The organism is Crenobacter intestini (genome assembly GCF_004919095.1).
Classification (GTDB): Bacteria; Pseudomonadota; Gammaproteobacteria; order Burkholderiales; family Chromobacteriaceae; genus Craterilacuibacter; species Craterilacuibacter intestini.
In genome coordinates this window covers 109832-165084 of record NZ_STGJ01000006.1, presented here as the reverse complement: position 1 = coordinate 165084, position 55253 = coordinate 109832, and the positions used below count along the sequence as shown (strand labels likewise).

The window sequence follows — 55253 nt, the reverse complement described above, 5'->3', positions numbered from 1 at the left end:
TAGCAGGATGGCAGGGCGCCCCCTCGCGGGCGCCCTTTTTTGTGTGCGCGGCGGCCCTGCCGGGGCAGGCGCGGCGTCGGTATTTGCCGATATTCTTATGGCGTTTAACGCGTTTGAAAAAGCCGGCGATTGCCTCTTGTATTTTGTCTGCAAGCGGCGCAATATGCCGACGGTTTTTAGAGGTTCGGACTGCCATCAATCCGTAATGGCAGATCGATAACCCCCTGATCGATGAGGAAACACATGCTACTGACCCGACGCTCGACCCTGACCCTGGCTGTCGCCGCTGCCCTGACCCTCGCCGCCTGCGGCAAGAAGGAAGAGGCGGCCGCTCCGGGTGCCGAGGCTTCCGCCGCCGCCGCGAGCGGCAACGTGGTGAAGATCGGCTTCGCCGCGCCGCTGACCGGCCCGCAGGCGCACTACGGCGAGGAGTACAAGAACGGCGTGACGCTGGCGATCGAGGACGCCAACGCCGAGAAGCCGATGATCGGCGGGCAGGCTGTGACTTTCGAACTGGTGGCCGAGGACGACCAGGCTGACCCGAAGGCCGCGACCCAGGTCGCGCAGAAGTTCGCCGACGACAAGGTCAACGGCGTGGTCGGCCACTTCAACTCCGGCACCTCGATCCCGGCGTCCAAGATCTACTCCGACGCAGGCATCCCGATGGTCGCGATGGCGACCGCGCCGGCGTTCACCCAGCAGGGCTTCAAGAACACCTTCCGCTCGATGACCTCCGACACCCAGCAAGGCTCGGTGATGGGCAAGTACGTGGTCGAGAAGCTCGGCGCGAAGAACATCGTGATCGTCGACGACCGCACCGCTTACGGTCAGGGCCTGGCCGACGAGTTCGAGAAGGCGGTCAAGGCCGCCGGCGGCACCGTCAGCAAGCGCGAGTTCACCAACGACAAGGCGACCGACTTCGCCGCGATCCTGACCAGCATCAAGGCGCAGAACCCTGACATCATCTTCTTCGGCGGCGCCGACGCGCAGTCCGCGCCGATGGCCAAGCAGATGAAGCGTCTGGGCATCAAGGCGCCGCTGGTGTCCGGCGAAATGACCAAGACCCCGAACTTTGTGAAGCTGGCCGGCAAGGAAGCCGAAGGCACCATCGCCTCGCTGGCTGGCCTGCCGCTCGCGCAGATGCCCAAGGGCAAGGACTACGAGACCCGCTACAAGGCTCGCTTCAACACCGACGTCGCCACCTACTCGCCGTACGGCTACGACGCCGCCCGCGCGATGATCGCCGCCATGAAGAAGGCCGACTCGACCGACCCGGCCAAGTACCTGCCGCAACTGGCTGGCAACGCCTACACCGACGGCGTGACCACCAGCAACTGGGCGTACGACGACAAGGGTGACCTCAAGGACGGCGGCATCACCGTCTACCAGGTGAAGAACGGTGACTGGGTAGTACTGGAAACCGTGGGCGGCGGCGCACCGGCTGCAGCACCCGCCGCGTCTGCCGCGCAGTAAGCTGCCTCTCCGACAAAAAGCCGCCAGGGTCCCCCTGGCGGCTTTTTTGTTTCCGGCGTCAGGCGGCGCCCTGGCGTGCGCGGCGGCGGGCGAGCTGCCAGGCGAGCAAGGACAGCACCGCAAGCCCGCCCGCGCCGGTGGTGACGTAGTCGATCACCGCGGCGTCGAGTGCGGCGTCGTCGGTTTCGGGCGAGGGCGGTGGAGGCGCCGCCTGCAGCCGCGCGACTTCGGCCTCCAGCGCGGCGAGCCGGCGCTTGGCTTCGCTGAGCATGACCTGGCGTCGTTCGGCCGCCTGGGCGTCGGCAACCGGCCGCGCGCCGCTTTCCGTCGCCTGGGGCGGCTGGGCGGGTGTCGTCGGTGCGTCGGGTGCTGGCGCGGGCTTCTCCGGAGGCGGGGAAGACGGCAGCGTCGCTGCCGGCGTGGCCTTTGCCGCGGTGGCGGCTAAGGGAGTCGCGCGCACCGTCGCGCGCGGCGGCTGGGCAGGCACGGGCAGGGCGGCCGGCCGGGCCGCCTTCGCGGCGGCTTGTTGGGTGGTAGCGGCTGCCGGCAGGGTGGCCGGCAGTCTGAGCGTCGCCCCGGCGAGCAGCATGTCCGGGCTGTCGCCCGCGAACGCGTGCGGGTTGGCCCGGAAGATCGCGCGTGCCGCCTGCGCGGAGTGGGCCGGATAGTAGCGTTTGGCGAGCGCGAGCAGGGTGTCGCCGCGCCTGACCATGTGGCTGCGCGCGGCGGGCGCGCTTGTCGCGCCGTCCGCCGGCGGCGCCGGCCGGGTACGCACCGTGTACGCGCGCACCCAGCGGCCGCCTTCCCAGCTGAGCTCGACCGCGAAGCGCAGCGTCTCGCCGCGGGCCGGCGCCGGCCCTTCGACACCGACCCGCCAGATACCGTCCGCGTCTGGGCTGACGCTGATCGCCAGCTGGCCGGCGGCCGGGCTTGGCGAGGCGAGGCCGTAACGCGTGCCGTCGATGAGCCTTGCCACGGGCAAGGCGCCACCCTCGGCCGGGCCGGCGAGAGCATAGGCGCGCAGCTGTCCTTCGGGCGCGTCAAGCGTGCGCAAAGGGCCGAGTGCGGCCTCGGCGCTGGGCAGCAGCGCCGCGCCGAGCGTCAGCAGCAGCGCGGAGGATGAAGAGGATGGCATCTGCTTGAAATGGCGGGGTGTTTTTATATGTATCTGCTATTGTCTGGGGCTGCTGGCTGGCCTGTCAACGCGTGACCGGCAGCGGGCGGAGCCTAGATGAACAGGCGTCCGCGTAAGCGGCTGCGGCCGGACGCGCCGATCGCAAGCGCCGGCGCGCACCGGCTAGCGGATGGCAGGCGGTTTTGGCCGGGGGCTTTTTGCACAGACGCTGCGCACAAGGGTGTGGGGCGCTTGTGGATGGTTGCGCCAAGGCGCTGATCCGTAAGCTGAAAGCCGGTGTTGCCTAAAAACAAGGCAGTCTGGGCCGGCTATCCACCGCCGCTGCGGACAAGCCTGTGGACAGCTTGTGGGCGCCTGGCGGCAAGCCGCGGCGGGCGGGGCGTGTAGAGCGCTTGCCCAAAAAACGCGCAGGCGCGCTCGGTGTTATCATGCGCGCGAGTTTTCACGAGGAAGCACCATGACCGAGCCTGCCGTCGCCGCGCTGATCGCGCGGCTGCCCAAGACCGAGCTGCACCTGCATATCGAGGGGACACTCGAGCCCGAGCTGATGTTCGAACTCGCCGGGAAGAACGGCGTGACCCTGCCGTACGCCGACGTCGCCGCGCTGCGTGCCGCGTACGATTTTTCCGACCTGCAATCCTTCCTCGACCTCTACTACGCCGGCGCCGGCGTGCTGCAGGACGAGGACGACTTCTACCGGCTGACCTTCGCCTACCTTGAGCGCGCCCACCAGGACAAGGTGGTGCACACCGAGATCTTCTTCGACCCGCAGACGCATACCGCGCGCGGCGTGCCCTTCGCCGTGGTGCTCGCCGGCATCCGCCGTGCGCTGGCCGACGCGCATGCGAAGTGGGGCATGAGTTCCCGGCTGATCCTCTCCTTCCTGCGCCACTTAAGCGAAGAAGACGGCATGGCGACGCTTGAGCAAGCGCTGCCCTGGCTGGACGCGATCGACGGCTTCGGCCTCGATTCGAGCGAGGTCGGCCACCCGCCGGAGAAATTCGCGCGGCTGTTCGAGCGCTGCCGCGCGCTTGGCAAGCTGGTGGTCGCGCATGCGGGCGAGGAGGGGCCGCCCGGGTACGTGTGGCAGGCGCTCGCGCTTGGCGTGTGCCGGGTCGACCACGGCGTGCGCGCGCTGGAAGACGACGCGCTGGTGGAGAAGCTCGCCGCAAGCCGCATGCCGCTGACGGTGTGCCCGCTCTCCAACCTGAAGCTCTGCGTGGTCGACACCCTCGCTCACCACCCGCTGAAGAAAATGCTGGCGTTGGGGCTGTGCGCGACGGTCAACTCGGACGACCCGTCCTACTTCGGCGGCTATGTCGGCGACAACTACGTCGCTTGTCAGCAGGCGCTGTCCCTTGACGCGGACGACATCGTGCAACTGGTGAAGAACGGCTTCGAGGCGAGCTGGCTGCCCGAGGCCGAGCAGGCGCGCTACATCGCCCAGGTCGACGCCGAGTTGCAGGCATGGCGGGAGGGCACATGAGCGTGGTGTCGCCTTGCGTCGGCGCGTGCGCGCTGGACGCGGCCACGCAGACCTGCACCGGCTGCCAGCGGACGGTCGACGAGATCGCCGCGTGGTCGGCGATGGATGACGAAGAAAAGCGCGCGGTGTGGGCGCGGCTGTTGTCGCTCAAGCCGCGGGTGCGCGAGAAACGCTGCGATGCCTGCGGGGCGGCGTTCGGTTGCGGCAGCGGCGGCAAGGACGGCAGTTGCTGGTGCAACGACCTGCCCAACGTGCTGCCGCCGACGCCCGGCGTCGCCGACTGCCTGTGCCCGGACTGCCTGCGCGCGCGCCTCGCCGCCGAACACGCGGCGCGCGGCCTGCCTTTCGACGCGCGCTGAGCCTCCTTCGCAAATCCTTGAATGGAAAAGGGGAACTAATCGGCGCGGGCCCGGACGAACGGGTATGACAAAGTCGTTATGGAGGACGACATGCCTGCACTCGAACGCATCCTGGTCGCGACCGATTTTTCCCCGCTGGGCAACGCCGCGGTCCGCCGTGCGGCCCTGCTTGCCGCACGCGACGGCGCCAAGCTTCTGCTGGTGCACGCGCTGCCGCGTTTTGCCACCTTGCAGTCGGCCTTCGGCGAGCATACGCAGGTCGACCTGCAGATGCGCTCGGCTGCCGAGGCCATCGCCGGTGAACTGTTGGCCGAGGTCGACGCGATGGGCGTCGGCCAGGTCAGCTTCGAGGTGGGCGAGGGGCGCACCCACCGGGTGGTCGCCGACGCGGCCGAGAGCTTTCTGCCCGATTTGGTGGTGATCGGCGCCCACGGCAAGGGCCTGCTCCAGCAGTTTTTCCTGGGCGGCAGCGCCGCGCGCATCCTGTCGCAGTCGCGTTGCCCGGTGCTGGTGGTGCGCGAAGAGGCGCGCGCCGACTACACGCAACTGATCGCCGCGGTCGATCTGGGCCCGCGCTCCGCCATCGTGATCGACACGGCGCGGACGGTCGGCGGCGCGGCGCCCCTGGCTGCCGTGCACGCGTACACCGCGCCCTTCGAGGCGGCGATGCGCTACAAGCACTTCCCCGAGCAGGACATCCTGCGCTACGTCTCCGACGAAGCCGACGCGGCGAAAGAGAGCATGGACGCGCTGGTCGCCCCGTACGGCGGCGCAGTCGACGGCCGTGTGGTGTACGGCGACCCCAACCCGGCGCTGCCCGAAGCCGTGCGCGAACTGGGCGCGGGGCTGATCGCCGTCGGCAAGCATGGCGGTACCCGTGTCGAGGAGGCCATCATGGGCAGCGTGCCGCGTTTCCTGGCGTATTACGCGCCGTGCGACGTGCTGGTGTGCTGACGTAAACCTGGCCTGACCGGACCAAAGGGGGGGGGCATGCCGGTTGCGCTTGCCGATATCTGCTTGCTGGCGGGGGCAGTGGTGCTCGCCGCGCTTGGCGGCGAAACGTTCCTGCGCGCGATTGTCGGCGCGTCGGGCGCGTTCAGGGTGCCCAAGGCGGTGGTCGCGACCACGCTGGCAGCGTGCGCGACCTCCAGCCCCGAGTTGACTGTCTCGACGGTCGCCGCGCTGTCCGGCTCGCCGCAGATCGGTCTGGGTGACGCGCTGGGCAGCAACGTCGCCAATATCGCGCTGATCTTCGGCCTGGCCCTGCTGTTCGCGCCGGTGCGCGCCGATGCGGGGGCTCTGGGCGCCGACTACAAGCTCGCGCTATTCGCGCCGCTGCTCACTTTCCTGTTCCTGATGGATGGCGTCCTCTCGCGGGCCGAGGCACTGTTGCTGTTGGCAGTGTTTGCCGGATGGCTGATGTGGACGCTGCGAGCGGTGCGCGCTTCGCGTGCCGACGCTCGCGACACTGGCGCGCCGCATCTTCCGGCCGGCCGCATCGCCTTGCTCGGGGTGGCCGGTCTCGCCTGCCTCGTGCTGGCCGGCCGCCTGTTCGTGCTGGGTGCAAGCGGCGTCGCCGCGTCGTTCGGCGTCGGCGGCTACGTGGTCGGCGTGCTGCTGGTCGCCTTCGGCACTTCGCTGCCGGAACTGGTGACGGTGCTGTTGTCGCGCCTGCGCGGCCACGACGACATCGGCGTCGGCACCCTGATCGGCAGCAACCTGTTTAACGGGCTGGCCATCGTCGGCGTCGCCGGCCTGATCCACCCGATCGCCGTGCCGCGCGCCGAGGTGGCGCTGACGCTCGCCTGCGGCATCACCGCCTTGCTGCTGCTGCGCCCCAATGCAGAGGGGCTGATCGGCCGCGGCCGCGGCGTGCTTTTGCTGTCGCTCTACGCAGGCTTTGTTTGGGGAACCTTGCAATGAATGAAACCGCGGGCCGCCGGGCCCGACCCGCTACCGAATCCTGGCACGCCATCGAGCCTCGTGATGTCGTCACCCGCCTGGCGAGCGATGCCTTGGCCGGCCTGTCAGCCGACGAAGCGGAGCAGCGCCTGGCCGACACCGGCGAAAACCGGCTGGCCGAGGTGCCGCCGCGCAGCGCCTGGCTCAAGTTTGCCGACCAGTTCAAGGGCCTGCTGGTGTTGATCCTGCTCGGCGCGGCACTGCTCGCCGGCGTGGTTGGTGAACTGAAGGACGCGGTGGTGATCGTGGTGGTGGTGGTCCTCAACGCGACACTGGGTTTCGTGCAGGAGCACCGCGCCGAGGCGGCGCTCGCCGCGCTCAAGGGCATGCTCGCGCCGGTGGCGCGCGTGCGCCGCGGTGGCGAGGTGTGCCAGGTCGACGCGGCGACGCTGGTGCCGGGCGACGTGCTGCTCCTGGAGGCGGGCGACAGGGTCGGCGCCGACGCGCGGGTGCTGTCGGCGCACGGCGCCGAAGTGGCCGAGGCGGCGCTCACCGGCGAGGCGCATCCGGTGGCCAAGCTCACCGACACGCTGGCGGCGGAGACGCCGCTGGCCGAGCGCAGCAACCTGGTGTTCATGAACACGGTGCTCACCCGCGGCCGCATCGAGGCGATGGTCACCGCGACCGGCATGCGTACCGAGATGGGGCAACTGGCCGGCCTGCTCGCCGAGACCGCGGAGGGGGCGACCCCCCTGCAGCGCCAGCTCGACGTGCTGGGCAAGCGGCTCGGGCTGATCGCCTGCGCGGTGGTCGCGCTGATGTTCGTGCTCGGCATCGCGCGCGGCGAGCCGCTGGTCGAGACTGCGATGGTCGCCATCGCGCTGGCGGTTGCCGCGATCCCCGAGGGCCTGCCCGCGGTGGTGACGGTGACGCTCGCCTTGGGCATGCACCGCATGGCCAAGCACCAGGCGATCGTCAAGCGCCTCGCCGCCGTCGAGACGCTGGGCTGCACCACGGTGATCTGCTCGGACAAGACCGGCACGCTGACGCTCAACCAGATGACCGCGCGCGTGCTCTACACGGCGGGCGAGCGCCACGCGGTCAGCGGCGAGGGCTACGGGGAGAAAGGCGGGATCGCCGGGCCCTTGCCGGCGGCCGCCTTGCGGGAAGTGCTGCTCGCGGCTTCGCTGTGCGTCGACGCGCGCATCCGTGACGGCGAGTTGATCGGCGACCCGACCGAGGGCGCCTTGCTCGCGCTCGCGGCCAAGGTGGGGCTGGACGCGGCCGACGCGCAGGCGCACCGTCCGCGCATCGCCGAGATCCCGTTCGATTCGGCGGTCAAGTTCATGGCGACCTTCCACCACGAGGGCAGCCATGTGCGCATGTGCGTGAAAGGCGCGCCGGACGTGCTGCTCGGGCGCGCTGCCGCGTGGCGCGGCGCGGACGGCCCCTTGCCGCTGGACGCAGCCGCGCGCGCGCGTTTTGCTACCGAGAACGACGCGCTGGCCGGCGAGGCGATGCGCGTGCTCGCGCTGGCCGAGCGCTGGATCCCCGCCGACGAATTCGACCCGGGGGGCGAACTGCTCGCCTGGGTCGACGAGCTGACGTTCGTCGCGCTGATCGGCATCATCGACCCGCCGCGCCCGGAGGCGCGCGCGGCGATCGCGCTGTGTCAGGCGGCAGGGATAGACGTGAAGATGATCACCGGCGACCACCGGGTGACCGCCGCGGCGATCGCGCGCGAACTGGGCCTCGAGGGCGAGGTGCACGAGGGGCGCGCGCTCGACGCATTGTCCGACGAGGCGCTCTCAGAGGTGGTCGGCAGGAGCGCGGTGTTCGCGCGCGTCGCGCCCGAGCACAAGTTGCGCATCGTCGAGGCGCTCAAGGCGCGCGGCGAGGTGGTCGCGATGACCGGCGACGGCGTCAACGACGCGCCGGCGCTCAAGCGGGCCGACATCGGTGTCGCGATGGGCATCACCGGCACCGAGGTGAGCAAGGAGGCGGCGACGCTGGTGCTCACCGACGACAACTTCGCGACCATCGTGCGCGCGATCGAGGAGGGGCGGACCATCTACGACAATATCGTCAAGTTCGTCCGCTTTCAGCTCTCGACCAACGTCGGCGCCATCCTCACCGTGCTCGCCGCGCCGTTGCTGGGGCTGGCCACGCCGTTCACCGCGATCCAGCTGCTGTGGGTCAACATCATCATGGACGGGCCGCCGGCGATGACGCTCGGCGTCGAGCCCCCGCGCGAGGGGGTGATGCAGGCCGCGCCGCGCGAGGCGGACGCGTCCATCCTGTCCTGGCAGCGGCTGTGGCGGATCATGCTCTACGGCGCGACGATGGCCGCCGGCACCCTCGGCGTCTACCTGTGGGCGCAGGGGGGAAGTGACGCGGCGTCGGCAAGCACGCTGGCGTTCACCACCTTCGTGCTGTTCCAGTTCTTCAATATCTTCAACGCGCGCGCCGAGTTCGGCTCTGCGTTCAACCGCCAGTTCTTCAGCAACGGCAAGCTGTGGCTGGCGCTTGGCGGGGTCGTCGCGCTGCAGGTGCTGGTCGTGCACTGGGCGCCGGCGCAGGCGGTGTTCGACACCGTCGAGCTCACGGCCAGCCAGTGGGCGCTCGCTGCGGCGGTCGCCTCGAGCACGCTGTTGCTGGAAGAGGCGCGCAAGCTCTTGCTGCGGCTATTCTGCTCCCGTAGATAGGACGGTGGGCGTGCGGACGGGCCCGGTTGCGACAGGCAGCCGGGCCCGTTTCGTTTGGCAGGGCCCGCGCCGTGCGTGTTCAGGGGGGGGCGCCGGCTTGGCTGGGCGGCTGCACGGAAGCGGCGGGGGCCGGCGTAGCTCATTACTTTACGTTTTTCTGATGTTAACTTGAATACATGATGATTTATTGATGTAACGCCGAGGCGTAAATTCTCCGTCATCGAAGCGGGCGGCCGGCAGCCCGCGCCAGACAGTCGTGGTCCGCGCAGGCGGGCCTCACCCAAGGTAATCGGAGGATCATCATGTCTCAGACGCTGCCCTGTCTTTTTGTCGACCTGCCGGTCGTGCGTGCCAACGCCCAGGCGATGGTCGAGTTGTGCGAAGCCTCGGGTATCCACCCGGTCGGCATCACCAAGCTTGCCTGCGGTGCGCCCGAAGTGGCCGAAGCCTTTGTCGAGGGCGGCATCCGCGTCGTCGGCGACTCCCGCGTCAACAACCTCGCCAAATTCAAGGACCTGCCGGTCGAAAAGCTGCTGCTGCGCATCCCGTCGGTCAGCAACGCGCTGGACACCGTCCGCTACGCCGACGTCTCGCTGAACTCCGAACCGCATACCGTGCGGGCGCTGTCCGCCGCCGCCGTCGCGCTGGGCCGCACCCACAAGGTGATCGTGATGCACGACCTGGGCGATTTGCGCGAGGGCTGCTTCAGCGCGGACGACACCGTCGCGCTGGCCCGGCTGGTGACCGAGCTGCCGGGCCTCACGCTCGAAGGGCTGGGCACCAACCTCGCGTGCTACGGCGGCGTCGAGCCGACCACCGACAACCAGCAGCAACTGGTCGACATCGCGCACCGCATCGAGCGCGAACTGGGCGTGAAGCTGCAGGTGGTCTCCGGCGCAAGCTCGGCCGCGCTGCCCCTGCTGCTGCGCGGCGGCATGCCCGAGGGCGTCAACCAGCTGCGTCTGGGCGCGTCCTTGCTGATGGGTATTGGTCTTAACGACGACCCGATCCCGGGCACCAGCCAGGACACCATGCGGCTGGGTGTCGAGATTGTCGAGCTGAAGGAAAAGCCTTCGGTGCCGGTCAATTCGACCGCGCTGGACGCCTTCGGCAACAAGCCGGTGTTCGAGGACTTCGGCATCCGCAAGCGCGCGATCTGCGCGATCGGCAAGCAGGACGTCAACTTCGACGACCTGATCCCGCAGGACAAGGCGGTGCGCATCATCGGCGGCAGCTCCGACCACCTGATCCTCGACGTGACCGACTCCGACCTCGACTACCAGGTCGGCGACACCGTGTACTTCGCGCTGAGCTACGGCGGCGCGCTGCAATGCATGACTTCCGAGTACGTGCGCAAGGAATACCTGCACTGAAACCGGTGCATTTGATTTGGAACCCTCCCAAGGAGTCTCTTTATGACTGAACTCGTTCAAGACGGCGCCCCGGCTGCCACCGGCGCAGCCGAGCCCAAGCTCAAGCTCGGTGCGCTGACCGCGCTGGTGGTCAGCGCGCTGATCGCCGCCGGCATCTTCTCGCTGCCGCAGAACATGGCCGCGTCTGCCGGCGCCGGCGCGATCATCATCGGCTGGGCGATCACCTTCGTCGGCATGCTGATGCTCGCCTTCGTGTTCCAGACGCTGGCCAACCGCAAGCCCGACGTCGAAGGCGGCGTGTACGGCTACGCCCGTGCCGGTTTCGGCCCGTACATGGGCTTCAACTCGGCGTGGGGCTACTGGATCTCGGCGTGGATCGGCAACGTGTCGTACTACGTGGTGATCTTCTCCGCGTTCAGCTCGTTCGCCGGGCTCGAATTCTTCGGCGAGGGCAACACGCTGCCGGCGATCATCTGTTCGTCCATCCTGCTGTGGGCGTACCACTTCCTGATCTGCCGCGGCATCCAGGGCGCCGCGATGATCAACATCGTCACCACCGTCGCCAAGCTGATCCCGCTGGGCCTCTTCCTGGTGCTGGTGTTCGTCGCCTTCAAGATCGAGACCTTCCAGCTCGACTTCTGGGGCCGTCCGGAACTCGGCTCCATTCTCGACCAGGTCAAGAGCACCATGCTGGTGACCACCTGGGTGTTCATCGGCATCGAAGGCGCGTCGATCTTCTCCAGCCGCGCCGAAAAGATGGCCGACGTGGGCAAGGCGACGATGATCGGCTTCGCGCTGTCGATCATGATGTTCGTCGCGGTGTCGCTGCTGTCGCTGGGCGTGCTCTCGCAGCCGGAACTGGCCGCGCTGAAGAACCCGTCGACCGCCGGCGTGCTCAAGGCTGCCGTGGGTGACTGGGGTGCGACGCTGATGAACGCGGGCCTGATCATCTCGGTGGGCGGCGCGCTGCTCGCCTGGACCCTGCTCGCCGCAGAAGTGCCTTACCTCGCAGGCAAGGACGGCACCATGCCGGCTTTCCTGGGCAAGACCAACGCCAAGGGTGCCCCGGTCAACGCGCTCTTGCTGACCAACGGCCTGGTGCAGCTGTTCCTGATCATCACCCTGTTCAACGGCTCGGCCTACCTCGACCTCCTGTACCTCGCGACGTCGATGATCCTGATCCCGTACCTGCTGTGCGCGCTCTACGCGGTGATGATCGCCGTGCGCAAGGACGGCTACCAGGGCGCTGAAGGCGCCGCCGGTAAGGACCTGGCCATCGGCGTGCTCGCCTCGGTGTACGGTTGCTGGCTGCTGTACGCGGCAGGCCCCAAGTACCTGCTGCTGTCGATGGTGCTGTACGCACCGGGCATCCTGTTCTACGTGAAGGCCCGTAGCGAACAGAAGCTCGCGGTGTTCACCCGCAACGAGATGGTGCTCGCCGGCATCGCCGTCCTGCTCGGCCTGATCGCCGCCTGGCAGCTTGCTACCGGTGCGCTGACCATCTGATCCACCCGTTTCTCTCCGTGATGTACTCAGTTTGCCCCCGCCCGTGCGGGGGCCTTTTTTTGCGCGCTTGATGGTGGTCAACACTGGCGTGGGTCGTGCCTGCTAGCCTCCCTCCCCATCAGGCCAGCGCCCGGGACAGTGGCGCGGCCTTCACGGAGGAGGGTAGGGGCCATGCGGCTCGATAATTTCGATTTGCGCCTGTTGCGCATTTTCATGGTGATCGTCGAGAGCGGCGGTTTTTCGGCGGCGCAGGCACGGCTGGGGATGAGCCAGTCGGCGATCAGCTGCAAGATGAACGACCTGGAGACCCGGCTGGGCATGCGCTTGTGCCAGCGCGGGCGCAGCGGTTTCAGGCTGACCCAGGAAGGCGAGCAGGTCTACGAGGAGACGCTGTCGCTGCTTCGCGAGGTCGGCGACTACGAGGGCAGGCTCGGGCAGATCCGCGACAAGATCTTCGGCCATGTGCGCATTGGTCTCGTTGACACCGTCGCGATGAACCCGGCGTGCCGGCTATCGGCGGCCATCGCGGCATTCAACCGGCAGTATCCCGAGGTTGGCGTCACCCTCGACGTGATGGACAGCAACGAGATCGAGGCGCTGCTGTTGCAGGGCAAGCTCAATATCGGGCTGACCTCGAGCGAACACGAAATGCCGGGCCTGAGCTACCGCACGCTGTTCTGCGAGCGCCAGCGCCTGTACGCGGCGGCCGACCACCCGCTGTTCTCGCTTGCCGAGCGGCCCTCGCGCAAGAAGGACCTGATGCCGTACGCGATCGCCGGGCGCGGCAAACCGGGGGTGACGCCGGTGGACGCGGCCGAGGGCTTCACGGTGCGCGCCTCGAGCGCGCATATGGAAGGCACCGCCGTGCTGTTGCTGTCGGGCGAACTGATCGGCTACCTGCCCGAACACTACGCGCGGCCGTGGGTCGAGGCGGGCCGCCTGCGTTGCCTCGACATGCCCGCGCTCGACTATTTCCCGCCCTTCATGCTGACCCTGCCGCGCTACGGCATGCGCTCGCAGGCGACCGAAAGGCTGGTCGAGGAGATCGAGCGCGCGCACCCGCAAGGCGCGAGCGTGCCGGTTAAGGCCGGCACGCCCGAGCCTGCCTAGTTGCGCGTATAGGGGATGGTCATCAGCGCGCTGCCCAGCGCGTTTGCGTGCAGCAGGAAGCCGACCATGTTCGGCGTAACCTTGCCCTCGATCGGCAGCTTGTCGACCTTGAGTGCCCACACCTTGTATTCGTAACGGTGCATGCCGTCCGCCTGCGGCGGGCAGGGGCCGCCGTAGCGGTCGGTGCCGAAGTCGTTGTACGCCATCTTGGCGCCCTTGGGCAGCCTGGCCGGGTCAGAGCCGGCACCTTCGGCCAGGCCCTTGGCGCTGGCGGGAATGTCGTAGGCGAGCCAGTGCCACCAACCGCCGCCGGTTGGCGCGTCCGGGTCGTGCAGCGTCACCGCGAAGCTCTTGGTGCCGGCCGGCGCGTTGTGCCAGGCAAGCGGGGGTGACACGTTCTGTCCGGTGCAACCCCAGCCGTCGTAGGCGAAGCGTTGCGGCAAGGGCGTACCGTCGGTCAGGGCCGGGCTTTGCAGCGCGAAACATGCGCTGCCGGGTTTGGCCGGCCAGCAGATGTCGTTACTTTTCTCTGCCGCGAAGGCGCCACCGGCTGCGAGGCCGGCGGCGAGCAGCAGCAAGCTGCGGGTGGGGGTCATGGAAGCTCCTTTTGACTACTTGAACACGCCGACCAGCTTGAGCACGAAGATCAGGATGACGGCGCCCAGGATGCCGAAAGCGAGGCCGGCGAGCGAGAAGCCGCCGGCAGCGTCGGCCGATGCGAAGCCCAGCAGGTCGCCGAACACCCAGCGCCCGAGCGCCGAGCCGACGATGCCGACCAGGATGTTGGCGATCGCGCCTTGCTGCGCGTCGGTGCCCATGATCTTGCTCGCCAGCCAGCCAATCAGCGCGCCGACGATCAGGGTGATGATCCAGCCCATGCCTGCTCCTTTTCCAGAGGGATACGACGGACGAAAAAACGGTGCGCGGCAGCATGCCGCGCACCGTCAGGTGCACAGAGGCTTAGCCCTGCTTGTCGAAATGATAGGCGCTCTCGCCGAATTCGCCCTTGTCCAGCCCCTCGTCCTCGACGGCTGGGCTTACGCGCGGCTTGTGGACGAGCTTCATGATGATCCAGGTGACGACGAAGGAATACACGGCGACCACCACCACCGCAAGCAGTTGGATCGCGAACTGGTGCAGGCCGCCCGTCACGTCGTCGACCGCGCGGTTGGCGAGCAGGCCGACCAGTAGCGAGCCGGTGACACCGCCGACGCCGTGCGCGCGGAACACCTCGAGCGCGTCGTCGAAGCGGTAGCGCTGCTGGACGGCCTTGGCGAAGTAGCACACCGTCGCGCCGATCGCGCCGATCAGCACGGCGGATGCAGGCTCCACGTAGCCCGCCGTCGGCGTGATCGTCGCCAGGCCCGCCACGCCGCCGACCATCACGCCGGCAAAGGAGGGTTTCTTCTCGACGCGCCAGGCGATGGCCAGCCACACGCACATGGCGACCGCGCCGGCGATCGCGGTGTTGACGAAGGCGTAGGCCGCCAGACCGTTGGCCGCGTAGGCGCCCCCTGCGTTGAAGCCGAACCAGCCGAACCACAGCAGGCCGGTGCCGACGGCGACGATCGGCAGGTTGGACGGCGGCGTCTCCTCGCCCGGCTTGAGGTCACGCTTGCCCAGGAACAGCACGGTGGCGAGCGCGGCGAAGCCTGCGGTGGTGTGCACCACGATGCCGCCGGCGAAGTCGATCACGCCGAGCTTCTGCATGAAGCCGCCGCCCCAGATCCAGTGCGCGACCGGCACGTAGATCAGCAGGATCCACAGCACGATGAAGGCGAGGAAGGCCTTGAAGCTGAAGCGTTCGGCGAACGCGCCGGTGATCAGCGCCGGCGTGATGATGGCGAACATCATCTGGTAGGCGAAGAACATGATGAAGGGGATGGACGGCGCGTAACCCGGGTGCGGGATCACGCTGACGTTGTTCAGCGCGAAGAACGACATGTCGCCGATCAGGCCGCCGACGTCGGGGCCGAAGGCGAGGCTGAAACCGCCGAAGATCCAGACGACGGTGACGACGCCCATGCAGATGAAGTTCTGCATCATGATCGACAGCATGCTGCGGCTGCGCACCAGGCCGCCGTAGAACAGCGCGAGCCCCGGTGTCATCAGGCAGACCAGTGCCGTGCACAGGATGATGAAGGCGGTATCGCCCGTATTGATGATGTACATGGAGCTGACTCCAGCGAATGCCGCGGTTTTGCCGCGGCGGGTGAACCACGGCCGGCGCACGCGCCGGCCTCCCGTTCCTACTTTATGGAGCACGGGTAGCATTTGTGCCGCGAATATTTAGGGCAGGTGAAATGGGCGCGGCTTTTGTCGGCATGCATTTGCCTTTATCATGCATGCCGTCACCGGGGGTGCCCTTGCCGGGCTGAGAGAAACCCCAATACCTGATCCGGGTCGTGCCGGCGTAGGGAGCGTGACCTGCCGTGGCAGGCGCCCGCCCCTCGTCGTCCGTCCCTTGCCACGGAGTGTCCCGATGTTTCGTCCGTCCCTGCGCCTTTGCGCGCTGGCCTTCGCTATGGCCGGCGCCGCCGTGTCCGCCGCCGAACTGCGCGTGCTCACCCATTCCTCGTTCGACCTGCCCAAGGCCAGGCTCGCCGCGTTCGAGCAGGACGCCGGCGTCAAGCTGGTGCTGGTCAAGGGCGGCGACGCGGGTGAGATGCTCAACAAGCTGATCCTGACCCGCGCCAACCCGATCGCCGACGTCGTCTACGGCATCGACAACACGCTCGCGGCCAAGGCCGAGAGTGCCGGCGTGCTCGCGCCCTACCAGGGGCCGGCGCTCGCCAAGAAGGCGAAATACGCCTTGGGCGGCAGCCTGGTCAGCGTCGACTACGGCTACGTGACGCTCAACTACGACAAGGCGTGGTTCGAGAAGAACGCCTTGCCGTTGCCCGCGTCGCTCGCCGACCTTGCCAAGCCCGAATACGCGCGCCGCCTGGTGGTGCAGAACCCGGCCACCTCCAGCCCGGGCCTCGCCTTCATGCTGGCGACGGTGACCGGCATGGGCGAAACGCAGGCGTTCGACTGGTGGGCCAAGTTGCGTGCGGGCGGGGTGAAGGTCGCCAAGGGCTGGAGCGAGGCGTACTACACCGACTTCACGCGCGCCGGCGGCGACCGCCCGCTGGTGGTCAGCTACGCGACGAGCCCGGCCGCCGAGGTGTTCTACGCGAAGGCGCCGCCCAAGGCGTCGCCGACCGGCAACCTGTTCCTCAAGGGCGGCGTGTTCCGCCAGGTCGAGGGCGTCGCGCTGGTGAAGGGCGGGCGCGAAGTCGCCGCGGCCCGCCGCTTTGTCGAGTTCATGCGTTCGCCCGAGGTGCAGGCCGAATTGCAAACGACGATGTGGATGTACCCGGTGGTCGAGGGCAGCGCCCGTGCGCCGGTGTTCGTGCACGCGGTGGAACCCGCCGCGGTGGCCGAGCCGGACGCCAGGGAGGTCGCCGCCAAGCAGCAGGCCTGGTTGCGACGCTGGACGCAGACCATGCTGCGCTGATGCGCGTGCTGCCGCATTGGGGGGCGCGCGCGCTGATGGCCGCGCCGCCGCTGGCGATGCTCGCTGCGTTGAGCGTGCTGCCGCTCGCGCGCCTTGTCGCCTACGGCTGGGACGCAGGCGCGCTCGCGCTGCTGGCCGACGCTTATTTCCTGTCGCGCATCGTCTGGTCGCTCGCGCAGGCGGCGATCACCTGCCTGCTGTGCGCGCTGGTCGGCGTGCCCATCGCCTGGGTGCTCGCGCGCACCGAGTTTGCCGGGCGCGGCTTGTTGCTGCGTCTGTTGTTGCTGCCCTTCGTGATGCCGACGCTGGTCGCCGCGATGGGGGTGCTGGCGCTGTTCGGCCCCACCGGCTACGCCGGCGTCAATCTCGCCGGCACGCCGGCGCTGTTGTTGTACGGCAACCTGTTCTTCAACCTGCCGCTGCTGGTGCGCGCCGGTGTCGACGGCTTCGCCGCCTTGCCCGCCGCCAGGCTCGACGCCGCACGCTCGCTGGGCGCGAGCCCGGGGCGCGCGTTCTGGCGCGTCGAGTTGCCGTCGGTGCTGCCGCACCTGGCGGCTGCCCTGTGCCTGGTGTTCCTCTATTGTTTTTCCGGCTTCGGCCTCGCGCTGTTGCTCGGCGGCCAGCGCTGGGCGACGGTCGAGGTCGAGATCTACACGCTGATCGCGTACGAGCTGAACCTCGCCGACGCCGGCGTGCTCGCGCTCTCGGCGCTGGCGGTCACCGCGCTGTGCGCGCTCGCCTACGCGGTGCTCGAGCGGCGCCTGGCGGTGCCCTCGCGCATCCAGCCGGTCGCGCGTACCGCCGCAAAAAGCACCGGCGCGCGCCTGCGTCTGGCCGCAGCGCTTGGCGCGCTCGGCCTCTTTTGCGCGGCGCCGCTGGTCGCGCTCTTGCTGCGCGCGCTGGTCGCGCTGCCCGGGCAGGCGTCGCTGCTCCTTGCCGAAGAAACGCTGTCGGCGCTCGCCAACACCTTGCGTTTTTCGCTGCAGGCGCTCCTGCTGGCGGTGCCGCTGGGGCTGCTGCACGCGCTCGCCGCCAAGGGTGGCAGCCTGATGCGCGCGGCGGCCTTCCTGCCTTTCATCGTGTCGCCGGTGTGCATGGCCTTCGGCATCCTGCTGCTCTACCCGGCGTGGACGGCGTCGCAGGGCGTGCTGGTCGCCTGCTACGCGCTGTTCGCCTACCCGTTCATCGCGCGCGGGCTCGCCTCGGCGCTCGACGCGATCCCCGGCAGCCTCACCGACGCCGCGCGCACGCTGGGCGCGACCCCGTGGCGCACCTTCCGCCGGCTGACCTGGCCCTTATTGTCGGGCGCGTTCGCACGCGCGCTGTCGTTCGCCGCGGCGACCTGCGTCGGTGAATTCGCGGTCACGCTGTTCCTGTCGCGTCCGGAGTGGACGACGCTGACCACGCTGATCTACCAGAAACTCGGCCGCCCCGGCGCGGCCAACCTCGACGCCGCGCTGATCCTGTCTGCGCTGTTGATGCTGTTCGCGCTGGCGGCCTTCATGGTGATCGAGCGCAAGGATGCCCATGCTGCAACTCACTGAGCTGACCGTGCGCCACGGCGCGCGCACCCTGATCGAGCATTTTTCGCTGACCGTCGGCGCGGGCGAGACGGTCGCGCTGTTGGGGCCGTCCGGCTGCGGCAAGAGTTCGCTGTTGCGCGTGATCGCCGGCTTGGCGGCGCCGGCGGCGGGCAGGGTGCTGTTCGCCGGGGAAGACATCACCGAGACGCCACCCGAGCGGCGCGGCTTCTCGCTGATGTTCCAGGACTTCGCGCTGTTCCCGCACCTGGACGTGCTGGGCAACGTGATGTTCGGGCTGATCGAGCGGCGTATCCCCAGGCGCCAGGCGCGCGAGAGCGCCCAGGGGTGGCTCGCGCGGGTGGGGCTAGCCGGGTTTGAAACGCGGCGGGTGTGGACGCTGTCCGGCGGCGAGCAGCAGCGTGTCGCGCTGGCGCGCGCGTGGGCGGTGTCGCCGCGCGCCTTGCTGCTGGACGAGCCGTTTTCAGCGCTGGACGCCGACTTGCGGCTGCGGCTGGGCGACGAGAGCCGGCGCCTGGTGCTCGGCGCCGGCATCCCGGCCATTCTGGTCACCCACGACGCGGCCGAGGCGGAACGCCTGGCCGACCGCGTGATCAGGCTGCTGGCGCCTCGCTAGCCATGCGGCAAACGTCGACCCACTCGCCGCCGGTCAACTCGGCAAGCAGCGCGGGCGGGACGCGCACCGCGCTGTGCACGGCACCCGCCGCCGGCAGCACCTCGTCGAACGCCGCAAGCGAAGCGTCCAAGTAGACCGGCAGGGGCGTGGCGAGCCCGAACGGGCAGACACCGCCGACCGGGTGGCCGGTCACGCCTTCGACTTCCTCCGCGCCCAGCATCTTGCCCTTGCCGAAGCGTGCCTTGAAGCGCGCGTTGTCGATGCGCGCGTCGCCCCGGGTGACCAGGATCAGCACCTCTCCGGCCACCGTGCGAAAGGCGAGCGTCTTGGCGATGCGCCCGGGCTCGACCCCGTGTGCGCGTGCCGCCAGCTCGACGGTCGCGGTGCTGGTGTCCAGTTCGATGATGGCTATGTGCGGCGCGCGTTCGGCGAAGAAGCGGCGGACGGATTCCAGGCTCATGGGGGTTCCTTGTCAGGTAAAACACCAATACCAATATTTATTAACAGGGCATATTTTCTCGTGGAATAATGACGGACACAATAAAACCGTTGTTGCCGCTAGGGGAAATGCCATGACAGTCAAGAAACAGTTGCTCGCGCAACTCGCTGCGATGCTGCTCGGCGTCGTATTGATGGCCGGTTGGGGGCTGTACAACCTGTACACCTCGCTGGTCGAGGCGCACCGGGAAACGGTGACCGAGCAGGCGCAGGGTGCGGTCTCCATCATCCGTGCTTATGAGGACGCGGCGCGCAGCGGCACGCTGCCGGTGGCCGAGGCACAGGCGCGTGCCAAGGCCGCGCTGCTGGCCTCGCGCTTTGGCGAGGATGGCTACTTCTACCTGCTCGACGACAAGCTCAACTTCATCGCGCACCCGATCAAGCCCAAGCTCGCCGGTACCAGCATGTACGCGCTGAAGACGCCGGACGGCAAGAACCTTGGCGAGATCTTCGCCGCGGCGATGGCCGCGAACGACGTCGCGCGCTACGACTGGCCCAAGCCCGGTGCCGACGCGCCGGTCGGCAAGATGAGCATGAACCTCAAGTCCGGCGACTGGGGCTGGGTGGTCGGCACCGGCATCTATATCGATGAGATCAGCGGTGACGTGTTAAGCCATGCGTTCGAGCAAGGCGGCGTGCTGGCCGTGCTGGCGCTGCTGCTGGGCGCGCTCGGTGTGATGATCTCGCGCAATATCCTGCGCGTGCTGGGCGGCGAGCCTGCCTACGCGCGCGACGTGGTCGGCGAAGTGGCCGCCGGCCGCCTGTACACCGAGGTGAAGCTGCAGCCGGGCGACCGCGACAGCCTGCTCGCCGGCATCGCGCAGATGCAGGCGCGCTTGCGCGAGACGGTCGGCGCGGTGGCCGGCCACGCGCGGGTGCTGAACGAACGCGCCGAGGTGCTCGACGTCAGCGTCAGCCGGGTCGCCGAGCGCTCGGGCGAGCAGAGCTCGGCGGCAACTTCGATGGCCGCGGCGATCGAGGAGATGACGCAGGGCATCGCGCAGATTTCCGGCAGCGCCGAACAGGCGCAGGCGCTGGGCGTGCGCTCGGGCGAGTTCTCGCGCGAGGGGGGCGCGGTGGTGCGCGGCGCGGTCGACGAGATGCGCGAAATCAACAAGACGGTCGACGCGGCGGCAGGCTCCTTGTCCAGCCTGGTCAACGACGTGGCCGGCATCTCGTCCATCGTCGCGGTGATCCGCGAGATCGCCGACCAGACCAACCTGTTGGCGCTCAACGCGGCGATTGAGGCGGCGCGCGCGGGCGAGACCGGCCGCGGCTTCGCGGTGGTTGCCGACGAGGTGAGGAAGCTTGCCGAACGTACCTCGGGCGCGACCGGCGAGATCGTCGTCAAGATCGGCCATATCCAGCAACTGTCGGACAGCACGCGCGAGGCGATGCTCGAGGCCGTCGGCAAGGTCGCGACCGGGGTCGAATTGGCCGACAAGGGGCGCGAGGCGATCGACCGCATCGAGGAAAGCTCGGGCACCGTGCAAGGCGCGGTCAAGGACATCTCCGGCTCGCTGCGCGAGCAGAGCGCGGCCAGCGCCGAGATCGCCACCCATGTCGAGCAGATTGCCGCGTCGGCCGGCGACAACGCCGCCGCCGCACGCGAAGCCGCGCAGGCCGCTGCCGCCATGCGCGAACTCTCCGGCGCGCTCAGGCAGTCGGTCGCGCACTTCCAGTTGAACTGAACGCCGCCAGCTGGCCCTCCCGCGGCCCACCCGGGCGCGGGAGGCGCTTGCCTGCCGATAGGGGCAGGGCCGCCTGCGCTGCCCGGCGCCGCTTCCAGTGCTTGTCTGCCGTGCGGCTAGCACAGCCTCCCCGAGCTTCCATTCCCCGCCCTCGCACCTTAATCCGGCCAGGCCACCCCTGACTGCTGTCTTGACGTGTGCCCAGCGGCTAGACTGCCAGCACACGCCCTAAGTCCCACTCCGACGTACTTGCAGACAAACCGGCCACTTACCGCTGCTGTTGCGGGCGTTGGCAGGTGAGGGGCCGCCCCGTCGCTCCGTCAGGGCGCTGGCGTGCTGCAAACCCTGCTCGCCTGACGATCTGGATGCCGGTGATAGGCCGTAGCGGAAATGGAGAACACCATGCCCTTGTGTCTGCGCGTATTGTTGGTAACCGGCCTGCTGGCGGCACTGCCGGCCCGGGCCGGCGTCCCGTCGGCGTTCGCCGCCCAGCCCCTGCCGTTCAAGCAGCGCGTGTGTGGCATGCTGTTTGCCGACATTTCGGCGCAGCAGGTCAGGCTGGCCAGGCAAAACCCCGCGCAGATGAGCGGCGACATGCGCAAGGCCATGCTGATGTCGGCGACCGAGGCGCTGATTTTCCTCGAGGCCACCGGCTATCTCGAGGAGCACAGCAAGGCGCAGGCGGAGGCCTACGCGCACGCGCTCGAGGAAGGCGCGTCGGACGAGTATATGGCGGTGGTGCAGGCCTGCCATACCCGCTACCGGCCGCGCAAGACGGAGGCCGAGATCAGGGTGTTTGTCGAAGATGCCCGGCAGGTCTTGCGTGAGCAGTTGGGGGAATGAGCGGCGGTAGTCACCGCGGCTGAATGCCGCCTGTCTTGACGATTAGCCTGTTGATCCGCCAACGGCACGCCCAGTCGCTGGCTTTGCCGCTTCTGGCCGGCCACCACCTGTGCGGTGAACGGGCGCATCTGCTGCGCCTGCGAGAGGCCGTTTTTCCTGTGCCGGGCTAGCCGCCCCCGGTGGCCGTACATTTTTTTGTGCGGCGCGGTCGTCCGGGCTCTGCCCAGATAATCCCCGCGTGCGATGCAGGCACGCGTCTTCTCCAGTTGGCTCGATGGCTTGCGCAAGCAGGTTTTACCCTGCCGATGCTGCACTGCTGTCGCGTGATAACACCCCTAAAACCTTTGTGACTAACCGGATTTGCCTTCGCCTAATTTGTATGGCATATTGCACCGCAATAATAGAGCAAGCGCTCGGCCTGAGGGGGCCGGCGACTTGCGGGCGGCCTGTGCCGCCGCGAGCCCGTGAACGGGCCGCAAGCTACACGAGGACTCGCTGCACCCAGAGTCGGCGGTGGCCATCTTGGCGCCGTCCGTCGTTTGGCAACCTCAGGAGAAACCATGTCCAACAAAAACAATGACCGCATCCGCGCCAACCCGAAGTTCCGGGAACTCGCGCAAAAGCGCTCGCGCACCGCGTGGGGGCTGACCGCGCTGGTCCTCGGCGTCTACTACAGCTACATGCTGCTCGTCGGCATGGCGCCAGAATGGCTCGCGCAGCCGCTGAGCGAGGGCGGTACGCTGTCGCTGGGCGTGCCGGTCGGCGCCTTTATCATCTTCTTCGCCTGGGCATGCACCGGGCTGTACGTGCGTCGCGCCAACTCCGAGTTCGACCGCCTGAACGCTGAAATCGTCGAGGAGGCCGGCAAATGAACAAACTCTTAGCAACCCTGTTGCTCGCGCCGGCCTTCGCGCTGGCCGGCCCCGCCGTCGAGGCGGCCGAGAAGCAGCCCTTGAACCTGACCGCGATCGCGATGTTCTTCGTGTTCGTGGCCGGTACGCTGATGATCACCTGGTGGGCGGCGCGCCGCACCAAGTCGGCGTCCGACTTCTACACCGCCGGCGGCGGCATCACCGGCTTCCAGAACGGCCTCGCCATCGCCGGTGACTACATGTCCGCGGCGACCCTGCTCGGCCTGTCGTCCATGGTGTTCGCCAAGGGCTACGACGGCCTCGTCTACACCGTCGGCTTCTTCGTCGGCTGGCCGGTGGTCACCTTCCTGATCGCGGAGCGCCTGCGCAACCTCGGCAAGTACACCTTCGCCGACATTGCGTCCTACCGTCTCGACCAGAAGAAGATCCGCACCTTCGCCGCCTTCGGCTCGCTGACCGTGGTCTGCTTCTACCTGATCGTGCAGATGGTCGGTGCCGGCCAGCTGATCAAGCTGTTGTTCGGCCTCGACTACCCGGTGGCGGTGATGGTGGTCGGCGTGGTGATGATGCTGTACGTGACCTTCGGCGGCATGATCGCGACCACCTGGGTGCAGATCATCAAGGCCGTGCTGCTGCTGGCCGGTGGTACCACGCTGGCGATCCTGGCGATGAGCCAGTTCGGTTTCAGCTACGAGACGCTGGCGCAGCGCGCGATCGAAGTGCACAAGGGCGGCCAGGGCATCATGGCGCCGGGCTCCATGCTGGCTGACCCGGTGAACGCCGCGTCGATGTCGCTGGGCCTGGTGTTCGGCATCGCCGGCCTGCCGCACATCCTGATGCGCTTCTTCACCGTGCCGAACGCCCGCGAGGCGCGCAAGTCGGTGTTCGTCGCGACCGGTTTCATCGGCTTCTTCTTCATCGTGGTGTGCACCATGGGCTTCGCCGCGATGGTGATCGTCGGCACCAACCCGCAGTACTTCGTCGACGGTGACCTCGCCGGCAAGATCGCCGGTGGCGGCAACATGGTCGCGATGCACCTGGCGCACGCCGTGGGCGGCAACCTGTTCCTGGGCTTCCTGTCGGCGGTGGCGTTCGCGACCATCCTGGCGGTGGTGTCGGGCCTGGCGCTGGCCGGTGCCTCGTCGATCTCGCACGACATCTACGCCAACGTGATCTGCGGCGGCAAGGCTGACGAGAAGACCGAGATCAAGGTGTCCAAGATTTCCGCCATCGTGCTGGGCGTGCTGGCGATCATCCTCGGCATCCTGTTCGAGAAGATGAACGTCGCCTTCCTGGTCGGCCTGACCTTCGGTATCGCGGCTTCGGCCAACTTCCCGATCCTGATCCTGTCGATGTACTGGAAGGACCTGACCACCCGTGGCGCGCTGCTGGGTGGCTTTACCGGCCTCATTTCGGCGGTGCTGATGGTGGTGCTCTCGCCGTCGGTGTGGGTGACCGTGCTCGGCCACGAGAGTGCGATCTTCCCGTACGAACACCCGGCGCTGTTCTCGATGCCGCTGGCCTTCCTGGTCTCGATCGTGGTGTCGCTGCTCGACCAGAGCGCGGCCGCCAAGCGCGAGCGCGCAGCGTTCGACGACCAGTTCGTCCGCGCGCAGACCGGCATCGGCGCCGCGGCGGCGAACGACCACTAAGCAGGCTTAGCCTGCAACAAAAACGGCGCCCCGCGGGGCGCCGTTTTTGTTGGCGCGCGGCGGATTTGCTAGAATCGCCGCTTCTTCAGAATTTTCCGGAACCTGTCACACGCCATGGCCCAGTACGTGATGTCGATGCTCCGCGTGAGCAAAGTGGTGCCGCCCAAGCGGCAGATCATCAAGGATATTTCCCTGTCGTTCTTCCCGGGCGCCAAGATCGGCCTGCTGGGCCTGAACGGCGCGGGCAAGTCGACCGTGCTGCGCATCATGGCCGGCGTCGACAAGGAATACGAAGGCGAAGTGCAGCACATGCCGGGCGTCAATATCGGCTACCTGCCGCAGGAGCCGCAACTGGACGCCGACAAGACCGTGCGCGAGGAAGTCGAGAGCGGCATGGGCGAGGTGATGGGCGCGCAAAAGCGGCTGGAAGAGGTGTACGCGGCGTACGCCGACCCGGACGCCGACTTCGACGCGCTGGCCGAGGAGCAGGCCAAGCTCGAGGCGATCATTTCCGCCGGCGCCGGCGACAATATCGAACTGCAGCTGGAGCTGGCCGCCGACGCGCTGCGCCTGCCGCCTTGGGACGCCAAGATCGGCCCGCTCTCCGGCGGCGAGAAGCGCCGCGTCGCGCTGTGCAAGCTCTTGCTCTCCAAGCCCGACATGCTGCTCTTGGACGAGCCGACCAACCACCTGGACGCCGAGTCGGTCGAATGGCTCGAGCAGTTCCTGGTGCGCTTCCCGGGCACCGTGGTCGCCGTCACCCACGACCGCTACTTCCTCGACAACGCCGCCGAGTGGATCCTCGAACTTGACCGCGGCGAGGGCATCCCGTGGAAGGGCAACTACTCGAGCTGGCTCGAACAGAAGGAAGCGCGTCTCGAGCAGGAAGCCAAGAGCGAAGGCGCGCGCATGAAGGCGATGAAGCAGGAACTCGAATGGGTGCGCCAGAACCCGAAGGGCCGTCAGGCCAAGAGCAAGGCGCGTATCGCCCGCTTCGAGGAAATGTCGTCGTACGAGCACCAGAAGCGCAACGAGACGCAGGAAATCTTCATCCCGGTCGCCGAGCGCCTGGGCAACGAGGTGATCGAGTTTGACGGCGTCTCCAAGGGCTTCGGCGACCGCCTGCTGATCGACAACCTGAGCTTCAAGGCGCCGGCCGGCGCCATCGTCGGCATCATCGGCCCGAACGGCGCCGGTAAGTCGACGCTGTTCAAGATGATCGCCGGGCAGGAGACGCCGGACAGCGGCGAGGTGAAGATCGGCCAGACCGTGCAGATGGCGTATGTGGCGCAGAGCCGCGAGGGGTTGGACGGCGACAAGACCGTGTTCCAGGATGTGGCCGACGGCAACGACCTGATCACCGTCGGCAAGTTCGAGATGTCGAGCCGCGCCTACCTTGGCCGCTTCAACTTCAAGGGCGCGGACCAGCAGAAGAAGGTCGGCATGCTCTCCGGCGGCGAGCGCGGCCGGCTGCACCTCGCCAAGACCCTGCTCAAGGGCGGCAACGTGCTGCTGCTTGACGAACCGTCGAACGACCTGGACGTCGAAACCCTGCGCGCGCTGGAAGACGCGCTGTTGGAGTACGCCGGCACCGTGTTCGTGATCTCGCACGACCGCTGGTTCCTCGACCGCATCGCGACGCACATCCTCGCCGCCGAGGGCGAGTCGCAGTGGACCTTCTTCGACGGCAACTACCAGGAGTACGAGGCCGACAAGAAGAAGCGTCTGGGTGAAGAGGGCGCCAAGCCCAAGCGCATCCGCTATAAACCGGTCACCCGCTAAACCCAAGTGGCGGGGGCTTTGTTCCCGCGCACCCCGGGCCCGCCCAGGTGGCGGGTCTTTCATTTTCAGGCGGCACAGCGCCGCCGGAGATTTGCATGAATATCCTGTCCATCCAGTCGCACGTGGTGTACGGCCACGCCGGCAATAGCGCGGCGGTGTTCCCGATGCAGCGCATGGGCGCCAGCGTGTGGCCGCTGCATACCGTGCAGTTTTCCAACCACACCCAGTACGGCCGCTGGGCCGGCATGGTGTTGCCGCCCGAGCAGATCAGCGAGCTTTCCGCCGGCATCGCCGCCATCGACGCGCTCGGAGAGTGCAACGCGGTGCTCTCCGGCTATATCGGCAGCGCCGAGCAGGGCGGGCAGATCCTGGACGCGGTGCGCCAGGTCAAGGCGGCGAACCCGCAGGCGCTCTACCACTGCGACCCGGTGATGGGGCACCCGGCCAAGGGCTGCATCGTCGCGCCGGGCGTCGCGGAATTTTTGGTGGACGAGGCGCTGCCGGTGGCCGACATTGTCTCGCCCAACCAGCTGGAGCTGGAAATCATCAGCGGCCGCACGCTGCCGACGCTCACCGACATCGTCACCGCCGCGCGGGAAGTACTCGTGCGCGGGCCGCGCGTGGTGCTGGTCAAGCACCTGCACTACGACGCGCGCCCAAAGGACGAATTCCAGATGCTCGCCGTCGACAGCGAAGGTGCTTGGCTGATCGGCCGGCCGATGTTCGAGTTCGCGCGCGAGCCGGTCGGCGTCGGCGACATGACCTCGGGGCTGTTCCTGGTCGGCCTGCTCGCAGGCAAGGGCGTGCGCGAGGCGCTCGAACACGCGGCGTCCGCGGTCTACGGTGTGCTGGAGACGACCCATCAGCTTGGCCGTTACGAGCTGGCGGTGGTCGCCGCGCAACAGGAATACGAGACGCCGTCGCGCCGCTTTGCCGCGCGCGCGTTGTGAAAGGAAAGATCATGGCCAAGGATTACGAAATCCGCCCCGAACAGTCGGTCGAGCTCCTGAAGGAGCTGCATATCCTGACCCGTGACGGCAAGCTCAACCAGGACAGCCGCAGGAAGCTCAAGCAGGTCTACCACCTGGTGCAGTTCATCGAACCCTTGATCCGCGAAGTGGTGGCGGACAAGGGCGACGTGACCGTGGTCGACCACGGCGCCGGCAAGTCCTACCTCGGCTTCATCCTGTACGACCTGGTGTTGAAGGCGCTGGAAGTGGGCGAGGTGATCGGCATCGAGACGCGCGAGGAACTGGTGGCCACCACCGCCGCGCTCGCCGAACGGCTGGGTTTCACCCGGATGCGCTTCATCAACGAGACGGTCGCCGAGTCGATCTCGAACGACGCGATCGGCAAGCAGGTCGACATCGTCACCGCCTTGCACGCGTGCAATACCGCGACCGACGACGCGATCCGCTTCGCGCTGCAAAAGGACGCCCGCTTCATCGTGCTGGTGCCGTGCTGCCAGGCCGAAGTCGCCGCCGAACTGCGCCGGGTGAAGGCGAAGCTGCTCGCCGGCACGCCCTTGGGCGAGATCGTGCGCCACGGCATCCATACCCGCGAATTCGGCAGCCAGCTGACCAACGTGCTGCGCTGCCTGTTGCTCGAGGCGCACGGCTATCAGCTGACGGTGACCGAGCTGGTCGGCTGGGAGCACTCGATGAAGAACGAGCTGATCGTCGCCAAGAAGGGCCAGCGCCGCGGCGGCGCGCGCGAGCGCGCCGAGGCGCTGCTGGAGAGCTTCATGCTGGACGGGCTGCGTGGACGCTTCATCTACTGAGCCGCTGCAGCTTTGTGAACTGGCGGGTGCGGCGCCGCTCGCGGCGCTGTTCGCAGACTTGCCCGAGTTCGCCGGCAGTGTCGACGCCGCGCTGGTCGACCAAAGGCTCGCGGGCCGGCCTGCGCTACTGCTGGGCGCCTTCGCCGGCGGCGTGCCGGTCGGCTTCAAAGCGGGTTACGACGACGGCGACGGCGTGTTCTATTCCTGGCTGGGGGGCGTCCACCCGCAGTGGCGTCGCGGCGGGGTCGCCACCGCGCTGCTGCTTGCCCAGGAGGCGTGGGCTCGGGCCCACGGCTATCGCGAGCTGCGCGTCAAGTCGATGAACCGCTACCCGGCGATGCTTGCCCTGCTGATCAGGCAGGGTTACGCCGTGTGCGGCTATCAGGCACCGGTTGCGGGCGACCCGTTCGCGGGCAAGATCCTGTTTGGCAAACGGCTAGCGCCCGGCTGACCCGTCTCAATATTCGACCACCTTGTCTGCAACCAGCGTCCAGCCGTCCGGCTTTCGTTCCAGCCGGTACTGGACCTGCCGCGTGCCGCCGGAAGGCTTCGCGTTGCTGTCGCCAGCCTTGTATACCGGGAAGCGCCGGGCCAGCCGGTTCTCGACGACGGCGAACGCGTCGTGCCCCAGATAGCCCCGGCTCGCCTTGGCATCCTCTGCCAGATCGGGCAGGCGGATCGGGACGAGCTTGCCGTCCTTTTGCGCGACAAGGCCGACCAGCCCCGCGTACGAGCCGCTGCCGGCCGACTGCGTGTAGACGTAGAGTTCAGGCTGCCCGTCGACATTCAGGTCGGCCACCTCGGCGCCCGTCACCTTACCGTCGATTTCCTGCCTGAACGTCACCGGCTTGCCATGTGCCTGCTGCGCGGTAACGGTCAGCTGGTTCAGCGAACCCTCGTCGGTCGCCGCCACCTCGAAGCGGGTGCCTTGCAGCGCGAGCGTCTGCCTGAAGCCTGCCGCGTGTGCGGCGGCGGGCGGCAGCGCGAGGGCGATCGTGTAGCGCGCACGCTCGCCGCGCCGTGCGGCACTGCGCATCTGGTAGACCCGGATCGTGTAGACGCCGTCTGCGGGCAGCACGCCCTCGAAACGGTTGCCAGACGTTGCGCCGATAAACATCGCGACGTCGTTCGACCCCGGCGGCAGCAGGTTGAAGTAGGCGGCGAGGTTGCCGGACTTGAAGTCTACCGTCAGCGTCTGGCCGGCCCTGGCGCGCAGCCGGTAGTCGACGACCTGATAGCCCCTGATTTCGCCGGCGAGTTTCGCGCCCTGCGCGCCCTTGGCGAACACGACGTCTTCGCTGCGGATATCGGCGGGGGACGCCTGTACCGGCGCGGCGATGGAGAGGGCGAACAGGCCGGCCACCAGCAGGTACTTGAGGCGGCCATTCATCGTGTTTCCTTGGCAAGTTGCGTTTCGACCCACTGGGCAAGCTGGGCGGCGGGCAGCACGCCGCTGTGGCGGGCGAGCTCGCGGCCGCCCCTGAACAGCAGCAGGGTCGGGATGCTGCGGATCGCGTAGCGGGCGACGGCTTGCGGCGCCGCGTCGCTGTCGACCTTGACGAAGCGTACGGCGGGCAGCGAGCGGGCGGCCGCGGCGAATTGCGGTGCCATCGCCTGGCAGGGGCCGCACCAGGCTGCCCAGAAGTCGACCAGCACCGGCGCGTCGCAGCCGGCCAGGTAAGCGGGGAGCGACGTGTCGCCAAGCGACACCGGGGTCTGAGGCGCCAGCGGCGCCTTGCACTGGCCGCAACGCGGGTTGTCGGCGAGGCGTGCGTCGGGGAAACGGTTGCGGGTCAGGCAGGCAGGGCAGGCAAGTTGCATGGTCGGTTTCCCGTATGGCGGATGGCGGCACACGCTGCCGCCCGTTTACTGTATGGCATAAGATGGCGCTTTGGCCACGGGGAGGCGCCATGCGCTGGGTGATCGCACCGGATTCTTTCAAGGGCGCCTTGAGCGCCGAGGCCGCGGCGGCGGCGATGGCCGCCGGGGTGCGCCGCGCCGACCCGGCCGCCGAGCTGTGCCTGAGGCCGATGGCCGACGGCGGCGAGGGCACGCTGTCGGCCGTGCACGCGGCGCTGGGCGGGCGATGGCGGGAGCACCGCGTGCAAGGCGCAGGCGGCGAGCCGCTGGACGCCGCCTGCCTCGTGCTGCCCGACGGCAGCGCGCTGGTCGAGGTCGCCCGCGTGGTCGGGCTGGGCATGGGCAAGGCGCCGCCGATGGCGCGCTCAAGCTTCGGCGTCGGCGAGCTGATCAGCGCGGCGGTGGCGGACGGCGCGCGCCGCGTCATCGTCGCGCTGGGCGGCAGCTCGACGTCGGACGGCGGCGCCGGCGTGTTGCTTGCACTTGGCGCGCGCTTTTTCGACGCAGAAGGCCGGGCGCTGTCCGCCGCACCGCACGACTTGCTGCGCCTCGCGCGGGTCGAGCTTGGCGCGCTGCAAGGGCTGCCGGTGCCGCTCGAATTATGGAGCGACGTCGACAACCCGCTCACCGGCGAGCACGGCGCGTGCGCGGTGTTCGGCGCGCAGAAGGGGCTGACGGTTGCCGAGCGGGGCGTGCTCGATACGGCGCTCTCGCGCCTGGCCGCCCTGTGCGGCGGCGACGCAGCCGCGCCCGGAGCCGGCGCGGCCGGCGGCATCGGCTGGGCCTTGCAGCGGCTGGGCGGCGTGCGTGCCGGCGGCGCGGCGGCGGTTGCCTCGGCGATCGGGCTGGAAACCGCGGTCGCCGGCGCCGGCCATGTGCTCACCGGCGAGGGTGCGAGCGACGCGCAGACCCTGCGCGGCAAGGCGCCTTACTGCGTCGCCCGGCTCGCCCGCGCGGCCGGCGTGCCGGTGACGCTGCTCTCGGGGCGCATCGAGCTGTCGGCTGAACTCGCTGCCGCCTTCGACGGCTGTTTCTCGGCCTGCCACGGCCCGGTTTCGCTGAAGGACGCGATCGGGCAGGCATCAGAGGCGCTCGAATTCGCGGCCTGGCAGATCGCCAGGCTCAGGGTTGCGGCGCAGCCGGCGGGGCCTGGCTAGCGCTTGCGGGCGCACCTGCCCTGGTGCCTGCGCCACAGCCACAGGTAGACGCCTGCGTTGACGGCGATAAGCAGCAGCGCGAGCACGCCCTGCTGCGGACGGGTCAACCCGGGCGGGTAGATCAGTAGGGTCAGGTAGTGCTCGATAAAGCCGCCGGCGTAGCCCGCGTCGCCGGCCAGTTGGCGCAGCCGGTTTTCCAGCGTGGTGAGTGGGCAATACCAGCCGGCGGCTTCGACCAGGAAGCCCCATAGCGCGGCGGGTATCTGCAGCCAGAGCACGCGCGGGGTGCGCAGCGCCAAGAGGGCGCCCAGCGCGGCGAACACGATGAAGGCGAGGTGCAGGACGAGAACCGCGTCGGCCGCCAGGCGCCACAGCATGTCAGATCGACAGCTCGGGCAGGTCGCGGAACAGCGCTAGCGCCTCGGGGTTGGCCAGCGCGCCGACGTTGGCGACCGCCTCGCCGTGCACCACGTTCTTCACTGCCAGTTCGACCAGCTTGCCCGACAGGGTGCGCGGCAAGTCGCCGACGGCGACGATGCGCGAGGGCACGTGGCGCGGGCTCGCGCCCTCGCGGATTTGCGTGCGGATCCGGTGCACCAGCGCGTCGTCGAGCTTCGCGCCCGCGCGCAGGCGCACGAACAGCACCACGCGCTCGTCGCCGTGCCATTTCTGGCCGATCGCGATGCTCTCCAGTACCTCGCCGACGCCATCGAGCTGCCGGTAGATCTCTGCGGTGCCAATGCGCACGCCGCCGGGGTTGAGCACCGCGTCCGAGCGGCCGTGGATGACCAGCCCGCCGTGGCGGGTCTGTTCGGCGTAGTCGCCGTGCGCCCACAGCCCGGCAAAGCGCGAAAAATACGCCTTGCGGTAGCGCGCCTGGCCCGGGTCGTTCCAGAAGCCGACCGGCATCGACGGAAACGGCCGCCGGCACACGAGTTCGCCCTTGCTGCCGGTGACGCTGTGGCCGGCGTCGTCGACCACGTCGATGGCCATGCCCAGGCCCGCGCATTGCAGCTCGCCCGCCCATACAGGCAGCGTCGGGTTGCCCAGCGCGAAGCAGGAGACGATGTCGGTACCGCCCGAGATCGACGCGAGATTGAGGTCTGCCTTGATGTGGCGGTACACCCAGCCGAAACGCTCGGCCGACAGCGGCGAGCCGGTCGACATCAGCACGCGCAAGCGGGACAGCGGCCAGTGTTCGCGCGGGGCGAGGCCGCTTTGCGCGAGCGCGTCGAGGTAGCGCGCCGAGGTGCCGAAGTGGGTGCAGCCGGCGTGCTCGGCCCAGCGCCACAGCCGCTGCCCGTGTTCGGCAAACGGCGAGCCCTCGTAGCACATCAGGGTGGCGCCGCTGGCGAGCGCGCTGGCGAGCCAGTTCCACATCATCCAGCCGCAGGTCGTGTAGTAGAACAGCGTGTCGCCCGCGTGCAGGTCCGCGTGCAGCTGGTGTTCCTTCAGGTGTTGCAACAAGGTGCCGCCGTGGCCGTGCACGATGCACTTGGGCGCGCCGGTGGTGCCGCTGGAATACAGGATGAACAGCGGATGGTCGAACGGCACCCGCGTGAAGGCGGGCGATGCCGCCGCGAAGGGCGCGATGAACGCGTCAAGCGGCACGGCGCCTGCGATGTGCGCGGCCGCCTCGGCCGCGTCCCCCGCGCACGGCAGCACCACCACGCGGGCAAGCGAGGGCAGGCGCGCGGCGATGTCGGCCGCGCGCGCGGCAAGCTCGACGCGCTTGCCGCCGTAGAGCACCGAGTCGCTGCAAAAGAGCAGCTTGGGGGTGGTCTGGCCGAAACGCTCGACGCAGCCGTCGACGCCGAAGTCGGTCGAGCAGCTGGTCCAGATTGCGCCCAGGCTCGCCGTGGCCAGCATCGCGGCGATGGTTTCCGGCTGGTTGGCGACGAGGCCGGCGACGCGGTCGCCCGCCTTGACGCCCGCCTCGCGCATCGCCTGTTGCAGGCGGCTGACCAGCGCCGAGAGCCCGGCGCGAGTCAGCGTGGTCTCGTCCCCCGTCTCCTGCAGGAAACGGATCGCCAGGCGTGTATCCGGCGCCGCGAGCAGGTTTTCCGCGTAGTTGAGCGTGGCCTCGGGGAAGAAGCGCGTCTCGAGAAAGCGGCCGCTGCCGGCAAGCGCCGGGCCTTGCCTGTCGCCAATCAGCCCGGTGTAGTCCCACACCGCGCCCCAGAACAGGGCAGGCTTCTCGACGGAGAGCCGCCACAGGCTTGGGTATTCGGGCAAGGCCTGGCCGCTTTTCGCGCGCATGAGGCGGGTAAAGGCGGCCAGATGGCTCGCGTCGGCACGCTCGGCGCGCGGGGTCCACAGCGGGGTGTCGGTCATGGTGTCGTCCTGACGTCGGGCGGAGCGTCTGTTTGCCGCTCCGGGCGCGCGGCGTCGAAGGCCGGCAAGGCAAGCGCCGCTTCTTCGATCGCCCGCAGGCGGGGGTAGGGCGCAAGGTCGGCGCCGAAGCGGCGCGCGTTGTAGAGCTGCGGGATCAGGCAGCACTCGGCAAGCGACGGCGTCGCACCGAAGGCGAACGCTTGCGGCTGGGGCATGCCTGCGAGCGTCGCCTCTAGCGCGGAGAGGCCCTGCGCGAGCCAGTGGCGGATCCACGCCAGGCGCGCCTCGTCGCCGACGGCGAGCGGGCCTTGCAGGTACTCGAGCACGCGCAGGTTGTTAAGCGGGTGCGTGTCGCAGGCGATGGCGAGCGCGAACGCGCGCACCCGGGCGCGACCCGCCGGGTCTGCCGGCAGCAGCGACACCGCAGGGTGCGTCTCGTCGAGGTACTCGATGATCGCGAGGGACTGGCTGATGCGGTTGCCCGCGTCGTCGATGAGGAGCGGTACCAGCGCTTGCGGGTTGAGCGCCGTGTAGCCGGGCGACGCCTGTTCGTGCGCGGGGAGCGAAACCGGCACCGCCTGGTAGGCGATGCCCTTGAGCGCGAGCGCGATGCGCACGCGGTACGCGGCCGAGCTTCTCCAGTAGCCGAACAGCTTCATGGCAGGGCGCTTAGCCGGTTTTCGATCGCGCCGAACACGCTTTGCCCGTCGGCGCCGAACGCCTCGATGCGCACGGTGTCACCGTCGTGCATGAAGCGGGTACGCGGGCTGCCGGTCTCTATCGTCTCGAGCATGCGCAGCTCGGCGATGCACGCGAAGCCGACCCCGCCCTTGTGCACCGGCGCGCCGTTGAGGCCGCCCTGGCGGTTGGAGACGGTGCCGCTGCCGACGATGGACCCGGCGGCGACGTCGCGCGTCTTCGCGATATGCGCGATCAGCTGCGAGAAGTCAAACGCCATGTCGACGCCCGCGTCAGGGCAGCCGAAGGGCTCGCAGCTCAGCGTGACCGTCAGCGGCAGGTGCAGCTTGTTGTCCTGCCACGCCTCGCCCAGCTCGTCCGGGGTGACCGCCACCGGCGAGAAGCTGGACGCGGGCTTGGACTGGAAGAAGCCGAAGCCCTTGGCCAGTTCTTCCGGGATCAGCGCGCGCAGCGAGACGTCGTTGACCAGGAGCACCAGGCGGATCGCGCCGGCGCACGCGGGGGCCGGGCTGCCTTGCGCGACGTCGCCGGTGATCACCGCGACCTCGGCCTCGAAGTCGACCCCCCATGCTTCGCGGGCGCGGATGTCGTCGCGCGGGCCGATGAAGGCGTCGCTGCCGCCCTGGTACATCAGCGGGTCCTGGTAGAAGGTTGCCGGCACCTCGGCGCCGCGCGCGCGGCGCACAAGCTCGACGTGGTTGAGGTAGGCCGAACCGTCGGCCCACTGGTAGGCGCGCGGCAAGGGCGACGCGCACTGGGCGGGGTCGAACGCGAAGGCGCCCTCGGCGAGCCCGCCGTTGAGCGCGCGGTACTGTTCGGCCAGCAAGGGCGCCGCGTGCGCCCAGTCGTCGAGCGCGGCCTGCAGCGTGGCGGCGATGCGCGGCACTTCGAGGGCAAGGCTCAGGTCGCGCGAGACGACCACCAGCGTGCCGTCGCGGCCGCCCTTTTTCAGCGTCGCAAGTTTCATGGCTGGTCCTCCTCGCGGTTTTTTTCATGCAGCCAGCGCGCATGTTGCGGTGCACGGCGGGTGAGCGCCCACTCCTCGAGCATCGCGTCCTTGACCCTGTCCAGTTCATCCAGCATGTCGGGCGTGGCGGTGTTGGCGGCCAGCTCCAGCCGGTGGCCGTTCGGGTCGAAGAAGTAGATCGACTGGAACAGCGTGTGGTCGGTTGGGCCGACCACCTCGATGCCGGCCGCGGCGAGCCGCTCGCGCGTCGCGAGCAGGGTGTCGAGCGAGTCGACTTCTAGCGCGAGGTGCTGCACCCAGGCAGGCGTGTTCGGGTCGCGCCCCATCGGCGGCTGCCCGGGCAGCTCGAAGAAGGCGAGCACGTTGCCGCCGCCTGCGTCGAGAAACACATGCATGTAGGGGTCGAGCTCGCCGGTCGACGGGACGTGGTCTTCCGAGAAGGCGAGCATGAAGCGCATGCCGAGGTGTTGCTCGTACCAGCGCACCGTTTCCCTGGCGTCGCGGCAGCGGTACGCCACGTGGTGGATCCTGCTGATCAACATCGGGTGTCTCCTTGTCGTTTTTTGTCCAGCATAGCGTGCTTGCGCGGCCGGTGGCGGCTATTTAATGCCTTTGTCAAATTGAATGTTAGGCAATGATGCCAAACGCCGGCGGTGGTAGAATGCGGCGATGGATAACGGAGTCAATAGCAAGATGGAACAGCGCAGAGGGATCCAGTCGATCGAGGTGGGCGGCAGCCTGCTCAAGGTGCTCGCCGACGCGGGCTCGCCGATGATGCTCAAGGACCTCGCGGCGGCGGCGGGCATGGTGCCGGCCAAGGCGCACCCTTACCTCGTCAGCTACTGCAAGCTGGGGCTCGTCCGCCAGGACTTCGCCAGCGGCCGCTACGCGCTCGGTCCGTTCGCGCTGCAGATGGGGCTCGCCGCCTTGCGCGAAGTGGACGCCTTGCGTGTCGCCGGCGACGAGGTCGTCCGCCTGTCGCAGGAGATGGGGCAGACCTTCGCGGTGGTGGTGTGGGGCAGCCACGGCCCGACCGTCGTGCGCATCGAGGACGCCAACTGCGTGGTGCAGGTCAATATGCGGGTGGGCACCGTGCTGCCGCTGCTCGCCTCTGCGACCGGCCTCGTGTTCAGCGCGTACCAGCCAGGCCCGCTGGTCGACGAGGCGCTCAAGCGCGAGGCCCTGTTGTGGGGCGAGTCCGAAGTGCCCGCCGACCTTGCCGCACGGCTGGACGAAGTGCGTGCGCACGGCATGGCGCGCGCCAGCGGCAGCCCGCAGCCGGGCGTCAACGGCATGGCCGCGCCGGTGTTCGACAGCAGCGGCCGTCTGGTGCTGACCTTGACCGCGCTGGGCCCGGCCGCCACCTTCGACAACGAATGGGACAGCCCCTTGTCGCTGGCGCTCAAGTCTGCCGCGCAGGAAGTCTCGCGCCAGATCGGCTACCCGCTCTAGACCGTCCGCTTCCGGTGCGCGGCGCGCATGTGCCGCGCCCACTCTCCGGCACCGCCCGAACAGGCCAGGCACCTTGTGCCCGGCCTTTTTCGTGCCTGCCCACCTTGGGCCGGCTGCCGTTTCAGGCGGCTTCGTCGCGGCGCCGTCCGCTTCTGGCCAGCACCCAGTGCTCGAACGCGGCCAGGGTGCGGCCCTGGCCGAATAGCGGCCCCTCGGCGAGCGGGCCGCCGGCGTCGCGCAGCCGCTGGAACTGGCGGGCGCTTTGCACGTTGCGGGCGACCGCGTCGACGCCGAGCGCGCGTGCGCAGGCGATGGCCGCGCGCAGCGCCGGCGAGCTGGCGTCATGGTTGCGCGTCAGCGTTTCGTCCAGATACAGCGCGTGCGCAGGCAGGCTATCCAGCACCGTCAGCGGGACGGCGCCAAAACCGGCCAGCGCGACGCGTACGCCGCCGTCGGCAAGCCGGCGCGCCTGCGTGCGCGCCTCCTGCAGCCGCGCATCGTCCGCCAGGCCCGCGTCCACGACCAGCTCCAGCCTGGCGCCCGGCAGGTTCCGCTCGTCCAGCATCGCCGCTACGTCGCGGGCGAAGCCGGCCTTGCCCAGCAAGGCGTTGCCGACGTCCACGCTCAGCACCAGACGCGCGAGCACGGGGTGCGCCTGCCAGCGTGCGAGGATGTCGCACGCGAGTTGCAGTGTCTGCCGTTCGAGCAGCGGCGCGTCTGCGCCCGCCCCGAGACCGGTCTCGCCGCCATGCACGCCAGGCAGTGCGGCGGCGGCCGTCGCGCCGACCACCTCGAGCCTGGCGTTGGCACGCGGGTGGAACGCCAGCTCCGGCGCCGCGCCGTCCGGCCGTGCCGTGCGCGAGCCGGCCTGCAGCAAGGATCGCGAGAAGCGCCGCTGCAAGCGCTCGCAGTGGAAGCGCCAGGTATTGCGTCCGGCGTGTTTGGCACGGTAGAGCGCGCGGTCGGCCTGCTCGAGCAGGGCATTCGCGTCTTCGTGGCTGCCAAGGAACAGGCTGATGCCGATGCTGGTGCTGATCTGGTGGCTGTGTTCGCCGAGCAGAAAGGGGGAAGCCAGCGCCTGGCACAGCTTGTCGGCCAGCGCGACGATGCTCTCGCAAGTCTTCGCCTCGCTCTGGGCGACCTGCTCGAGCAGCACCACGAATTCGTCGCCGCCCAGACGGGCGACCGTGTCGCTGACGCGCACGCATGCACCAAGCCGGGTGGCGACCGCCTGCAAAAGCAGGTCGCCGGTCGCGTGGCCGTAGCCGTCGTTGACCGCCTTGAAGCCGTCCAGGTCGAGGAACAGCACGGCCCCCCGCAGGCCGCTGCGGTCGCCGAGCGTCTGCGCGTGCTGCAGGCGCTCGAGCAGCAGGCGGCGGTTGGGCAGGCCGGTCAGCGTGTCGTAGTAGGCGAGTGTGCGGATCGCGTCGCTGGCGCGGCGGCGTTCGTCGACGTCGGCGACGATGCCCATCGCCAGCGAGGGTTGGCCTGCCGCATCGCGCTCGACGATATGCGCGCGCTCCTCGAACCAGCGCCCGGCGTGTTCGCCGTGGCCCAGCCGGTATTCGACGCGCAAGGAGCGCGCTTCGCCGGCGAGGCAGGCGGTGAGCGCCTGGCGCACGCGTTCCCGGTCGGCCTCGGCGACCAGTTCGAGCTGTTCGCGCATGGATACGGGAAGCTGCCCGGGCGGCAGGCCGAACAGGCTGGCGGCCTGCGGGCCGTGCACGAGCGCGTCGCTGTCGACATGCCACTCCCACACGCTCTCGCCGCTGGTCTGCAGCAGGAAGTCGAGGCGACGGTGCGCGCGCTGGGCGTCTTCGCGCGCGGTCTCCAGCGCGGTGAGGTCGGTGTCCATGCAAAAGAGCAGCGCCCGGCCGTCCGGCTTGCGCAGCCAGGTATGGCTCGAGTAGACCGACAGCGTGCGGCCGTCGCGTGCCTGCAGCTTGAAAAAGCCAGGCTCGATGTCGCGGCCCTCTGCGAGCGCGCGGCTGACGTCGCCGATGAAGGCCGCTGCCTGCTCGGGGGTCATGAAGAGCTGGTCCAGCGTGTGGCCGATCGCCTCGCTGCGCTGCCAGCCGTAGAGGGCTTCGCACTGGGCGTTCCAGAACACGATGGTGCCCTCGGGCGTGTAGGCCTGGATCGCGGTGCCCGGGATGCAGTCGAGCAGCGCGAACAGCGCCGCTTCGTCGAAGTTGGGCCAGGTATGGCGGGTGTGTGTGCTTGCCGTTGATTTCATGAAGCACCAAGTTTTTGCTAGTCGTGCCGCTTCATCTTACCCGAAATGAATTGCGTGCGTCGTCGCCGGCTTGCGTTTGAGGCGTTACAATGCCAGAAGACATCTATTTCCGAGGATCCCGACCATGACCGTACAGGCTTTTACCGACGCCGACCTTGCCCGGCTCGAGGCGTTGCTGACGCCGCTCTCGGCGGACGGCTCGACCATGCGCGCCGACGAGGTGCAGGGCTTCTTCTGCGCGGTGGCCAGCGGGCCGGACGCCTTGCCGTTCGCCGACGTGCTCGCCGAAGTGCTGGGCGACGCGCCGGGTTTTGCCGGGGAGGCTGAAGCGGCCGAGGCACGCGAGCTGCTGACCCGCATGTACTTCCACGTCGAGCAGCAACTCTCCGCTGGCCAGCTGCCCGAGATGCTGCTCTACGAGGACGACGACGGCGAGGCCGACTACTGGCCGTGGTGCAACGCCTACCTGTACGCGCTGGACGTGGTGCCGACCGACTGGTTCGAGACCGCCGACGACGAGGGCTTCGAAGACCTGCTCTACCCGGTGATGGCGCTGGGCGGCATCTTCGAACAGGAGGACGGCGAGGACTTGGTCACCTTCACCGACGCCGAGATCGAGGGCTTCAAGGACGAGCTTGAAGAGGCCGTGCTGGCTGTCTACGGCTACTGGCGCGCCAAGGAAAACGCACCGGTGACCCAGCGCCGCGAAGGCGACAAGGTCGGCCGCAACGACCCCTGCCCGTGCGGCAGCGGCAAGAAGTACAAGGCTTGCTGCGGCAAGGCCTGATTTTTTTCCCCGCATTGCAAAGACCCGGCCTTGGCCGGGTCTTTTTTCGTCAACGCGGCAGCGGACGCGCCGCGATTTCGCCGGCGAGGCGGTCTACACCCTCTCCCAGCGCCTTGGCGAGCGCCGCGTAACCGTCGCCCTGTTGTGGCACGCGGATGTCAAACGGCCAGCTCGCTTGCGCCTTGCCGTCGCTGGCGACAAAGCGGTACTGGCCGCCGACGCGGGCGGTGCCGTCGTCGCTGCCGCCAAACTCGGACACGTCGACGATCACGCGCGGCGCCGTGCTATTGCCTTGTGTAAGCCAGGCGCGGCCGGTGCGCGTGGAGAGACGCTCGGCCAGCGCCCGGCGCAACATCGGCTGGGGTGCTTCGGCCCATTGGTGAAACTGCGCGAGGCTGACCTGAACCGGCCCTTGCCGGTAGGCAATGCTCGGCGAGGCGAGGTAGCCGGCGAGCCTGACTTCGACGCTGGCGGCGCTTTCGCTCGCGGTCGCCGGCGTGCTAGGAGCCGGCGGCAACAGGTAGTAACGGACGTCGGGCGTGCCCGCGCACGCGGCGAGCACGAGAGGCAGGCACAGGACGAGGAGACGGTTCACGGGCGGGCTCCTTTCGGGGTCGGGTCGGTGGCGTTGCGGTCGAACAAGAGGGCGTTCGGTTGTGCATCGAGCGTGCGCACCAGCGGGCGCGCGTTTTGCAGCAGCTGGTTGAGCGTCGACAGCGTCTGCGTGAGCTCCTGGTACGCCGCCGAGTCTGCCGAGAAGGACGCGGCACTCTGGCGCAACTGCTCGAGCGTCTTGCGCGCGTCGCCCGGCAGCGCCTGCGTCTGCGGGTTGGCGACCAGCTTGTCGATCTCGCCCATTAGCACTCGAGTGCGCTCGGCCGCGTCGCGGGTGCTGGCAAGGGCTTCATCGGCGTTGTTCAACGTGTTTTCGATCTTGAGCGCGTTGAGCTTGTCCAGCAGCGCGATCACCTTGTTCTCGATCTGCGACAGGCCGCCGCTGTCGCTGGCTGGCAGTACCGGGTAGGTGAGGAAGGGCTTGGGCAGCGTGCGGGTCTTCTTGCCGCTGTAGTCAAGGTCGACGAACAGCGCGCCAGAGAGCAGGTTGCCGGTCTTCAGGCGGGCGACCAGCCCGTCCTTGACGCTCCCGCCGATACGCTTTTGCCAGAAGCCGGTCGGGCGCTTGCCCGCGTCGGGGTCGAAGCGGCCGACCTCCAGGTTGATCAGGACCGGGATGCCGACGTTGCCGCCGGTTTTTTTCTTGCTGATGTCGAGCGAGGTCAGTGGCACGGCGGCGACCGAGCCGACACGGATGCCGCGGTACTCGACCGGCGCGCCGACGGTCAAGCCGCGCACCGACTCGTTGAACAGCACGACGTAGGGCAGTTGCTGTTCGTAGTAGAGGTTGCGCGCGTTCTCTTCGCTCGCGTACAGCATGAAGCGCGACTGGTTGCCGACCGCCTCGCCCAGCGAGTGGCCTGGCGGCACGTCGAAGGCGATGCCGCCCGAGAGCAGGGTCTGCACCGAACCGACGTTCAGCTGCAGGCCGGCGGCGGTCAGCGCGAGGTTGACGCCGCTGGAGACCCAGAAGCGCGAGTTGCTGGTGACCAGCTTGTCGTACGGGCGGTGGATGAAGATCTGGTAGCGCATCTGCCGCGCCTCGGTATCGAACTGCGCCTTTTCGACGCGACCGACCTCGTAGTGCTGGAACAATACCGGCGAGCCGACGCCGACGGTCGGCACGTCGCGCGCGGCAAGCGTCAGCCTGAGGCCGGGCACGTCCGGGGCGGTGACCGGCGGGGACGCCAGGATGTTGAAGTTGCGCTGTTTCTGGCCGCTCTTGCCCGGCTGGAACTGGATGTACGCGCCGGAGAGCAGGGTGGAGAGGCCGCTGACGCCGCCGGAGTCGACCCGCGGGCGCACTACCCAGAACTGGCTGTCGCTAAACAGCAGCGGCGCGGCGCTCTTGTCGAGCTGGGCGGTCGCGATCACGGTGTCGCCCTTGTCCGACAGGCTGACCGAGGTCACCCGGCCGATGGCGACGTCACGCACCTTGATCGGCGTCTTGCCCGCCTCGATGCCCTCGGCGTTGGGCATGGTCAGCGTGATTTCCGGCCCCTGGTTGCGCCAAGTGTCGTACACCATCCACAGACCGACGGAAATGGCCAGCAGCGGGATCAGCCAGACCAGGGAGAGCTGGCGCAGGCGGCCGAGGCGAGCGGTAGGGGGAGCTTGTTCAGTCATTTCTCGGTCTTTCCAGTTCGGCGTCCCACACCAGACGCACGTCGAAACACATGGCGGCGAGCATGGTGAACACCACCATGCCCGCGAAGGAGAGGGCGGCGATGCCCGGGTAGATCGACATCAGCTGGCCCATCTGCACCAGCGCGACCATCAGCGAGACCACGAACACGTCGACCATCGACCAGCGGCCGATGAATTCGACGACGCGGTAGAGCTGGGTATGGCGACGGGCGTCGTGGAAAGGGTGCTGGCTCGCGACCAGCAGCAGGATCAGCGCGAGGAACTTGGCGATCGGGATCAGCACGCTCGCGATCAGGATCACCAGCGCAACCGGGTACGAGCCTAACTGCCACAACAGCAGTACGCCTTGCAGGATGGTCGACGGGTCGCTCCTGCCCAGATATTCGGTGACCATGATCGGGTAGAGGTTGGCCGGCACGTAGAGCACGATGGCGGTGACCAGGAAAGCCAGCGTCAGCTGCACGCTGTGCGCGCGGCGGCGGGCTAGTGTCGAGTAGCAGCGCGTGCAGCGGCGCTGCCCCGCGAGGTGTGGCGCGCCGCAGTGCGGGCAGAAGCCGTGCGCGTCCTCTGCGTTCAAGGTGCGCGCATCGACGCGCGCGAGCGCCATCAGCAGCCAGTGGCCGTTGACCAGCGACACGGTGCGGGTGAGCGCGAGCGCAAACAGCAACATCGCCCAGAACGCCTTGCCCAGCGACACGTCGGCCAGCGACGCGAGCTTGATCACGCTGACCAAAATGGCGAGTAGGAACACGTCGGCCATCATCCAAGGCCGGCAGGCGAGCGCCACCTGCGCGGCCGAACGCATCCCGATGAGATAGCGGTCGCGGCGCAAGCCGCCGTACACGTAAAGCGTGGCGGTGAGGAACAATGCCGGGATTAACAGCACCGCCAGCACCAGCACGTCGGAGAGCAGCGTGAAGTCTTCCTTCAACAGCGCGTCGGCGCTGCCAAGCAGGGTGATCTGCTGATGGACGCCTTCGACGTTGAGCGCCATCAGCGGGAAACTCAGGCTGAGCACCAAGAAGAACAGCGCGCACAGCGCCCACGCGATCACGCTGTCGTAGACGCGCACCGGCAGCGCACACAGCGTCTCGCCGCAACGCGGGCAGTCGGCCTTCTGCCCTTCGGCGAGGCTGGGTAGCGCGACTTCGAGGTCGCATTGCGGGCAGCGCGTGCTGTGCGCGGGCAGGGCCTGCGTCATCGTTCGGGCTCCAGCGCTTTGACATGTAGGGCCCAGTCCTGCCTGTGCAGGTGCTCGAGCCAGGCGTCGCCCAGACGCGCGCTCTCAGAGACGGCCTGCCGCCACAGCCGCTTGCGCGTCGCGTCCTGCCGCGCGAAGCGCTTGAAGTCGCGCCGGTCGGGTAGCCCCCCCAAGCGCAGGCTCGCCAGATACTCGCGCGACGGCGCGACCAGCAAGGTGCGTGCGTGGCCGGTGGCCGAGGCGCGCCGCCACGGCAGCGCCTTGTCGAACCAGCCGGGCACGATGCGTTCGCCGAAGTGCGGGTAGAGGGTGATGCCGCCTATGCGGGCGAAGGGGAAGTCCAGGTGGTAGTCGGTCAGCCCGCCGTCGCGGTAGACGCCGCGCCGCGTATCGCCCGGCAGCGAGACCGCTTCGATCAGGCCGGGGATGGCGACCGTGCCCATCAGCGCAGCACCGATGTTGTGGGCATCAAGCGCGACGCGTCGGGTCGGCAGCGCGTCGCTGGGCGCGAAGGCGAGCGGGCTTCGCACGTCGTGGCAGAGCACGCGCTCGTAGCAGGCGCCGATCAGCCGCCGCTTAACGCCGTTGAGCGTCGCAGCCAGCGCGAGCGAGGCGAACAGGGGCGCGCGCGCTTCGCTGCGCCCCAAATGGCGGGCGCGTGCGAGCAGCAGCGTCAGCCGGTAATGCGGGTGTCGGGTCAGCGCGTCCCAGCCTGCTTCCGGCCCCAGCACATGTTCGAGCATCGCGCGCATGGTCGCGGTGACGGATGCGCGGCTTGGCGGTTCTCCCCAGCCGGTGTCGGTGTAGAAGTCGGCGAGGCGGTCGAGCGCGGAGGCCGCGTCGGCCTGCATCGCGCAGGCGAAGCGCCAGCCGCCGATCGACGCGCCGACCAGGTCGCGCTCGCGCGTCTCGCCCGCGAGCCAGCCGAACACCGCCTTGTCCAACCCGTTTAGTCCGAGCGCCTTGGGGCCGCCCGCCGCGCCGGGTAGCGCGGAGACGTCACCGGCGGCGAGGCCGGATTGGGCGATATGAGCGCGGGCGGTGCGGCCTGCGCGCAGGCTCAGTACCGGGTAGGGCAGGTGGATCGCGGGCATGGTCGGTCTAGGCGTGGGCGGTCTCTGATAAGGGTAATATCAAACGCATAGCATAATGCATGCGGATGCAACATACGCTTTCGTTATGGAACACCCCGCATTGCTTTTCCGTATGGGCTTCGTTTTTGGGGATGTCGTCCCCATCTGGGTCATATCGGCTGTGTGCTGCGGTCAGTTCCGGCCATTTTCTACTTTTCCGGCGGCGAGGGAGTCGTTAACATCGCCGCTCATTATGCGTTTGTGGAGTCTTCATGTCCGTTCCGCCGTCCCTGCGTCACATCGCCAGCTGCAAGCTGCCGACCCCGTGGGGGGAGTTCACGATGCACGGTTTCGAGGAAGCTTCGGGTCAGGAGCATGTCGCGTTGACCTTCGGCGACGTCTCCGGTGACGCGCCGGTGCTGGTGCGCCTGCACTCGGAATGCCTGACCGGTGACGCGCTGTTTTCCTTGCGCTGCGACTGCGGCTTCCAGCTGGAGGCCGCGCTCGACGCGATCGCCGAGGTCGGCCGCGGCGCCTTGCTCTACCTGAGGCAGGAAGGCCGCGGCATCGGCTTGATCAACAAGATCCGCGCGTACAAGCTGCAGGACGCCGGCGCCGACACTGTCGAGGCGAACGAGCGGCTGGGCTTTCCGGCCGACATGCGCGACTTTACCGTCGCGCGCGACATGCTCGCCTCGCTCGGCATCGCGCGGGTGCGGGTGATGACCAACAACCCGCGCAAGGTCGCGACCCTGCAGAAGGTCGGCATCGAGGTCGCCGAGCGGGTGCCGCTCAAGGTCGGCCGCAACAGCCACAACGACGCCTACCTGAACACCAAGGCGGCCAAGCTCGGCCACCTGTTCTGACTTAGCGGGCCGCGGTTAGCCTCAGCGCGGCCAAGCCGTCTTCATCCAGCCTCAGGTAACCGCCGGCGCCATCGTGCCAGTCGGCGATCACCCAGCGCTGCGTCTTGCCGTCCGTCACCGGGTAGCAGCCCGGGCGGTGGGTGTGCCCGTGCACCAGCACAGGCCAGCCGCAGGGCTCAAGCAGCGCGAGCAGGCCTTCGGCGGTGACGTCGCCTTCCTCGGTATATCCCTGCACGGCCTTCTGGCCCTCGCTTTGCGTACGCGCCGCGCGCGCGATCGCGTGCCGCTCGGCGAGCGGCCGCGCGAGTAGCGCGGCCTGCCACGCCGGCTGGCTGCGCAAGGCGCGGAACGCCTGGTAGGCGGTGTCGGCGGTGCACGCGACATCGCCGTGGCTGAGCAGGAGGCGCTGCCCGTACGCGTCAATTGGCGTCGGGTCGGCGATCAGGCGGGCGCCGCTGGCGCGCTCGAAGCCCTCGCCCAGCAGGAAGTCGCGGTTGCCGTGCATCACGTAAAGCGGCGTCTGCGCGGCAAAGCGGGCGAGCGTGTCCAGCATGCGCGCGTTGAAGGGCGAACCCGCGTCGTCGTCGCCGACCCAGTATTCGAACAGGTCGCCCAGGATGTACAGCGCGTCGATCTGCCCGGCCCACTCTGCAAGCGTGCGCTCGAAGAGTTCGGCAAGTTCGGGGTGTTCTTCGGACAGGTGCAGGTCGGAAATGAAGTGGATGGCCATGGTCGTACGTGAAAGCGCCGCGCGGCCAGGGCCGCACGGCGGTAAAGCGGGCAGGGTTTAGAGGGCTTCGGCCTTCTCGATGACGACCGCTTCGACCGGCACGTCCTGGTGCATGCCGCTGCGGCCGGTGGCGACGGTCTTGATGCGGTCGACCACGTCTTCGCCGGCGACCACCTTGCCGAACACCGCGTAGCCCCAGCCGTTCGGCGTCTCGGACTGGAAGTTCAGGAAGTCGTTGTCGGCGACGTTGATGAAGAACTGCGCAGACGCCGAGTGCGGATCCGGGGTGCGCGCCATCGCCAGCGTGTAGCGGGCGTTCTTCAGGCCGTTGTTCGCCTCGTTCTTGATCGGGTCGCGGGTCTTCTTCTGCTTCATCTTGGCGTCGAAGCCGCCGCCCTGGATCATGAAGCCGTTGATCACGCGGTGAAAGATGGTGCCGTCGTAGTGGCCTTCTTTTACGTACTGCTCGAAGTTGGCGGCGGAGATCGGTGCCTTCTCGTGGTCCAGTTCGATGTCGATGGTGCCGAAGTTGGTCGTCAGTTTGATCATGGGGTCTCCTTTACTTGTCGGACTTGATGATGACTTTTTGCACGACAACCGGCGACAGCGGCACGTCGTCCATGCCGTTCACATAGCCGGTGCGGCTCTTGGCGATGCGCTGCACGATGTCCATGCCGCGCGTGACCTTGCCGAATACCGCGTAGCCCCAGCCTTGCGGGGTCTTCGCGCGGTGGTCGAGGAAATCGTTGTCGGCGACGTTGATGAAGAACTGGCTGGTCGCCGAATCGGGGTTGTTGGTGCGTGCCATCGCGAGGGTGCCGGTGGTGTTCTTCAGGCCGTTGTCGGCCTCGTTGGCGATCGGCGGGCGGGTCGGCTTTTGCACGAGTTCGCCCTTTTGCAGCGCGAAGCCGCCGCCTTGCACCATGAAGCCGTCGATCACCCGGTGGAACAGCGTGCCGTCGTAATGGCCGGCGCGCGCGTAGGCGAGGAAGTTGGCGACCGTCTTCGGTGCCTTCTGCGCGTCCAGCGTGACCTCGATGGTGCCCTTGTTGGTGACCAAGTCGACCACCGGTGCGGCGAGCGCCCCCAGCGGCAGGGCGGCGACGGCACAAACAGCAAGCAAGCGTTTCATCGGCGTCTTTCTCTTAGAATGGCGGGTTTTCCAGTCTGCGGATTCTAGCACAGCATGTTTGCCTGCCACCCCGTCGCCAGCGCCATCGGCCTGCTCATCCTCTCCAACATCTTCATGTCCTTCGCGTGGTACGCGCACCTGAAGGACCTCGCGCTGCGCCCATGGTATGTCGCCGCGCTGATCAGCTGGGGCATCGCGCTGTTCGAGTACCTGCTGCAGGTTCCCGCCAACCGCATCGGCTTTACCGCGCTCAGCCTCGCCCAGCTGAAGATCCTGCAGGAGGTGATCTCGCTGACCGTCTTCGTGCCGTTTGCCGTGTTCTACATGCAGCAGCCGTTTAAGTGGGACTACCTGTGGGCGGCGCTGTGCATGGTCGGCGCGGTCTACTTCATGTTCCGTAGCTAATTTTCACTGGCTGTAAATGCAAATTGGCTAAATGGCGGGTGACTGCTTGCCGGATTCGAATCTTGGCTCTAGACTCTGCGCTCTAAAAAGCGAGCGATGTTTTTTAATATCGCCCTGTCCTGCCATTGGCGGCGCATGCCGCCGGAAAGATTCGAGTGAACAAGAAGAACCGTTTCGGTGCGCGCCTCGCGTTGCCAGCCCTGATCGCCGCCATCCTCGCGCCTGCCGCGCACGCCGCCGGCTTCCAGCTCTCCGAGCAGAGTATCGTCGGCCTGGGCCGGGCGCACGCCGGCGCCGGCGTGGCGGGCGACGACCTCTCCAGCGTGTTCTACAACCCGGCCGGCATGGTGTTGCACCGCGGCACGCAGATCCAGGGCGGCCTGACCTACGCCGAGATCGACGCGCCGTTCGAGGGCGATAATAGCTTCTACCTGAGTGGGGCGCGTTCTGGTACCAACAATGGTCGTGGTCCGGGCGAGGTGATTCCGCAGGGCTTTCTGATCAAGGAAATCAACGAGCGTACCCGCTTCGGCTTCGGCGTGACCGTGCCATTCGGTCTCGGCTCCAGCTATGGCGATGACTGGTTTGGCCGCAACCATGGTATCGAAGCGCATATCATGACTGTCGACTTCAACCCCTCGCTCGCCTACCAGCTTGACGAGCAGTGGAGCATCGGCGGCGGCGTGTCCGCACAATACGCCAAGGCCAAGCTCAAGCAGGGGGCGTTTTTCCCGGGCGCCAGCGGCGAAATTGACGCTGACAGCTGGGCGTTCGGCTACAACCTCGGCGTGATGTACCAGTTTGACGCGGATACTCGCGTTGGCCTGTCTTACCGCTCCAAGCTCCAGCATGATGCGGAGGGGGATTACACCGCGCAAGGATTTGATAAGTTTCTTGGAGGCTTGAAAATCGATGGCGTTTACGATGGTGCCGCCAGCGTGACCACGCCTGAGTCGGTGCTGTTGTCTGCCTACCACCGCGTGAACCCGAAACTTGCGCTGACCGGCAGTCTGCGCTGGAGCAACTGGAGCCGTTTCGACAAGTTGACGATTGAGGGTAACCCCCTGTCCGATACCACCATCGACAACAACTGGAAGGGGAGCTGGTTCGCGTCGGTCGGCGCCGATTACAGCTACAGCGACAAGCTAACCCTGCGCGGCGGTGTTGGCTACGAAACCAGCCCGGTGCCGGATGCCGAGCACCGCAACCCGCTGATTCCCGACCGCGACCGCGTATGGCTGAGCGTCGGCGGCAGCTACGCGCTTGAGAAGAACATGACGCTCGACGTCGGCTACACCTACCTGCTGGGGGTTGGCGACGATAAGATCGATCACACTGTGATGAGTCCTGCTACGCCAGGCAAGCCAAATGGCAACCCGGATACACTCAAAGGCAAGTACAACTCGATCACCGGCCACCTGATCGGTGTCGGCCTGCAGTACCGCTTCTGAGCCGCTTGAGCCTTCCCGAAACGCCGCCTGCCCGGGCGGCGTTTTTTATGCGCGAGACCTTGCTGCTTGCGAAGTGGCATGCGAAAAAGATAGACTCCGTTCCCTTTTAAACAAGTGTGTCCACCCAGTGGCCGGTGTGCTCCGGCCACTGGGTGGACGGGCTTTCACGGAGTATTGCGAGCGATGCGGCCTGTCTTCCTCTTTGTTTCCGTCTTGTCCCTGTCCCTGTTGTCCGCCGGAGCGTGGGCGGCGGGCTTCCAGCTCTCCGAGCAGAGCGTGGTCGGCCTTGGCCGTGCGCACGCCGGTGCCGGCATGGCGGGCGACGACCTCTCCAGCGTGTTCTACAACCCTGCCGGCATGGTGCTGGTCGAAGGCGATGCGCTGCAGTTCGGTGCGACCTACGCCGAACTCGACGCGCCGTTTACCGGGCAGAACACAACTTATTGGCCAGACGCGTTAGGTGGTCCGCAGACCCAGGCAGGTAGCGACAACGGCCGCGGACCGGGCGAACTGGTGCCTTCGTTCTTCTACGTGCACCGGCTGGACGAGCGTCTGGTGGCGGGCCTTGGCCTGACCGTGCCGTTCGGGCTGGGCGCACGCTATGGCAACAACTGGTTCGGCCGCGACCACGGCATCTCCAGCTCGATCAAGACGCTGGACATCAACCCGTCGCTCGCCTACCGCGTCAACGAGCGCTGGAGTGTCGGCGCCGGCGTGTCGGCGCAGTACGCCGATGCCAAGCTCAGGCAGGGCGGTTTCGACCCGGCGCACGGCGAGGCGTACGGCCAGCTCAAGGCCGACAGCTGGGGCTTCGGCTACAACGCGGGCGTGCTCTACCAGCCGGATGCGGCGAGCCGGGTTGGCCTGTCGTTCCGTTCCAAGGTCCGCCACAAGGCCGAGGGCGACTACACCAACGACGGTTTCGCCGAGCTGGGTGCAGCGACCGGGGCAAATCTTGGCTGGATCGACGGTGTCTATCCCGGCCACGCGGTGGTGACCACGCCGGAGACACTGCTGCTGTCCGGCTGGCAACGCGTCTCCCCGCAGTGGGCGTTGAGCGGTTCGCTGCGCTGGAGTAACTGGAGCCGCTTCGATACCCTGAGCGTGCACGGCAGCCCGACCGACCTGGTTGAGGGCAACGGGCCGACCCTGATCCGCAACCACTGGCGCGACAGCTGGTTCGCGTCGCTCGGCGCCGATTACGCTTATAGCGACAGGCTGACCCTGCGCGGCGGCGTCGCCTATGAGACCACGCCGGTGCCGGACGACGCGCACCGCAACGCGCTGATTCCCGACACCGACCGCGTCTGGCTGAGCCTGGGTGCGAGCTACCGGGTCAGCCGCGCGCTCAGCGTCGACGCCGGCTACACCTATCTGCGCGGCGTCGGCTCGCGCAGCATCGACCATGTGGTGACCAGCCCGAAACCGGCCGGTACGGTGAGTCGCCTGACCGGCGAATACGGCCGCCTGAGTGGCCACCTCCTTGGCCTGCAGTTGCAGTACCGGCTGTAAACCAAGCAACAAGGGCGCCCGGGAGGGCGCCCTTGTTGCTTGCGGGGCCGTGGCTCAGAAAGAGTCGATCACCTTTTCGGTGTCGCCCAACAGGCTGGTCGGGCCGACGATCAGCGGGTCGGGGGCGTTGGCGATCCTGGGATTCTTGTCCGGGTAGTCGAGCGCGGCCAGGAAGTGGCGCAGGCAGTTGAGGCGGGCGCGCTTCTTGTCGTCGGACTTGACCACCGTCCACGGCGCGTCGGCGGTGTCGGTGTGGAAGAACATCGCCTTCTTGGCGGCGGTGTAGTCGTCCCAGCGGTCGAGTGACTGGATGTCGATCGGCGAGAGCTTCCAGTGCTTGAGCGGGTCGTCGCGGCGCGAGATGAAGCGGCGCAACTGCTCCTCGCGGCTGACCGAGAACCAGAACTTGAACAGGCGGATGCCGCTGTTGACCAGCATGCGCTCGAGCTGCGGCGTCTGGCGCAGGAACTCCAGGTACTCGTTCGGGTTGCAGAAGCCCATCACCCGCTCGACGCCGGCGCGGTTGTACCACGAGCGGTCGAAGAACACGATCTCGCCGGCGGTCGGCAGGTGATTGATGTAGCGCTGGAAATACCACTGGCCGCGTTCGACGTCGGATGGCTTCTCCAGCGCGACCACCCGCGCGCCGCGCGGGTTCAGGTGCTCCATATAGCGCTTGATGGTGCCGCCCTTGCCGGCGGCGTCGCGTCCCTCGAACAGGATGACGATTTTCTGCCCGCTCTCGCGTACCCAGGTCTGCACCTTCAGCAGTTCGATCTGCAGTTCGGCCTTCTGCTTCTCGTAGTCGTTGCGCCGCAGGCGGCTGCGGTAGGGGTAGGTTTCCGGCAGCGGTGCGCTCGCGCTGTCCTCGTCGCTGCCGGGCGGCGCCTGGGACACTAGGGTCGCGACCGGGCCCGCGCTGGCTGCCTCGATTTCGTGCACGGTCTGTTCGTGCGCCTTGCGCGTCGCATCTACCAGCGGGCTGCGTGTGGCTCGCCGGCGAGGCGCGGGCTTGTCCGCCTGCACTACGGTTTTTTCGGCGGAGTCTTCGGCTGGCGGGGGTGCCTCGGCGGGCAGGGCTTCGTCTACGGCATCCTTGTGTTTTTGCATGGCTTCACCTCGTTGCGGTCGCTTCCATTTTATGACTGCATTCTAGCGCGGCGGGCGTGCCGCGAGCGAGTCGCGGGTGTCCCACTCGGAAAGCGCGTCCCGTTCGGTTACAATCCGAAAATTCGACGTTTGTAACAGATACACGGACATGAGCACGGACAACAGCGCGCCAGCGGTCAGCAATTTCATTCGCAGCATCATTGACGAGGACCTCGCCTCCGGCAAGCACCAGGGGATTGTCACCCGCTTCCCGCCGGAGCCGAACGGTTACCTGCACGTCGGCCACGCCAAGTCGATCTGCCTGAACTTCGGCCTGGCCGACGATTACCAGGGCAAGTGCAACCTGCGCATGGACGACACCAACCCCGAGAAGGAGTCTGACGAGTACGTGCAGGCGATCCAGGAAGGGGTCGAGTGGCTGGGCTTCAAGTGGGACGGCCAGGTGCGCTTCGCGTCCGACTACTTCGACGCGCTGTTCGGCTACGCGGTTGAATTGATCGAGGCCGGCAAGGCGTTTGTCGACGACCTCTCGGCCGAGGAGATGCGCGCCTACCGCGGCGGCCTGACCGAGCCGGGCCGCGAGAGCCCGTACCGCAGCCGCACGGTCGAGGAGAACCTCGACCTCTTCATGCGCATGCGGGACGGCGAGTTCGCCGACGGCAGCAAGACGCTGCGCCTGAAGATCGACATGGCTTCGCCCAACATCAACCTGCGCGACCCGGTGATCTACCGCATCCGCCGCGCGCACCACCACCGCACCGGCGACAAGTGGTGCATCTACCCGATGTACGACTACACCCACTGCATCTCGGACGCGATCGAGGGCATCACGCACAGCCTGTGCACGCTCGAGTTCGAGGACCATCGCCCGCTGTACGACTGGGTGCTCGACAATATCTCGATCGGCTGCCACCCGCGCCAGTACGAGTTCTCGCGCCTCGAGCTGATGTACGCGCTGACGTCCAAGCGCAAGCTCAACCAGCTGGTGATCGACGGCGTGGTGTCCGGCTGGGACGACCCGCGCATGCCGACCATCGCCGGCATGCGCCGCCGCGGCATGAGCCCGGCCGGCATCCGCCTGTTCGCGCAGCGCATCGGCGTGTCGCGCAGCGAGAACGTGGTCGACATGAGCGTGCTCGAAGGCGCGGTGCGTGACGCGCTAGAAGGCGAGGCGCCGCGCGTGATGGCGGTGGTCAACCCGCTGAAGGTCACGCTGAGCAACTACGACGACGCGCTGACCGCGTCCCGCTCGGCGCCGTTCCACCCGCAGCACCCCGAATTCGGCGAGCGCGACGTGCCGCTGTCGCGCGAGATCTGGATCGAGCGCGACGACTTCGCCGAAGTGCCGCCGCCTAAGTGGCAGCGCCTGACCGCCGGCGGCGAGGTCCGCCTGCGCTACAGCTACGTGATCCGCTGCGACGAGGTGGTCAAGGACGAAGCGGGCGAAGTGGTCGAGCTCAAGTGCTCGATCGACCACGACACCCTCGGCAAGAACCCCGAGGGCCGCAAGGTCAAGGGCGTGATCCACTGGGTCGGCGCCGCCCACGCGGTCGAGGCCGAGGTGCGCTGGTACGACCGCCTGTTCACCGAGGCGCGCCCGGACGCGGTGCGTGGCGAGGACGGCGAGTACGTCGACTTCCGCACCTTCCTGAGTGACCACTCGCTCAAGACCATCACCGCATTCGTCGAGCCGGTGGTGCGTGACGCAGCGCCGGAGACGCGTTACCAGTTCGAGCGCGTCGGCTACTTCGTCACCGACCGCCACGAGCATGTGGCCGGCGGCCGCCCGGTGTTCAACCGCACCGTTGGCCTGAAGGACAGCTGGGCCAAGTAAGCCTGGCAAGGCCGCGGCGGGTGCCGCGGCGCAAGAGGGCGGGGCGGTGCCCCGCCTGTTTTTCCGAGTATCAAAGACAGGTCCCTACCATGTTGAACCTTTACAACACCCTGACCCGACAGAAGGAAGTCTTCCAACCGATCGAACCTGGCAAGGCGCGCATGTACGTGTGCGGGATGACGGTTTACGACTACTGTCACCTCGGGCACGCGCGGGTGATGGTGGTGTTCGACATGGTCGCCCGCTGGCTGCGCGCGTCCGGCCTCGAGCTGACCTATGTGCGCAACATCACCGACATCGACGACAAGATCATCAAGCGCGCCGCCGAGAACGGCGAGACCATCGGCGAGCTGACCGCCCGTTTCATCGCCGCGATGAACGAGGATAGCGACGCGCTGGGCGTGATCCGTCCCGACTTCGAGCCGCGTGCGACCGAATACGTGCCGGGCATGATCGCGATGATCGAGCGCCTGATCGCCAACGGCAAGGCCTACCCGGCGGCCAACGGCGACGTCTACTACGCGGTGCGCGAATTCGCCGGCTACGGCAAGCTCTCCGGCAAGAGTCTGGACGACATGCGCGCGGGCGAGCGGGTCGACGTCGACCCGAACAAGCGTGACCCGATGGACTTCGTGCTGTGGAAGGCCGCCAAGCCGGGCGAGCCGTCGTGGGACAGCCCGTGGGGGCAGGGGCGTCCGGGCTGGCATATCGAGTGCTCGGTGATGAGCGAGAAGCTGTTGGGCGAGCACTTCGACATCCACGGCGGCGGCGCCGACCTGCAGTTCCCGCACCACGAGAACGAGATCGCGCAGTCCGAGGGCGCGCACAACCACGCCTTCGTCAACTACTGGCTGCACAACGGCTTTATCCGCGTCGACAACGAGAAGATGTCGAAGAGCCTGGGCAACTTCTTCACCATCCGCGAGGTGCTACAGAAGTACGACGCCGAAGTGGTGCGCTTCTTCATCCTGCGCGCGCACTACCGCAGCCCGCTCAACTACTCGGATGCGCATCTGGACGACGCCAAAGGCGCGCTGACCCGCCTCTACACGGCGCTGAACACCACCGCTGCGGCGGCGGTCGAGGTCGACTGGGCCGGCAACGATGCCGCGCGCCGCTTCAAGGCCGCGATGGACGACGACTTCAATACGGTCGAGGCGATGGCGGTGCTGTTCGAGTTGGCCGGCGAGGCGAACAAGGGCTCGGCCGAGGCGGCGGGCCTCTTGAAGGCATTGGGCGGCGTGTTGGGCCTGCTGCAACGCGAGCCGGACGTCTTCCTCAAGGGCGGCAACGTCGAGGGCGAAGTGCCGGCGGCGGAAGTCGAGGCGCTGATCGAGGCCAGGCGCGCGGCGCGCGCGGCCAAGGACTGGGCCGAGTCCGACCGCATCCGCGACCTGCTGGCAAGCCAGGGCGTGCAACTGGAAGACAAGGGCGGCATCACCAGCTGGCGGCGCGCGTAAGCCTTGCCCGTCCACGGCTTGCCATGGACGGGTAAAGCGCCGATAATGCCGAATTCTCCCAAGCAGTGCAGGCAAAACCCCTGCACCCGTACCCAAGGAAATAGCGATGAAACCGGAAATCCACCCGAACTACCACGACGTGGCTGTGACCTGCTCCTGCGGCAACCAGTTCACCACCAAGTCCACCATGGCCAAAGACACCTTCGGCGTTGAAGTGTGCTCCGAATGCCACCCGTTCTACACCGGCAAGCAGAAGATCGTCGACACCGCCGGTCGCGTGGATCGTTTCAACCAGAAATTCTCTGGTTTCTACAAGCGCTAAGCTTAGCGTTTGTACCGATCAAGGCAGCCTCAGGGCTGCCTTTTTTGTGGCCGGCCGTCGCGCGGCGACGCGCCGCTTTCTGATAAGCTTCGGTCTTTGGCCGAATTCCTGACGGTACGGCGCGCTGATGCTGACCTACTCCCCGAATCCCGACAATACCGCGCCCGCGCCGTCCGAGCGGCCGTGGCTGCTGCTCCTGTTGACCTTCGTCTGGCTGTGGCCGGGCATTATCGGCCATGACCCGTGGCGGCCGGACGAGCCGTGGGTGACCGCGGCCGTGCAGGAGATGCTCGCGCGCGGCCAGTGGCTGGTGCCGACCATCGCCGGCGAGCCGCTGCTGCGCGACGCGCCGCTCTACTACTGGATCGCCGCCGCCTTCGCGCGGCTGTTCTCGCCCTGGCTGTTGCCGCTGCACGACGCCGCGCGGCTGGCGACGCCCTTCTGCATGGCACTGGGGCTGACGCTGGCCGGCGGGGCCGGCCGCGAACTGGTCGGCCGCCGCCACGGGCGCTCGGTCGTGCTGGTGCTGGTCGGCTGCTTCGGCCTGATCGTCACCGGCCACGAGATGAACCCGGCAGTC

52 protein-coding genes and 1 riboswitch (1 of these 53 cut by a window edge) are annotated in these 55253 nt (G+C 67.9%); of the genes, 31 read left to right on the top strand and 21 right to left on the bottom strand.

The annotated features are described in order from the left end of the window. Window positions 1-243: 243 nt before the first annotated feature. Window positions 244-1473, top strand: coding sequence for a branched-chain amino acid ABC transporter substrate-binding protein (locus E5K04_RS07135; protein ID WP_136552425.1), 1230 nt, complete (start codon window positions 244-246; stop codon window positions 1471-1473). A 58-nt stretch (window positions 1474-1531) separates the two neighbouring features. On the opposite strand, the gene E5K04_RS07130 is transcribed toward E5K04_RS07135, so the two are convergent. Further along, window positions 1532-2608, bottom strand: a complete 1077-nt coding sequence (locus E5K04_RS07130) for a hypothetical protein (RefSeq protein WP_136552423.1) — start codon at window positions 2606-2608, stop codon at window positions 1532-1534. A gap of 457 nt (window positions 2609-3065) precedes the next feature. Here E5K04_RS07130 and E5K04_RS07125 point away from each other — a divergent pair, with 457 nt between their 5' ends. The 8 genes from E5K04_RS07125 (at window position 3066) to E5K04_RS07090 (ending at window position 13049) form a co-directional block, all read left to right on the top strand. Further along, window positions 3066-4094 (top strand): adenosine deaminase, encoded by a 1029-nt coding sequence (locus tag E5K04_RS07125; protein ID WP_136552421.1) that lies wholly within the window; start codon window positions 3066-3068, stop codon window positions 4092-4094. Further along, window positions 4091-4453: a cysteine-rich CWC family protein gene (locus E5K04_RS07120; protein WP_136552419.1), complete on the top strand. Its 363-nt coding sequence runs from the start codon at window positions 4091-4093 to the stop codon at window positions 4451-4453. Before E5K04_RS07125 ends, E5K04_RS07120 begins: the two co-directional genes overlap by 4 nt. Window positions 4454-4543: 90 nt before the next feature. Then, on the top strand, window positions 4544-5407 hold the full coding sequence (locus E5K04_RS07115) for a universal stress protein (RefSeq protein ID WP_136552417.1): 864 nt from the start codon (window positions 4544-4546) through the stop codon (window positions 5405-5407). Window positions 5408-5443: 36 nt separating this feature from the next. Further along, complete coding sequence (locus tag E5K04_RS07110) at window positions 5444-6376, top strand: sodium:calcium antiporter (RefSeq protein ID WP_136552415.1); 933 nt, start codon at window positions 5444-5446, stop codon at window positions 6374-6376. Next, window positions 6373-9060: a calcium-translocating P-type ATPase, PMCA-type gene (locus E5K04_RS07105; RefSeq protein ID WP_136552413.1), complete on the top strand. Its 2688-nt coding sequence runs from the start codon at window positions 6373-6375 to the stop codon at window positions 9058-9060. Before E5K04_RS07110 ends, E5K04_RS07105 begins: the two co-directional genes overlap by 4 nt. Window positions 9061-9362: 302 nt before the next feature. Further along, window positions 9363-10433, top strand: coding sequence for an alanine/ornithine racemase family PLP-dependent enzyme (locus tag E5K04_RS07100; RefSeq protein WP_136552411.1), 1071 nt, complete (start codon window positions 9363-9365; stop codon window positions 10431-10433). Between the two features lie 42 nt (window positions 10434-10475). After that, window positions 10476-11939, top strand: a complete 1464-nt coding sequence (gene arcD / locus E5K04_RS07095; protein WP_136552409.1) for an arginine-ornithine antiporter — start codon at window positions 10476-10478, stop codon at window positions 11937-11939. 171 nt (window positions 11940-12110) lie between these two features. After that, complete coding sequence (locus E5K04_RS07090; protein ID WP_136552407.1) at window positions 12111-13049, top strand: LysR family transcriptional regulator; 939 nt, start codon at window positions 12111-12113, stop codon at window positions 13047-13049. Here the strand turns inward: E5K04_RS07090 and E5K04_RS07085 are convergent. From E5K04_RS07085 to E5K04_RS07075, 3 genes are all read right to left on the bottom strand, one after another. Beyond that, window positions 13046-13645 carry a YbhB/YbcL family Raf kinase inhibitor-like protein gene (locus tag E5K04_RS07085; RefSeq protein WP_136552405.1) on the bottom strand — a complete coding sequence of 200 codons (600 nt, stop codon included), beginning with the start codon at window positions 13643-13645 and terminating at the stop codon, window positions 13046-13048. The two genes, E5K04_RS07090 and E5K04_RS07085, sit on opposite strands and share 4 nt — an antisense overlap. A 15-nt stretch (window positions 13646-13660) precedes the next feature. Next, complete coding sequence (locus E5K04_RS07080) at window positions 13661-13927, bottom strand: GlsB/YeaQ/YmgE family stress response membrane protein (protein ID WP_136552403.1); 267 nt, start codon at window positions 13925-13927, stop codon at window positions 13661-13663. A gap of 82 nt (window positions 13928-14009) precedes the next feature. Then, window positions 14010-15221 (bottom strand): ammonium transporter, encoded by a 1212-nt coding sequence (locus E5K04_RS07075; RefSeq protein ID WP_136552401.1) that lies wholly within the window; start codon window positions 15219-15221, stop codon window positions 14010-14012. 174 nt (window positions 15222-15395) lie between these two features. Further along, window positions 15396-15487: riboswitch (TPP riboswitch) on the top strand. Window positions 15488-15531: 44 nt separating this feature from the next. Here E5K04_RS07075 and E5K04_RS07070 point away from each other — a divergent pair. The 3 genes from E5K04_RS07070 to E5K04_RS07060 are packed head-to-tail and all read left to right on the top strand — an operon-like array spanning window position 15532 to window position 18705. Next, window positions 15532-16548, top strand: a complete 1017-nt coding sequence (locus E5K04_RS07070) for a thiamine ABC transporter substrate-binding protein (RefSeq protein ID WP_136552399.1) — start codon at window positions 15532-15534, stop codon at window positions 16546-16548. Beyond that, window positions 16548-18092 (top strand): ABC transporter permease, encoded by a 1545-nt coding sequence (locus E5K04_RS07065; protein ID WP_136552397.1) that lies wholly within the window; start codon window positions 16548-16550, stop codon window positions 18090-18092. Before E5K04_RS07070 ends, E5K04_RS07065 begins: the two co-directional genes overlap by 1 nt. Continuing rightward, window positions 18076-18705, top strand: coding sequence for an ABC transporter ATP-binding protein (locus tag E5K04_RS07060; protein ID WP_136552395.1), 630 nt, complete (start codon window positions 18076-18078; stop codon window positions 18703-18705). Before E5K04_RS07065 ends, E5K04_RS07060 begins: the two co-directional genes overlap by 17 nt. Here the strand turns inward: E5K04_RS07060 and E5K04_RS07055 are convergent. Continuing rightward, the gene (locus E5K04_RS07055; RefSeq protein WP_136552393.1) at window positions 18683-19165 is read right to left on the bottom strand and encodes a YbaK/EbsC family protein; all 483 of its coding nucleotides are present in this window, start codon (window positions 19163-19165) and stop codon (window positions 18683-18685) included. The genes E5K04_RS07060 and E5K04_RS07055 overlap by 23 nt on opposite strands. Before the next feature lie 112 nt (window positions 19166-19277). Here E5K04_RS07055 and E5K04_RS07050 point away from each other — a divergent pair, with 112 nt between their 5' ends. The 8 genes from E5K04_RS07050 to E5K04_RS07015 all read left to right on the top strand — a co-directional run bounded on the left by E5K04_RS07050 (window position 19278) and on the right by E5K04_RS07015 (window position 28274). Next, window positions 19278-20894 carry a methyl-accepting chemotaxis protein gene (locus tag E5K04_RS07050; protein ID WP_168929173.1) on the top strand — a complete coding sequence of 539 codons (1617 nt, stop codon included), beginning with the start codon at window positions 19278-19280 and terminating at the stop codon, window positions 20892-20894. 402 nt (window positions 20895-21296) lie between these two features. Next, window positions 21297-21737: a hypothetical protein gene (locus E5K04_RS07045; protein ID WP_136552389.1), complete on the top strand. Its 441-nt coding sequence runs from the start codon at window positions 21297-21299 to the stop codon at window positions 21735-21737. 560 nt (window positions 21738-22297) lie between these two features. Then, the gene (locus tag E5K04_RS07040; RefSeq protein WP_136552387.1) at window positions 22298-22609 is read left to right on the top strand and encodes a DUF485 domain-containing protein; all 312 of its coding nucleotides are present in this window, start codon (window positions 22298-22300) and stop codon (window positions 22607-22609) included. Continuing rightward, window positions 22606-24261: a cation acetate symporter gene (locus E5K04_RS07035; RefSeq protein WP_136552385.1), complete on the top strand. Its 1656-nt coding sequence runs from the start codon at window positions 22606-22608 to the stop codon at window positions 24259-24261. Before E5K04_RS07040 ends, E5K04_RS07035 begins: the two co-directional genes overlap by 4 nt. 114 nt (window positions 24262-24375) lie before the next feature. Beyond that, window positions 24376-26043 (top strand): energy-dependent translational throttle protein EttA, encoded by a 1668-nt coding sequence (gene ettA, locus E5K04_RS07030; RefSeq protein ID WP_136552383.1) that lies wholly within the window; start codon window positions 24376-24378, stop codon window positions 26041-26043. Window positions 26044-26138: 95 nt separating this feature from the next. Beyond that, a complete protein-coding gene (gene pdxY / locus E5K04_RS07025; RefSeq protein ID WP_136552381.1) occupies window positions 26139-26993 on the top strand; it encodes a pyridoxal kinase PdxY in 855 nt (284 codons plus the stop codon). Window positions 26994-27004: 11 nt separating this feature from the next. After that, entirely contained in the window at window positions 27005-27823 is an 819-nt protein-coding gene (locus E5K04_RS07020) for a class I SAM-dependent methyltransferase (protein ID WP_136552379.1), read from the top strand. Further along, window positions 27804-28274: a GNAT family N-acetyltransferase gene (locus tag E5K04_RS07015; RefSeq protein WP_205700312.1), complete on the top strand. Its 471-nt coding sequence runs from the start codon at window positions 27804-27806 to the stop codon at window positions 28272-28274. Before E5K04_RS07020 ends, E5K04_RS07015 begins: the two co-directional genes overlap by 20 nt. Before the next feature lie 6 nt (window positions 28275-28280). On the opposite strand, the gene E5K04_RS07010 is transcribed toward E5K04_RS07015, so the two are convergent. Both E5K04_RS07010 and trxC read right to left on the bottom strand, forming a co-directional pair. Further along, window positions 28281-29213, bottom strand: a complete 933-nt coding sequence (locus tag E5K04_RS07010; protein ID WP_136552377.1) for a hypothetical protein — start codon at window positions 29211-29213, stop codon at window positions 28281-28283. Then, window positions 29210-29644 carry a thioredoxin TrxC gene (gene trxC / locus E5K04_RS07005; protein ID WP_136552375.1) on the bottom strand — a complete coding sequence of 145 codons (435 nt, stop codon included), beginning with the start codon at window positions 29642-29644 and terminating at the stop codon, window positions 29210-29212. Before trxC ends, E5K04_RS07010 begins: the two co-directional genes overlap by 4 nt. An 89-nt stretch (window positions 29645-29733) precedes the next feature. On the opposite strand from trxC, the gene E5K04_RS07000 reads away from it, so the two are divergent. Then, a complete protein-coding gene (locus tag E5K04_RS07000) occupies window positions 29734-30840 on the top strand; it encodes a glycerate kinase (protein WP_136552372.1) in 1107 nt (368 codons plus the stop codon). Here E5K04_RS07000 and E5K04_RS06995 read toward each other — a convergent pair. Genes E5K04_RS06995 through E5K04_RS06975 form a run of 5 tightly spaced genes read right to left on the bottom strand, consistent with a single transcriptional unit; the run spans window position 30837 to window position 35382 of the window. Then, entirely contained in the window at window positions 30837-31217 is a 381-nt protein-coding gene (locus tag E5K04_RS06995) for a DUF2784 domain-containing protein (protein ID WP_136552370.1), read from the bottom strand. The two genes, E5K04_RS07000 and E5K04_RS06995, sit on opposite strands and share 4 nt — an antisense overlap. Before the next feature lies 1 nt (window position 31218). Beyond that, a complete protein-coding gene (locus E5K04_RS06990; RefSeq protein ID WP_136552368.1) occupies window positions 31219-33174 on the bottom strand; it encodes an acetoacetate--CoA ligase in 1956 nt (651 codons plus the stop codon). Then, on the bottom strand, window positions 33171-33833 hold the full coding sequence (maiA, locus tag E5K04_RS06985) for a maleylacetoacetate isomerase (RefSeq protein WP_136552365.1): 663 nt from the start codon (window positions 33831-33833) through the stop codon (window positions 33171-33173). Before maiA ends, E5K04_RS06990 begins: the two co-directional genes overlap by 4 nt. Next, window positions 33830-34840 (bottom strand): fumarylacetoacetate hydrolase family protein, encoded by a 1011-nt coding sequence (locus E5K04_RS06980; RefSeq protein ID WP_136552363.1) that lies wholly within the window; start codon window positions 34838-34840, stop codon window positions 33830-33832. Before E5K04_RS06980 ends, maiA begins: the two co-directional genes overlap by 4 nt. Beyond that, on the bottom strand, window positions 34837-35382 hold the full coding sequence (locus E5K04_RS06975) for a VOC family protein (protein WP_136552361.1): 546 nt from the start codon (window positions 35380-35382) through the stop codon (window positions 34837-34839). Before E5K04_RS06975 ends, E5K04_RS06980 begins: the two co-directional genes overlap by 4 nt. Window positions 35383-35533: 151 nt before the next feature. Between E5K04_RS06975 and E5K04_RS06970 the strand changes: the two genes are divergently transcribed. Continuing rightward, window positions 35534-36292, top strand: coding sequence for an IclR family transcriptional regulator (locus tag E5K04_RS06970; RefSeq protein ID WP_205700311.1), 759 nt, complete (start codon window positions 35534-35536; stop codon window positions 36290-36292). 121 nt (window positions 36293-36413) lie between these two features. Here E5K04_RS06970 and E5K04_RS06965 read toward each other — a convergent pair whose 3' ends face one another. Further along, window positions 36414-38528 carry a putative bifunctional diguanylate cyclase/phosphodiesterase gene (locus tag E5K04_RS06965; RefSeq protein ID WP_136552356.1) on the bottom strand — a complete coding sequence of 705 codons (2115 nt, stop codon included), beginning with the start codon at window positions 38526-38528 and terminating at the stop codon, window positions 36414-36416. Between the two features lie 124 nt (window positions 38529-38652). On the opposite strand from E5K04_RS06965, the gene E5K04_RS06960 reads away from it, so the two are divergent. After that, complete coding sequence (locus E5K04_RS06960) at window positions 38653-39315, top strand: YecA family protein (RefSeq protein WP_136552353.1); 663 nt, start codon at window positions 38653-38655, stop codon at window positions 39313-39315. 49 nt (window positions 39316-39364) lie between these two features. Here the strand turns inward: E5K04_RS06960 and E5K04_RS06955 are convergent, their stop codons facing one another. The 4 genes from E5K04_RS06955 to E5K04_RS06940 are packed head-to-tail and all read right to left on the bottom strand — an operon-like array spanning window position 39365 to window position 43872. After that, the gene (locus E5K04_RS06955; protein WP_136552351.1) at window positions 39365-39910 is read right to left on the bottom strand and encodes a PqiC family protein; all 546 of its coding nucleotides are present in this window, start codon (window positions 39908-39910) and stop codon (window positions 39365-39367) included. Then, complete coding sequence (pqiB, locus tag E5K04_RS06950) at window positions 39907-41556, bottom strand: intermembrane transport protein PqiB (RefSeq protein WP_136552349.1); 1650 nt, start codon at window positions 41554-41556, stop codon at window positions 39907-39909. Before pqiB ends, E5K04_RS06955 begins: the two co-directional genes overlap by 4 nt. Beyond that, a complete protein-coding gene (locus tag E5K04_RS06945) occupies window positions 41549-42778 on the bottom strand; it encodes a paraquat-inducible protein A (protein WP_136552347.1) in 1230 nt (409 codons plus the stop codon). The genes pqiB and E5K04_RS06945 overlap by 8 nt, the downstream gene beginning before the upstream one ends. After that, the gene (locus E5K04_RS06940) at window positions 42775-43872 is read right to left on the bottom strand and encodes a hypothetical protein (RefSeq protein ID WP_136552344.1); all 1098 of its coding nucleotides are present in this window, start codon (window positions 43870-43872) and stop codon (window positions 42775-42777) included. The genes E5K04_RS06945 and E5K04_RS06940 overlap by 4 nt, the downstream gene beginning before the upstream one ends. A 251-nt stretch (window positions 43873-44123) precedes the next feature. Between E5K04_RS06940 and ribA the strand changes: the two genes are divergently transcribed. Further along, window positions 44124-44717 carry a GTP cyclohydrolase II gene (ribA, locus tag E5K04_RS06935; RefSeq protein ID WP_136552342.1) on the top strand — a complete coding sequence of 198 codons (594 nt, stop codon included), beginning with the start codon at window positions 44124-44126 and terminating at the stop codon, window positions 44715-44717. Window position 44718: 1 nt separating this feature from the next. Here ribA and E5K04_RS06930 read toward each other — a convergent pair whose 3' ends face one another. The 3 genes from E5K04_RS06930 to E5K04_RS06920 are packed head-to-tail and all read right to left on the bottom strand — an operon-like array spanning window position 44719 to window position 46579. Next, a complete protein-coding gene (locus E5K04_RS06930; RefSeq protein ID WP_136552340.1) occupies window positions 44719-45447 on the bottom strand; it encodes a UDP-2,3-diacylglucosamine diphosphatase in 729 nt (242 codons plus the stop codon). A gap of 57 nt (window positions 45448-45504) precedes the next feature. After that, entirely contained in the window at window positions 45505-45996 is a 492-nt protein-coding gene (locus tag E5K04_RS06925; RefSeq protein ID WP_136552339.1) for a peptidylprolyl isomerase, read from the bottom strand. Window positions 45997-46006: 10 nt separating this feature from the next. Next, entirely contained in the window at window positions 46007-46579 is a 573-nt protein-coding gene (locus tag E5K04_RS06920; protein ID WP_136552337.1) for a peptidylprolyl isomerase, read from the bottom strand. A gap of 54 nt (window positions 46580-46633) precedes the next feature. Here E5K04_RS06920 and E5K04_RS06915 point away from each other — a divergent pair, with 54 nt between their 5' ends. From E5K04_RS06915 to E5K04_RS06905, 3 genes are all read left to right on the top strand, one after another. Continuing rightward, the gene (locus tag E5K04_RS06915; protein ID WP_136552335.1) at window positions 46634-46984 is read left to right on the top strand and encodes a DMT family protein; all 351 of its coding nucleotides are present in this window, start codon (window positions 46634-46636) and stop codon (window positions 46982-46984) included. Between the two features lie 155 nt (window positions 46985-47139). Beyond that, the gene (locus E5K04_RS06910) at window positions 47140-48435 is read left to right on the top strand and encodes an OmpP1/FadL family transporter (protein ID WP_168929172.1); all 1296 of its coding nucleotides are present in this window, start codon (window positions 47140-47142) and stop codon (window positions 48433-48435) included. A gap of 183 nt (window positions 48436-48618) precedes the next feature. Further along, window positions 48619-49947, top strand: coding sequence for an OmpP1/FadL family transporter (locus E5K04_RS06905; protein ID WP_136552331.1), 1329 nt, complete (start codon window positions 48619-48621; stop codon window positions 49945-49947). A 54-nt stretch (window positions 49948-50001) separates the two neighbouring features. Here the strand turns inward: E5K04_RS06905 and ppk2 are convergent, their stop codons facing one another. Then, on the bottom strand, window positions 50002-51057 hold the full coding sequence (gene ppk2, locus E5K04_RS06900; RefSeq protein ID WP_136552329.1) for a polyphosphate kinase 2: 1056 nt from the start codon (window positions 51055-51057) through the stop codon (window positions 50002-50004). Window positions 51058-51205: 148 nt separating this feature from the next. Between ppk2 and E5K04_RS06895 the strand changes: the two genes are divergently transcribed. The 4 genes from E5K04_RS06895 to E5K04_RS06880 all read left to right on the top strand — a co-directional run. Then, window positions 51206-52891 (top strand): glutamine--tRNA ligase/YqeY domain fusion protein, encoded by a 1686-nt coding sequence (locus E5K04_RS06895; protein WP_136552327.1) that lies wholly within the window; start codon window positions 51206-51208, stop codon window positions 52889-52891. A gap of 89 nt (window positions 52892-52980) precedes the next feature. Continuing rightward, complete coding sequence (cysS, locus tag E5K04_RS06890; protein ID WP_136552325.1) at window positions 52981-54351, top strand: cysteine--tRNA ligase; 1371 nt, start codon at window positions 52981-52983, stop codon at window positions 54349-54351. Between the two features lie 106 nt (window positions 54352-54457). Continuing rightward, a complete protein-coding gene (rpmE, locus tag E5K04_RS06885; RefSeq protein WP_136552322.1) occupies window positions 54458-54673 on the top strand; it encodes a 50S ribosomal protein L31 in 216 nt (71 codons plus the stop codon). A 127-nt stretch (window positions 54674-54800) separates the two neighbouring features. After that, window positions 54801-55253, top strand: partial view of an ArnT family glycosyltransferase gene (locus tag E5K04_RS06880; RefSeq protein ID WP_136552320.1) — the beginning only. It continues 1194 nt past the right edge of the window; 453 of the gene's 1647 nt are visible here — the first part of the coding sequence; the start codon lies at window positions 54801-54803; its stop codon lies off the right edge, out of view.

Bases quoted from the DNA above. Each gene is read 5' to 3' on its own strand.
- E5K04_RS07135 (WP_136552425.1), top strand. From the start codon at position 244: ATGCTACTGACCCGACGCTCGACCCTGACCCTGGCTGTCGCCGCTGCC.
- E5K04_RS07130 (WP_136552423.1), bottom strand. From the start codon at position 2,608: ATGCCATCCTCTTCATCCTCCGCGCTGCTGCTGACGCTCGGCGCGGCG.
- E5K04_RS07125 (WP_136552421.1), top strand. From the start codon at position 3,066: ATGACCGAGCCTGCCGTCGCCGCGCTGATCGCGCGGCTGCCCAAGACC.
- E5K04_RS07120 (WP_136552419.1), top strand. From the start codon at position 4,091: ATGAGCGTGGTGTCGCCTTGCGTCGGCGCGTGCGCGCTGGACGCGGCC.
- E5K04_RS07115 (WP_136552417.1), top strand. From the start codon at position 4,544: ATGCCTGCACTCGAACGCATCCTGGTCGCGACCGATTTTTCCCCGCTG.
- E5K04_RS07110 (WP_136552415.1), top strand. From the start codon at position 5,444: ATGCCGGTTGCGCTTGCCGATATCTGCTTGCTGGCGGGGGCAGTGGTG.
- E5K04_RS07105 (WP_136552413.1), top strand. From the start codon at position 6,373: ATGAATGAAACCGCGGGCCGCCGGGCCCGACCCGCTACCGAATCCTGG.
- E5K04_RS07100 (WP_136552411.1), top strand. From the start codon at position 9,363: ATGTCTCAGACGCTGCCCTGTCTTTTTGTCGACCTGCCGGTCGTGCGT.
- arcD (WP_136552409.1), top strand. From the start codon at position 10,476: ATGACTGAACTCGTTCAAGACGGCGCCCCGGCTGCCACCGGCGCAGCC.
- E5K04_RS07090 (WP_136552407.1), top strand. From the start codon at position 12,111: ATGCGGCTCGATAATTTCGATTTGCGCCTGTTGCGCATTTTCATGGTG.
- E5K04_RS07085 (WP_136552405.1), bottom strand. From the start codon at position 13,645: ATGACCCCCACCCGCAGCTTGCTGCTGCTCGCCGCCGGCCTCGCAGCC.
- E5K04_RS07080 (WP_136552403.1), bottom strand. From the start codon at position 13,927: ATGGGCTGGATCATCACCCTGATCGTCGGCGCGCTGATTGGCTGGCTG.
- E5K04_RS07075 (WP_136552401.1), bottom strand. From the start codon at position 15,221: ATGTACATCATCAATACGGGCGATACCGCCTTCATCATCCTGTGCACG.
- E5K04_RS07070 (WP_136552399.1), top strand. From the start codon at position 15,532: ATGTTTCGTCCGTCCCTGCGCCTTTGCGCGCTGGCCTTCGCTATGGCC.
- E5K04_RS07065 (WP_136552397.1), top strand. From the start codon at position 16,548: ATGCGCGTGCTGCCGCATTGGGGGGCGCGCGCGCTGATGGCCGCGCCG.
- E5K04_RS07060 (WP_136552395.1), top strand. From the start codon at position 18,076: ATGCTGCAACTCACTGAGCTGACCGTGCGCCACGGCGCGCGCACCCTG.
- E5K04_RS07055 (WP_136552393.1), bottom strand. From the start codon at position 19,165: ATGAGCCTGGAATCCGTCCGCCGCTTCTTCGCCGAACGCGCGCCGCAC.
- E5K04_RS07050 (WP_168929173.1), top strand. From the start codon at position 19,278: ATGACAGTCAAGAAACAGTTGCTCGCGCAACTCGCTGCGATGCTGCTC.
- E5K04_RS07045 (WP_136552389.1), top strand. From the start codon at position 21,297: ATGCCCTTGTGTCTGCGCGTATTGTTGGTAACCGGCCTGCTGGCGGCA.
- E5K04_RS07040 (WP_136552387.1), top strand. From the start codon at position 22,298: ATGTCCAACAAAAACAATGACCGCATCCGCGCCAACCCGAAGTTCCGG.
- E5K04_RS07035 (WP_136552385.1), top strand. From the start codon at position 22,606: ATGAACAAACTCTTAGCAACCCTGTTGCTCGCGCCGGCCTTCGCGCTG.
- ettA (WP_136552383.1), top strand. From the start codon at position 24,376: ATGGCCCAGTACGTGATGTCGATGCTCCGCGTGAGCAAAGTGGTGCCG.
- pdxY (WP_136552381.1), top strand. From the start codon at position 26,139: ATGAATATCCTGTCCATCCAGTCGCACGTGGTGTACGGCCACGCCGGC.
- E5K04_RS07020 (WP_136552379.1), top strand. From the start codon at position 27,005: ATGGCCAAGGATTACGAAATCCGCCCCGAACAGTCGGTCGAGCTCCTG.
- E5K04_RS07010 (WP_136552377.1), bottom strand. From the start codon at position 29,213: ATGAATGGCCGCCTCAAGTACCTGCTGGTGGCCGGCCTGTTCGCCCTC.
- trxC (WP_136552375.1), bottom strand. From the start codon at position 29,644: ATGCAACTTGCCTGCCCTGCCTGCCTGACCCGCAACCGTTTCCCCGAC.
- E5K04_RS07000 (WP_136552372.1), top strand. From the start codon at position 29,734: ATGCGCTGGGTGATCGCACCGGATTCTTTCAAGGGCGCCTTGAGCGCC.
- E5K04_RS06995 (WP_136552370.1), bottom strand. From the start codon at position 31,217: ATGCTGTGGCGCCTGGCGGCCGACGCGGTTCTCGTCCTGCACCTCGCC.
- E5K04_RS06990 (WP_136552368.1), bottom strand. From the start codon at position 33,174: ATGACCGACACCCCGCTGTGGACCCCGCGCGCCGAGCGTGCCGACGCG.
- maiA (WP_136552365.1), bottom strand. From the start codon at position 33,833: ATGAAGCTGTTCGGCTACTGGAGAAGCTCGGCCGCGTACCGCGTGCGC.
- E5K04_RS06980 (WP_136552363.1), bottom strand. From the start codon at position 34,840: ATGAAACTTGCGACGCTGAAAAAGGGCGGCCGCGACGGCACGCTGGTG.
- E5K04_RS06975 (WP_136552361.1), bottom strand. From the start codon at position 35,382: ATGTTGATCAGCAGGATCCACCACGTGGCGTACCGCTGCCGCGACGCC.
- E5K04_RS06970 (WP_205700311.1), top strand. From the start codon at position 35,534: ATGGAACAGCGCAGAGGGATCCAGTCGATCGAGGTGGGCGGCAGCCTG.
- E5K04_RS06965 (WP_136552356.1), bottom strand. From the start codon at position 38,528: ATGAAATCAACGGCAAGCACACACACCCGCCATACCTGGCCCAACTTC.
- E5K04_RS06960 (WP_136552353.1), top strand. From the start codon at position 38,653: ATGACCGTACAGGCTTTTACCGACGCCGACCTTGCCCGGCTCGAGGCG.
- pqiB (WP_136552349.1), bottom strand. From the start codon at position 41,556: ATGACTGAACAAGCTCCCCCTACCGCTCGCCTCGGCCGCCTGCGCCAG.
- E5K04_RS06945 (WP_136552347.1), bottom strand. From the start codon at position 42,778: ATGACGCAGGCCCTGCCCGCGCACAGCACGCGCTGCCCGCAATGCGAC.
- E5K04_RS06940 (WP_136552344.1), bottom strand. From the start codon at position 43,872: ATGCCCGCGATCCACCTGCCCTACCCGGTACTGAGCCTGCGCGCAGGC.
- ribA (WP_136552342.1), top strand. From the start codon at position 44,124: ATGTCCGTTCCGCCGTCCCTGCGTCACATCGCCAGCTGCAAGCTGCCG.
- E5K04_RS06930 (WP_136552340.1), bottom strand. From the start codon at position 45,447: ATGGCCATCCACTTCATTTCCGACCTGCACCTGTCCGAAGAACACCCC.
- E5K04_RS06925 (WP_136552339.1), bottom strand. From the start codon at position 45,996: ATGATCAAACTGACGACCAACTTCGGCACCATCGACATCGAACTGGAC.
- E5K04_RS06920 (WP_136552337.1), bottom strand. From the start codon at position 46,579: ATGAAACGCTTGCTTGCTGTTTGTGCCGTCGCCGCCCTGCCGCTGGGG.
- E5K04_RS06915 (WP_136552335.1), top strand. From the start codon at position 46,634: ATGTTTGCCTGCCACCCCGTCGCCAGCGCCATCGGCCTGCTCATCCTC.
- E5K04_RS06905 (WP_136552331.1), top strand. From the start codon at position 48,619: ATGCGGCCTGTCTTCCTCTTTGTTTCCGTCTTGTCCCTGTCCCTGTTG.
- ppk2 (WP_136552329.1), bottom strand. From the start codon at position 51,057: ATGCAAAAACACAAGGATGCCGTAGACGAAGCCCTGCCCGCCGAGGCA.
- E5K04_RS06895 (WP_136552327.1), top strand. From the start codon at position 51,206: ATGAGCACGGACAACAGCGCGCCAGCGGTCAGCAATTTCATTCGCAGC.
- cysS (WP_136552325.1), top strand. From the start codon at position 52,981: ATGTTGAACCTTTACAACACCCTGACCCGACAGAAGGAAGTCTTCCAA.
- rpmE (WP_136552322.1), top strand. From the start codon at position 54,458: ATGAAACCGGAAATCCACCCGAACTACCACGACGTGGCTGTGACCTGC.